Below are 57,671 nucleotides of genomic sequence, written 5' to 3'. Positions count from 1 at the left end.
ACCTCCTGGGCGACGCGGAGACGGTGTTCGTCGACGAGGGCTTCACCCCCCAGCTCATCGCCGAAGCCCTCCCGCGCGACCGGCCGCTGACCGTGGTCACCGCTTCCCTGGCCGTGGCGACCGTCCTCGCGGACGCCGAGAAGACGGCGGTGCTCCTGCTCGGCGGGCGCCTGCGGGGCAGCACCATGGCCACGGTCGACCACTGGGCGACCCGTATGCTCGCCGGCTTCGTCATCGACCTCGCGTACGTCGGCGCGAACGGAATCTCCCGGCAGTACGGGCTGACCACCCCGGACCCGGCGGTGTGCGAGGTCAAGGCACAGGCCATGCGCAGCGCCCGCCGCCGGGTCTTCGCCGGCGTCCACACGAAATTCGGTGCGGTGAGCTTCTGCCGCTTCGCAGGCGTCGACGACTTCGAGACCGTCGTCACCGACACCGGGCTGCCGTCGGCGGAGGCCCAGCGCTACTCCCTCCTCGGCCCGAACGTCATCCGCGTCTGATCCCGCACGGCGGCGGCCCCCGCCGCCGCCCCCGACCGATCCCCGCTCACCTTCCCGCCCCGCCCAGGAGGCCGGAGGGCAGCCCCGCCATGCCCGGAGACCGTCAGGAGAGCCGCGAAGGGCACAGGTACCGACCCATGAGCCGCTACGACCGATACAGGAGAACAACTTATGCCCCACCAGCAACGACGCCGTGGGATCCGCGTGCGTGCGGTCGCGGGCACAGCAGCGATGGCCCTGGTCACCGCCGGATGCGCGGGAGCGGGCGGCACCGCCTTCGGAGGGGGTGACGCACTCAACGTACTCATGGTCAACAACCCGCAGATGCTCGAACTGCAGAAGCTCACCGCCGAGCACTTCACCGAGGAGACCGGCATCAAGGTCCACTTCACGGTGCTCCCCGAGAACGACGTGCGGGACAAGATCAGTCAGGACTTCTCCAACCAGGCGGGCCAGTACGACGTCGGCACCATCAGCAACTTCGAGGTCCCCTTCTTCGCGAGGAACGACTGGCTGCATCCGCTCGACGACTACGCCGCGCAGGACACCGCCTTCGACCAGGACGACATCCTCGAACCCCTGCGGGAGTCGCTCACCGCCGAGGGCAGGCTCTACGCCCAGCCCTTCTACGGCGAGTCGTCCTTCCTGATGTACCGCAAGGACGTCTTCGAGGCGAAAGGGCTGGAGATGCCCGCCCACCCGACCTGGGAACAGGTCGCCTCACTCGCCGCCCGGGCCGACGGCGCCGAGCCCGGGATGAAGGGCATCTGCCTGCGTGGACTGCCCGGCTGGGGCGAGCTCGTCGCCCCGCTCACCACCGTCGTCAACACCATGGGCGGCACCTGGTTCACCGAGGACTGGAAACCGCAGCTCACCTCACCCGAGTTCAAGAAGGCCACGAAGTTCTACGTCGACCTCGTGCGCAAGCACGGCGAGCGCGGCGCCTCCCAGTCCGGGTACGCCGAGTGCCTCAACAACATGACCCAGGGCAAGACCGCCATGTGGTACGACGCCACGGCGGGCGCCGGCTCGCTGGAGGCCGCGGGCTCACCGGTCAAGGGGAAGGTCGGCTACGTCCCCGCGCCGGTCGAGAGGACCAAGAGCTCGGGATGGCTCTACACCTGGGCATGGGGCGTCCAGAAGGCGTCCAGGAAGGCCGACGACGCCTGGAAGTTCGTCTCCTGGGCCTCCAGCAAGGAGTACGAGTCACTCGTCGGGGAGACCAGCGGATGGTCCAACGCACCCGCCGGCAAACGGGCCTCCACGTACGACAACCCGGAATACCTGAAGGCCGCGGGCGCCTTCGCGGACGTCACCGAGCAGGCCATCGCCGGCGCCGACCCGAAGAACCCCGGCACCCAGCCGCGCCCGGTACCCGGAATCCAGTTCGTGGGCATCCCCGAGTTCACCGATCTCGGCACCAGGGTCGCGCAGGAGATCAGCGCGGCCATCGCCGGCCGCCAGTCCGTCGACAAGGCGCTGGCCACGTCCCAGGAGCTGGCCGAACAGGTCGCCAAGGAGTACCGATGACCACAGCAGTCGGCACCACCCCGCAGTCACCACCCCGGCCACCCGGAGCCCCGGCCCGCCGGAGGAGCGGGCCCCGGGCCTGGGCCACCAGGGCGCCCCTGCTGCCCGCACTGGTCTTCCTGATCGTGGTGACCCAGCTGCCCTTCGTGGCGACCCTGGTGATCTCCCTCTTCGACTGGAACTCCCTCAGCCCCGAGAAGCGCGCCTTCAACGGGCTCGACAACTACGCCTCCGTCTTCACCGACGCCGCGCTGCGCGACTCGGTGCTCACCACGATCCTGCTGACCGCGGGCGTGGTCATCGCCACCGTCGTCATCGGGCTGGCCCTCGCGCTGCTCCTGGACCGCACGTTCTTCGGCCGCGGCATGGTCCGCACCCTGCTCATCACGCCGTTCCTGATCGTGCCCGTCTCCGCCGCGCTCCTGTGGAAGCACGCGCTCTACAACCCGGAGTACGGCCTGCTCAACGGCGCGCTGAGCTGGGTCGGCGAGCTCTTCGGCGACACCACCCCGAGCCAGCCCGACTGGATCGCGGACATGCCGCTGCTCGCCGTCATCGCCGCACTCGTGTGGCAGTGGACGCCGTTCATGATGCTGATCCTGCTCGCCGGGCTCCAGAGCCGGCCCGCCGAGGTCGTCGAGGCCGCGCGGCTGGACGGCGCGAGCGCCTGGCAGACCTTCCGCTACCTGACCCTGCCGCACCTGCGCAGATACCTCGAACTCGGCGTCCTGCTCGGCGCCGTCTACATCGTGCAGAACTTCGACGCGGTGTTCACCCTCACCGCCGGAGGCCTCGGCACCGCCAACCTCCCGTACACGATCTACCAGACCTTCTACCAGGCCCACGAATACGGACTGGCGTCCGCCGCGGGAGTCGTGGTGGTGATCGGCACGATCGTCATCGCCACCTTCGCGCTCCGGACCGTCTCGTCCCTCTTCAGTGAGGAGGCGAACCGAGCATGACCACCGCCACCGCCACCGCCACCGCCACCGTCCCCGCGCCCGCCCCGTCCGCGCGACGCGTCCTGCGAACGGCCAGACGGCGCTCCGCGGCGCTCGGTCTGCTGGCCTGGGCGGCCGGACTCGCCTTCTGCCTGCCCGCGCTGTGGATGCTGCTGACCTCGCTGCACGCGGAGCCGGACGCGGCCACCAACCCGCCGTCCCTCTTCGCGCCGCTCACCCTCGACGGCTACCGGGCCTTCTTCGGCGCCGACACCGGCGTCACCCCGTGGCCGCCGCTGCTCAACTCGCTCGGCGCGTCCGTCTTCTCCACGCTGCTGACCCTCCTGCTGGCGCTTCCGGCGGCGTACGCCCTGTCCATCCGGCGCGTCCGCAAGTGGACCGACGTGATGTTCTTCTTCCTCTCCACGAAGATGCTGCCCGTCGTCGCGGGACTCCTGCCCGTCTACCTGTTCGCCAAGAACGCCGGGATGCTGGACAACATCTGGCTGCTCGTCCTGCTCTACACCTCGATGAACCTGCCGATCGCGGTCTGGATGATGCAGTCCTTCCTGTCGGACGTCCCCGTCTCCGTGATCGAGGCCGCCCAGGTCGACGGCGCGAGGCTGCCGACCGTCCTGGCCCGGGTCGTCGCACCGATGGCCGCGCCCGGCATCGCCGCCACCGCCCTGATCTGCTTCATCTTCAGCTGGAACGAGCTGCTCTTCGCACGGGTGCTCACCGGCGTCGTCGCCCAGACCGCACCCGTCTTCCTCACCGGATTCGTCACCAGCCAGGGCCTGTTCCTGGCCCAGCTGTGTGCCGCGTCCGTCGTCGTGTCCCTGCCGGTGCTCGCCGCCGGCTACGCCGCCCAGGACAAACTCGTCCAGGGCCTGTCTCTCGGAGCAGTGAAATAATGCGGGCAGCGATCGTCGAAGCCCCCGGCAGGATCTCCGTCACCACCGTCCCCGACCCGGCCCCCGGCCCCCGCGACGTCGTCGTCTCCGTCGCCTCCTGCGGGCTCTGCGGCACCGATCTCCACATCCTCCAGGGCGAGTTCGCGCCCACCCTGCCCATCGTCCCGGGCCATGAGTTCGCCGGGGAGATCGTCGGCGTCGGCCGGGACGTCACGGAGCTGGCCGTCGGCGACCGGGTGGCCGTCGACCCCTCCCTGCACTGCCACGAGTGCCGGTACTGCCGCATCGGGCGCGGCAACCTCTGCGAGCGCTGGGCCGCCATCGGCGTCACCGTGGCGGGCGGCGCCGCCGAGTACGCGGTCGCCCCCGTGGCCAACTGCGTCAAGCTGCCCGAGCACATCGACGTGAAGGACGCGGCCCTGATCGAGCCGCTCTCCTGCGCGGTGCGGGGCTACGACGTACTGAACAGCACCCTCGGCGCCGAGGTGCTCATCTACGGCTCCGGAACCATGGGGCTGATGATGCTGGAGCTCGCCAAGCGCACCGGCGCGGCGGGCGTCGACGTCCTGGACGTCAACCCCGAACGCCTCGCCACGGCCGGGCTCCTCGGCTGCTCCCGGTCGGCGGCCGGGGCCGACGAGCTCGACCGGCCCGGCGGCTGGGACGTCGTGATCGACGCGACGGGCAACGCGGCCGCCATCCAGGACGGCCTGGGGCGCGTCGCCAAGGGCGGCACCTTCCTCCAGTTCGGGGTCGCGGACTACGCGACCACGGCCGTCATCGAGCCGTACCGCATCTACAACCAGGAGATCACCATCACCGGCTCGATGGCCGTCCTGCACAGCTACGAACGCGCTGCCGCGCTCTTCGCCACCGGGGTCCTCGACCCGGCCGTGTTCATCAGCGACCGGATGCCGCTCGACCGGTACCCCCAGGCCATCGACCGCTTCAAGGCGGGCATCGGCCGCAAGATCGTGGTCGAGCCGTGACGGGCGGGCGGCCCCGCCCCGTGCTGGTGCTCGGCGAGGCCCTCATCGACCTCGTACCGGTGGACGGGGACGGCGGCGTACGGACCGCACAGTTCGGCGGGGCGCCGGCCAACGTCGCCGTCGGGCTGGCGAGGCTCGGCATCCCGACCGTGTTCGCGGGCGGCATCGGCGGCGACGGATTCGCCCGGACGATCGAGGAGCGGCTGCGGGAGGCCGGGGCCGACCTCACCCTGTGCGCACGCTCCGGCCTGCCCACGGCGCTGGCCGTCGCGGAGCCGGGCGCGGGGGGCACGGGCTACCACTTCCACCTCCAGGACACGGCCACCTTCCGGCTGCCGGACCTCTCCGCGCAGACCTCCCGGTTCGGCGCCGTGTACGTCGGCGGGCTCGCGGCCGTGGTGGACCCGGCGGCCGCGGTCGTCCGGGCGACAGCCGAGGCCGCGGCGTCCCGCTCCCTCCTCGTGGTGGACCCCAACGTCCGCAGGGACCGCACCCTGGGCGAGGACGACGGTTCGGCGGTCCTGCGCGCGCTGTGCGGCCTCGCACACGTCGTGAAGGCCAGCGACGAGGACCTGGAGCGGCTGTGGCCGGGGGACCGCCCGGAGGACACCTGCCGGAGGCTGGCGGCGTGCGGGCGGCTGGTCGTCCTGACCAGGGGCGCCCGGGGCAGCACCGCGTACACGGCGACGGCGCCGCCCGTGTCCGTCGACGCGGTGCCCGTCGAGGTCGTCAACACGATCGGCGCCGGGGACGCGTTCGCCGCCGGCCTGCTGAGCCGCATGAGCGCCCTCGGCTCCCTCACCGCGAGCCCGGACCCCGGCACCCTGCGGGACATGCTGTCCTTCGCCTCCCGGGCCGCCGCATCGGTCTGCGCGCGGGCGGGCACGGAACCCTCCGTGCCCGCCGGAACCTGAGGGGGAGCGACGGCCGTGGACATGCGCGCCCGGGGGCGGGTGCGCATCCTGGCTGTGTGACCTGGAGCCCCGATGGCAGCCGCACGCCCGACGGACTGTCGCTGGCGCTCGCCCAGGCCGTGGTGAGCGCTGTCGACGCCGTCGGGGGGTACGGCGGCGGCGTCTATCTCCGCACCCGCACCCCCGACCTCCTGATGCTGGCGGTGCTCGCGGGGCTGCCCGGCCCGCTGCTGCGGCCCTGGTCGCGCATGCATGTGAACCGGCCCTTCCCGGTGGCCGAGGCCTACCGCTCGGGCCATCCGGTGTACCTCGGCGACGCCGAGGAGACCATGCGCCGCTTCCCGCAGCTGATGGCGGGCCTGCCGTTCCCCTTCGGATCGCTCTGCGTCCCCGTCGTCGGAGGAGGCACCCCCCTGGGCGTCCTCGTCGTGCTGCGCTACGCCACCAGAGGGGTACCGGTCGGCGGCGCCGACCGGCGCCGCATGGAGGAACTCGCGGAACGGCTCGGCGAGGACCTCGCCGCCCTGGAACGGGACGGGCACCCGGTCGAATGGGAGGGCGAGCCCCGGCTTCTGCGGCTGCCGGCGGACACCGCGCGCCCGCTGCGGATCGGACGCTTCGAGTGGGACGTCGACAGCGGGGCCGTCACCGCGGACGAGGAGGCGCACGCCATCCTGGGCCACGTGAGCACCGCGCCCGCGGTGCACACCATGGAGGAGCTGACGGCCGGGCTGCTGCCGGACGACGTCTACGGGCTGTGGGCCCTCGGGCACCGGGCCGCGCGCTCGGCGGAGCCCCATGTGCGCCGCATGCGGCTCTGGGGCCCCGACAGCCGTCCGCTGGTGGTCGAACTCACCGGCCGCGGGGAGAACGGCCACCGGGTGGCCGGTCTCCTGCTCGACCCGGGAGCGGAGCCCGTCGTCCCCGAGGCGGCCGACCGGGTCCCGCGAGGCATGCTCTCCCTCGACCGGACCGGCAGGATCACCTACGTCAACCGCAGGGCCGAGAAGATCCTTGAGCGTCCCAGGGCGGAGCTGGCGGGCCGGATCCTGTGGGAGGCCCTGCCATGGCTCGCGAACCCGGCCTACGAGGACCACCACAGGGCCGCCCTGTTCTCCGACGCCCCCGTCTACTTCCTCGCCCGCCGCAACCCGAAGCAGTGGCTCTCCGTGGCGATGTTCCCCGGCCGGGACGGGGTCACCCTCACCTTCCTCCGCTCCGGGCGGCCCGGGCACACGCCCGAATCCGCCACCCCGGCGGGAGCGGCATTCGGCTCGCCCGCCGACCGCTCCGCCGTCCTGTACCGGCCGGTCGCCCTGGCCATCGCGCTGACGGAGGCCGTCACCGCGCGCCAGGTCTCCGCCGTGGTCACCGAGGAGCTCCTTCCCGCGTTCGGCGGCAGACAACTGGCCATCTACCTCCAGCACGAGCGGCGTCTCCACATGGCCTGGGAGACGGGCTTCCCGCTGGGCTTCCTGGACCGGTTCGACGGCGTCGGCCTCGACGCGCACATCCCCGGCGTGGACACGCTGACGACCGGCCGGCCGCTGTTCTTCGAGTCCATGGAGCAGCTGGCCGAGGCCTACCCCGGAATCCCTCTGGACACCGATGTGGGCGCCCGCGCCTTCCTGCCGCTGATCGCCTCCGGCAGGCCCGTCGGCTCGTGCATCCTCGGCTTCGACCAGCCCCGAGGCTTCAGCCCAGAGGAGCGCACCGCGCTCACCGCGCTGGCCGGGCTCATCGCCCAGGCGCTCCAGCGGGCCCAGCGCTACGACACGGAGGCCGCGCTCGCGCGGGGGCTCCAGGACGCGCTGCTGCCGCACCGGCTGCCCGTCGTCGACCAGGTCGACACCATCGGGCGCTATCTCTCGGGCACCCAGGACATCGAGATCGGCGGCGACTGGTACGACGTCGTCGAGACCGGAAGCGGACTCGCCCTGGTCATCGGCGACGTCCAGGGCCACGGAGTCGCCGCTGCCGCCACCATGGGACAGCTCCGCAGCGCCGTACGCGCCTTCGCGCTCACCGGGCACGAGCCGCAGGAGATCATGAGCGCCACCAACCAACTGCTCATCGGCCTCGATCCCGGTCAGTTCGCCAGTTGCTGCTACGTGCTCCTCGACCCGGTCACCGGCACCGTCAGGGCCGTACGCGCCGGACACCCCCAGCCCGTGCTCAGGCACCCCGACGGCACGACCGAGGTGCTGGACCTGGCGGGCGGCGTGGTGCTCGGCGTCGACCCCGACGCGTCGTATCCCGTGACCGAGCTGCGGCTCGAACCCGGTTCCGTGCTGGCGCTGTTCACCGACGGGCTGGTGGAGAAGGCGGGCGCGGACATCGACGAGGGCATCGAGCGGCTGCGCAGCACGCTGGCCGACACGGGCCGTCTGTCGCTGGCCGAGACGGCGGACCGGGTGATCGCCCGGGCCGGACTGGACGACGACCGCCCCGACGACATCGCCCTCCTGCTGGCCGCCCGCCGAAATCCGTCGTGCTGATCACCACGCTGATCACCGCCCCGGGCTGCGGTCCAGGCGCCCCGGTGAGGCATCCTCTGCTGGTCGGGCAGAACGGGTCCGCGTCGGTGAACGGAGATCCGCCGCGGTCTGTGACGGAGAAGGATTCGGAACCAGATGGCAGACAACACGGACCTCTTGGCCTTCGTGCGGGCGCGCCTCGCGGAGGAGGAGCTCATCGCGCGGGAAGCCGGCGGAGACGGCTGGCGCACCCCGGCCGAGGCGCCCGGCGAGGTGCACGACCGGACGAGCGGCATCGCGTTCGTCGTACGGTCGCGGGGCTACGACCGGCACATCGCCTTCCAGGACCCGGCGCGCACCCTGCGCCGTATCGAGACCACCAGGGTGCTCCTGGACGAGTACGAGGAGATCGCGGTCCTGGACACCGACCGGCCCGCCCAGGACTTCAGCTCGGGCCGCGCCGTCGGGCTCGGCTTCGTCGTCCGGCAGATGGCCGCCGAGCACGCCGGGCACCCCGACTACCGGGTGAAGTGGCTGCCCCGCTTCTCGCACTGGGGCCCGCCGTCCGAAGCGTGACGGTCCGGTCCGGGCCAGGTGCCCACCAGCCGGAGTGAGTACGGGGGAGCGGCCCGTCTGAGTACCTGGCCCGATGCCGCCGCCTGCCGTCGGCGGTCGAATGGGGTCATGGTCCGCATCGCGCCGCCGCGCCCCCGTATCCAGAAGAACCTGACCAGCGCCGGATCGGCGCTGGCCGTCACCCTGCTCCCGCTGGCCGTCGGCGTCCTGCTGGCCAGGACGATGGCGCTGGATCCGATGACGCCGGTGAACGCGCTGGTCACCAGCGGCGGGCAGCGAGCCCGGATCGCGCCGTCCCGCTGGGTCCTGAGAGCTCGAACGCGCGAGCTTCTATCCCGACGGTAATGGAACGCCTGTCCAGGCAAGCGCTCTCGCTTCTGTTACACGGAAATGGGCTTCCCGGGCTTCGGCGCCCGGGGGAGCGGAGCGGGTGTGAACGGGGCGCTCCGACCAGGCGAACGGCCAGCCGAAAGGGTCGGTGCAAGGATCAACGGTTGACAGGTCTACGACCGCCGGAATCCGTGTCGAATGCAGCCGCGTGTGACAGAAATGTCCGCACTTTGTCACACGAACCAGGGCACCTTTCGGCCACCTCGAAAGCGGGACAAAGTTTGCGTTCTCGGCACGACGCCGGGGTCGGAAAAACGCCCGGCACTCCATTCCGGGCCCGCATGATGAGGGGTTTCCATGTCCCGTTCCGCACGACGGATCACCGCCACCGTTCTCGCCACCGGCGCCCTGCTCGGCGCCGCGGCCCTGCCGGCCACGGCCGACGGCCGGGACCACGACCGTGGCCGCGACCGCCAGCGCTCGGCGATCGTCCTCGGCGAGATCCAGTACGAGAGCCCCGGCCGCGACAACGGCTCCAACCGCAGCCTGAACGCGGAGTGGGTCACCGTCACGAACACCAGCCGCCACTCCGTGAACCTCCGCGGCTGGACGCTCACCGACGAGAGCCGCCGCTCGTACACGTTCGACCTGCGGCTGGCCGGCCGCTCCTCCGTCCGTGTCCACACCGGCGTGGGCCGCGACACCCGGCACGACGTCTACCAGGACCGCCGCAACTACGTGTGGGACAGCCGTGACACCGCGACCCTCCGTGACAACCGGGGCCGCAAGATCGACTCCGAGTCCTGGGGCCGGCACCGTGACGGCGGCCACCGCGACGGCGGTCGTGACGGCGGTCGTGACGGCGGCCACCGCGGCAACCGCTGAACGGCGGGGCCGGGGGGAAGCGGCGTTCCCCCCGGGCGCCCTGCCTGAGCGACCGGCCTGAGCGTTCTCCCTGAGCGATCGGCCCGAATGACCGGCGTACCACGGCTCACCCCCGTGGTACGCCGCGTTCGTTTGCGCCGCCTTGCGGCTCCGGGGCCGCGTGGGGGCGGGGGCTGTGCAACGGGAGGCGTCCGGTGATGTCAGGATGGACCCATGACCATCAAGGCGTATTTCGACATCAGCATCGACGAGAAGCCCGCTGGGCGGATCGTGTTCAACCTTTTCGACGACGTTGCCCCCAAGACCGTGGAGAACTTCCGCGCGCTCGCCACCGGTGAGAAGGGCTTCGGCTACGCCGGCTCGCCGTTCCACCGCGTGATCCCGGGCTTCATGCTCCAGGGCGGAGACTTCACCAACGGCAACGGAACCGGCGGCAAGAGCATCTACGGCGAGAAGTTCGCCGACGAGAACTTCACCCTGAAGCACAACAAGCCGGGGCTGCTCTCGATGGCCAACGCCGGCCCGAACACCAACGGTTCGCAGTTCTTCATCACCACCGTCCTCACGCCGTGGCTCGACGGCAAGCACGTGGTGTTCGGTGAGGTCGCCGACGAGACCAGCATGGAGCTCGTCCGCAAGATCGAGTCGTACGGCTCGTCCTCCGGCCAGACCAAGGCCGGCATCGCCGTCTCCGCGTCCGGCGTTATCTGAGGTCTTCCGTCCGGGCCGGGGCACGCGGGCCCGGCATGATCTGACGCGAGGCTTCGGGTGCACACGCCGCGGGCCCCGGCCGCTCTCTGCGGTCCGGGGCCCCCGCGCGTTCACGGGCCCGTCGGGACCGGCCCCGCGGGCTGGCATGATCGTGGGCATGAACGAGCGCATCATCGCCGCGTGTGACGGGGCATCGAAGGGCAATCCGGGACCTGCCGCCTGGGCGTGGGTCGTGGCCGATGACCAGGGGAACCCCCAGCGATGGGAGGCGGGCCCGCTCGGCACGGCCACCAACAACGTCGCCGAGCTCACCGCCCTGCTGGAACTGCTGAGGTCCACCGACCCCGCCGTCCCCGTCGAGGTGCGGATGGACTCGCAGTACGCGATGAACGCGGTCACCAAATGGCTCCCGGGCTGGAAGCGCAACGGCTGGAAGACGTCGGGCGGCAAGCCGGTCGCCAACCGCGAGCTGGTGGTCGGTATCGACGAGCTGCTGGCCGGGCGCAGCGTGGAATTCCGCTACGTGCCGGCGCACCAGGTGGACGGTGATCCGCTCAACGCGCTGGCCGACCAGGCCGCGAGCGAGGTCGCCGTGTCCCAGCAGGCCGCGGGCACCGCGCACGGTACCGCCGCGCTGCCGGTTCCGGCCCCCGCCCGCTCGGCCAAGGGCAGAACGGGCGCCTCGCGCGGGGGATCCACCCGGTCCGGCGGAACGGGCTCCGCGGGCGCCGGCGGCGGGTCCGCCCGGTCCGGCGCGACGATCAGGGCGAAGTTCGCGGGCCGCTGCCAGTGCGGGAAGCCTTACGCGGCCAAGGACATGATCGCGAAGAACGCGAGCGGCTGGGGCCACCCGGAATGCCGGGCGCTCGCCTGAGGCGACCGCCCCGGGCGCTCAGATGTCGGCCCAGACCAGCCGGCCGGACATGCTGGTGCGGGTGCCCCACCGTGAGGCCAGCGCGTCCACGAGCATCAGGCCCCGCCCGTCCTCGGCGACCGAGGTGAGGCTGAACCCTTCGTGCCCGTCCATGCCCTCCGGCACGGTCGCGGCAACGGGCCCCGGGCCCTCCGTGCCGTCGTGAGCGCCGGGGCCATGAGACCCGTCGCCCGCGGCGCGGTGCCGCTCAGGGCGCGCCGCTGCGTGGCGGGTGTGCGGCACGGCCGGGTCCCTCGGCCGGGGCAGTGGCTGCCCGTGCCGCAGACGGCGGTTCCACACGCAGATGCGCACCCGGCCGGGGGTCCGCAGCAGGCGGCACCGGATCCGCCGGCCCGTGGTGTGCTCCACCGCGTTGGCCACCAGCTCGGTCACCACCAGGGCCGCGGTCTCCACGCGGTCGTCGGGCTCTCCCCAGCTCCGCATGGCTTGCTGCACGCGGTGCCTTGCTTCGGGGACACTCCGGGGGAGGCGGGGAATCCACCAGCTCTGTGCGCTACGACCGCCCGAGCCCTCCGGGGTGAGACGCGCGCACGCGACTATTTCCGACATGTACGTACTCTCCGTGCAAAGTGCATACTTTGCAAGAGACAGAATGACCAAATAGTTCCGGATAGTGTCTGAATCTGTGCTGCGTCTGCCTGAAACTCGCCCGTTTCGGCGCGCCGAGAGAGGTACGTGGATGAGGCCCCGATCCGGCCCCACGGTCGAGCACCGTGTCCTGGCGGCGCGCCTGCGCCTCCTGCGGGAACGCGCGGGCATCAGCCTGCAGGCCGCTGCCGTGGCACTGGGTGCCCACCCCGCGACCGTACGCCGGATCGAGCGTGCCGAGACGGGGCTCGACGCCCACCAGGTCCGGGTGCTTCTGGAGCGCTACGGGGTCTCCGACGCCGAGGGCGAGCCGATCATGGCGGGCCTGGCCGCCGCGAATCTGCCCGGCTGGTGGCACCGGTGGCGGGACACGATGCGCCCGTGGCAGCAGGAGGTCATCGGCATCGAATCCAGCGCCCGGCTCGTCCGGACCTGGCACCCCGCGGTGGTCCCCGAACTGCTGCGCACCCCGGCCTACGAGGCCGCCCTCTGCCACGCCCTGTTCCCGGCCGAATCCGGTGCGTGGCGCGACCGCCGCGTCGAACTGCTGGGGGAGCGGCAGCGCCGCCTGGAGGAGCGCGGGGCCGTCCTGTGGGCCCTGTTCCCCGCAGCCGCCCTTCACACCCGGGTCGGCGGCCCCGCGGTGATGGCCGGGCAGCGGGCCGTACTGGAGGAGGCCGCCGACCGCCGGCACCTCACGGTCCAGGTGGTGCCCCTCGGCCACCCGCCGCACCCCATGACCGGAGTCCCGCCGCTGCACCTGCTGCGCGTACAGGCCCCGGAGATCGGCGACCGCGCGGTCCTGGAGATCCCCGGGAGCCGCGTGGACATCATCGACGAACCCGCCGCCGTCATGGACTACCGCATCAGGCTGGACACCGCCTGCGCGTCCGCCCCGCACCCGGGCACGCCCCTCCCGGCCGGCCGGGAGAATCCCGGAAACCTTTGAAGAACGGTCCTGTTGGGGTTTCGAACGCCCGGAGACGGTCACGCGCACAGTGCGCGACTCACGCAACGCACGGAACACAGAGCGACGAAGCGGGAACCGCCGCGTCGGCGGGCCCGTCCCGTACGAGAAGGAGTGAGCGACATGGACAACTGGCGCACCCACGCGGCATGCCGCGAGGAGGACCCCGACCTGTTCTTCCCCATCGGCAGCAGCGGCCCGGCACTCGTGCAGACCGAGGACGCCAAGGCGGTCTGCCGGGCCTGCCCCGTGCGGGAACAGTGCCTGGAATGGGCTCTGGAGAACGGCCAGGACGCAGGTGTGTGGGGAGGCACGGACGAGAACGAACGCCGTGCCCTGAAGCGCCGCCGCTCCCGCCGCCAGGTCAGGAGCCACGGATGACGCCTCCCCGCTCCGGACACCCCGCCGGGAGAGGATGAGCCATGGACACCTGGGTCTGGCTCCTCATCGGCGCGATCGTCCTGCTGCTCCTGGCGGGTGTCGCCGCGGTCCTGCTGGTACGGGTGATCCGTGCCAGGAAACTGCTCATGGACGCCGGAATCCCCCTGCGCGACAAGGCGCTGGTGTGGGCGGCCGTGATCTACACCGTGTCGCCCGTCGACCTCCTGCCGGACCCCGTCTACCTCGACGACATCGGCTTCCTGCTGCTCGCCCTGCGCTCGCTGCACGCCGCGGCGCACACGGCAGGCGTGGGGCGGGGCCGGAACGCCGTGACACGGAAGGAACCTGGCGGCAACCTTTCGGCTTCCGGGAGCAACTGAGGGGGCGTAAGCCATCCCCTGCCAGAAGGTGCCTCCCGTGGAGCCTCTGCTTACCCGACCCGATTCCCGCCCCCCTCGCAGACGCCGCATCACCCGCACCCGCGCGCTGGCGGCCGGGCTGCTCGCCGCCGGCGGGCTCGTCGCCCTCGGCCCAGCCTCGCAGGCCGCCACCGCCCGGCAGGCGGAGGCCCTCGACCGCGGCGTCGTGAGCGTCCACACCGACAGCGGGAACCTCGTCAGCTGGCGCTGGCTGGGTACCGACCCCGACAACGTGTCGTTCAACGTCTACCGGGCCGGCACCAAGGTGAACGCCTCGCCGGTCACCGCGTCGACCAACTACTTCCACTCGGGCGCGCCCGCCACCGCCGACTACACGGTGCGCGCGGTCGTCAACGGCGTGGAACAGGCCGACTCCGTGCACGCGATCCAGTTCCGCGCCGGATACAAGGACGTGCCCATCAGCCCGCCCGCCGGCGGAACGACACCCGACGGGGTCTCCTACACCTACGAGGCCAACGACGCTTCCGTGGGCGACCTGGACGGCGACGGCGCCCTCGACTTCGTCCTGAAGTGGCAGCCCACCAACGCCAAGGACAACTCCCAGTCCGGCTACACGGGCAACACGATCATCGACGGCATCCGGCTGGACGGCACCAGGCTCTGGCGCATCGACCTGGGGCGCAACATCCGTTCCGGGGCGCACTACACGCAGTTCCAGGTGTACGACTACGACGGGGACGGCCAGGCCGAGGTGGCTACGAAGACCGCCGACGGCAGCGTCGACGGGGCCGGCAAGGTGATCGGCAGCTCCTCCGCGGACTACCGCAACTCCTCCGGCTACATCCTGTCCGGCCCCGAGTTCCTGACGATGTTCAACGGGAAGACCGGTGCCGCGATGGGCACCGTCGACTACGTCCCCGCGCGCGGCACGGTGTCCTCCTGGGGCGACTCGTACGGCAACCGGGTCGACCGCTTCCTCGCCGGCACGGCCTATCTGGACGGCGCGAGGCCGTCCCTGATCATGGCGCGCGGCTACTACACGCGCAGCGTCATCGCCGCCTGGGACTGGCGCAACGGAGCCTTCACCCGGCGCTGGACCTTCGACACGAACAGCTCCACCAACACCGGCAAGGGATACGACGGCCAGGGCAACCACCAGCTGTCCATCGCCGACGCCGACGGTGACGGCAAGGACGAGATCATCTACGGCGCCATGGCCGTGGACGACAACGGCAGCGGACTGTGGACCACGAAGAACGGCCACGGGGACGCCATGCACGTCGGGGACCTCGATCCCTCCCGCGCGGGCCTGGAGGAGTTCAAGGTCGACGAGGACAGCTCCAAGCCGTCCTCCTGGATGGCGGACGCCAAGTCCGGCCAGATCCTGTGGTCCACCCCGGCCAGCGGGGACAACGGGCGAGGGGTGTCCGGCGACATCTGGTCCGGCAGCGCCGGTGCGGAGTCCTGGTCCTCCGCCGTCTCCGGGGTACGCGGCCCGAAGGGTGACGTCGTCACCAGCCGCAAGCCGTCCAGCTCGAACTTCCTGTCCTGGTGGGACGGGGACACCACCCGCGAACTCCTCGACGGCGACCACATCGACAAGTACGGCACCTCCGGCGACACCCGTCTGCTGACCGGGGCCTCGGTCCACTCGAACAACGGCACCAAGGCCACGCCCGCGCTCTCCGGCGACATCTTCGGCGACTGGCGTGAGGAAGTGGTCTGGGCGACCACCAACAACACGGCACTGCGCATCTACTCCACGCCGCACGAGACCGGCACGAAGATCACCACACTGCTCCACGACACGATGTACCGCACGGCGCTGGCCTGGCAGAACACGGCCTACAACCAGCCGCCGCACCCCAGCTTCGCCATCGGGAGCGGCATGGCGACCGCGCCGCGGCCGGTCATCACGACGCCGTAGCCGGCACAGCGTCAGGCTTTCCGCTCAGGGACGGCGACTGCGGGAGATTGTCCCGCAGTCGCCGTTTCCGCGCGGGGAGCGGGTCGAACCCCTCGTACGGCGCGTGCGTGCACGTCTGCTTCGGCACGGTCACCGCCGCCGCGCTCCTGCTCCGGCTCCGATCACGAGTCCGTGGGCAGCAGCGCGGCGATGTCGCCCAGAACGCGGGCCGCCGGTGCCGGGTCGACCAGCCACTTCAGGTGGCTGCTGGTGAGCGTACGGACGTCGTAGGGATTCTCCGGCGTCAGCGCGTCGCCCTCGCGGATCATCCGGTCCTGCACGGCGAGCGGCATGCTGGTGTCCTCGGTGAGCCGGACGTACGACTTGGGGATCCGGCCCCAGGTGCCGGCCTGTGCGCGGTCGTCGGGCGTGCCGACGTCGAGGTTCTCGTCGGGCTGGAAGGTGTTGAGGAACACCATGAACTCCTCGTCCGTCCCGTCGGCGAGGAAGGCCGCCTTGAAGGCCGCGAGGGCGCCGGAGTCCGCCGTGCGGAAGTTGGAGCGCAGCAGCCCGAGCTCGGCCGGGTTGCCGATCATCCCCGAGGCCAGTCCCTTGAGGTCGACCGTGGCCATCTCGGGCTCGGCGTAGTAGGCGCCGATGTCGAGGTCGACGGGGCACCAGGCGGAGACATAGACGAGGTGATCGATCAGGTCGGGCCGCTGATTGGCCGCAACGGTGGCCGTCATGCCGCCGCGGCTGTGCGAGACGAGGATGACGGGCCCGTTCCGCCTGGCCCGCTCCAGTATCCCGATGAGGTGCGTGGCGTTGTCGGCGAGCGTGACGTTCTTGATGACCCCGGGCGCGGTGGCGAGCGCTTCGAGGTCCTGCGGCGCCTGGTAGGCGCGCGGGTACGTCGCCGCGAACCCGTGCCCCGGAAGGTCGACGGCGACGGAGCGGTGCCCGAGGAGGCCGAGTTCGGCCTGGAGCGGCGCGAAGGAGAAGGAGTTCGCGAAAGCTCCGTGAACCAGTACGAACGTCGGTTGCATCTGTCTGCTCACTTTCTGGCCTCTGCGGCGCCGGAGGCACGTGATCGCCGGTTCCGGCGACACGGACCGCCTCCCCGCCGGGGCCGGGGAACGGGTCGTCGACCGGCGGGGCACCTTCCTGCCGCGGAGACGCTCTCGTGCACGGGAAGCGCCGGCAGCCAAGCCCTTACGCCCGAGGGCGACTTGGGAGAGCTGCCGACCACCTGATGCTTCACGGTACTCAGTGAAAGATCATCCGCACCACTCGTACGCGTCATTCCGCTTGTGCACTTCGCTGCCCGCCCCGGACGGGAGTCCACTCCCGGTTGCCGGGCCGAACCGGATCAGCTCGCCCGCGTACGCGCGTCGCCCTGTGCCGGGGTGGGCGGTTCGCCCCAAGGGCGTTCCAGGATCTCGCGCAGCAGCCCGGCCTCAGGGCCGATGCGGTCGGCCAGGACGGACTCCAGCTCGGTCAGCATGAGCTGCGCCCGCGCGTGCGCCCGGGCGCCTTCGGGGGTGGTACGCACGATGCGGGACCGGGCTGAGGACGGATCGTCCGTCTGCTCCATCAGCCCCAGGCCGATCAGGCTGTGCACCGCTTGATGCGTCGTCTGACGGGTGACCCCCATCCGGCGGGCCAGCTCGGAGATCGAGGTGCCCTCCGGGTCGAGCGTCGCGAAGACCGCGGCCTGCGCGGCGGTCACGGGCTGCTCACCCGCGGCCCGCATCCCGGCGTGCAGGGCGTCGTCGAACCAGCGCTTGGCCTCGCTGAGGAGTTGGGGCATGTTCGGTGCGGCGTCGGTCATCGTTCCTCGTCGGCAGGCGGACCTCCGAGCATACGGTCCTGGCCCGGGGCGGGCGGCCGTCGGACCTGGTGCCACACGAGCGTGTAGCGCCAGAACAGGCGGCGGCGCAACCGGGCCCCGGGCAGCACCTCGCGCGCACCGCGCTCGATCTCGGCGAAGCTCATGGACGGGGGACGGGTGGGGGCGGTCATCGACGTGGGGCGGGCCACCCTGCGTCCCCTGTTCGTGATCAGGGCCATGGCGATGTTCATCGGGATCGCGGCCGTTCCCAGGACGTGGTCGCCGCGCGTCCGGGCCTCGGCGACCCCCACCACGACCAGAGTCCCGCCGGGCGCGAGGTGGTCGCGGAAACGGGTGAGCGTGCCGGAGAACGGCAGATGGTGGAGGGCCGCCACGCAGGTGATGACGTCGAACGGGCCGTCCGGCAGACCGGCCGCCGCGTCGTGGACGGTGAACACGACGGGCAGCGCGGGCGCGGTGAGATCACGCGCGCGGGCGACCACGTCCGGGTCGGCGTCGATGCCCTCGACCGACGCGGCCCGCGTGGCCAGGAGCCGGGCCAGGTCACCGCTGCCCGACCCCACGTCCAGTGCCGTGCCGAAGCGCGCGGGCAGGCGGCGCAGCAGCCAGCGGTGGTAGTGCGCGTTGTGGTCCCAGGGGCGGGCGGCATGGAAACGGTCGAGCAACCGGAGCACGCGGGACATCGATGTCGGCATGCCGGGATTCCATCACTCCGGGGCGCCCGGGGCAGGCGCTTGGGATGTTCGCCCGAAGTGCCGCTCGGCGGGCACGGCCCCGCGGATGAACGGTCAGCGGGTGCGCGCCAGGGCGAATGCGACCGAGCCCGCGGATGAACGGTCAGCGGGTGCGCGCCAGGGCGAATGCGACCGAGCCCTCGAAGCACTCGGTCACGGTCTCGTCCGGGACCCCCACCCACAGGTGCTGGGCCCCCTCGATCAGCCGCAGCTCCACCCGGGCTCCCGCCGAGCGCAGCGCGTCGGCCAGACGGACGCTCTGCCGGCTGGGTACGAGGGTGTCGTCGGTCCCGTGCAGCAGGAGGAAGGCGGGGGAGTCCGCCGAGACATGGGCGACAGGACTCGCGGACCTGGTCAGCTCCTCGTCGGCGGCGGGAGCGGCGCCCAGGAGGCGGGCCTCCCGGGTGGTCGGGTCGCCGGGGTCGAAGCCGCCGTCGTGGTCCTCCGCGAGGGCACCGAGATCACTGGGCCCGTACCAGCACACGCACCCCCGGACCGCTCCGTCCTCCGCCGAGGTCAGCGCGGTGAGCGCGGCCAGATGCGCGCCCGCGGACTCACCCCACAGGACGATCCGCGAACGGTCCACCCCGAGTTCGTCCGCGCGGACGCGCAGCCAGCGCAACGCGGCGGCGAGATCGTCCCGCTGGGCGGGGAAGTGCGCTTCGCTGCTCAGCCGGTAGTCGACGCACGCGACCGCGAACCCGGCCTGGACGAGCCGGGCGAACGGGCCGGGCCGCCAGGTGCGGAAACGGGGGCCCAGGTCGTCGCGCCGCCCCGTCCGCCAGCCGCCGCCGTGGACGAACACGATGACGGGGACGGGCCCGTCCGCCCCGGCAGGCCGCCACAGGTCCAGCTCCAGCGGACGGCTGCCGTCGGGCGCGGCGTAGACGGCACCGCGCAGGAGCTCCACCCCCGGCACGGGAGTCGCCACGGGCGGGAGGGCGAGGGTGGCGGGGTCGGGCGGTGCGAGGAGCTCGAAGGGGAAGGGCGGGAGACCGGATCGCGTCATGGAACGGACCTTTGCTGGCGGGAGGACGAGGACTTCCGTCGGCGAGCCGTCGGGGCAGGGACCCCCGACCGGCGCGCCGGCGTACGGAACGACAGGTCAGTCCTGGGTGCGCCACGTCTGCTCGGGCATGAACCGCACGTCGTACTCCCGCGGAACCGTGCCGAACTTGTGCGGTTCGGGGACGAACGGCTCGCGCGGCAGCGTCAGTTCATCGGTCGGCGTCCCGAGGTTCTCGAAGAAGCGCTCGAAGGTGCCGCCCGGGCCCGCCGCCACACCGATGATCTGGCTGTGGTGCCGCTCGATGCGGTAGGCGTGCGGGCAGTTCTTGGGTACGAACCCGAAGTCGCCGGTGGTGAGCAGCTTCTCGTACTGCTCACCCTCCTGGTCCTCGACGAAGAGCCGGGCGGCTCCGCTGCCGATGTAGAACACCTCGTAGGTGTCCGCGTGCAGGTGGGCCGGGATGATGTCGCCCTTCGTGCCTTCGACGGTGAAGAAGTTGAAGGCGTTCTCCGTCTGCTCCCCGCCGGCGTAGACGGTGACGAGGTCACCGAAGAGGTGGGCCCGGTCGCCCATGCCCTTCTCGATGAAGTACGGCTTGCCCGGCTCCGGGGGGATGTGTGAGCGGGAGCGGTACTGGGTGGCGTACTCCATGGTCATGGCGAACCTCCGGAATCGGCTCCGATTGAATTGTCAGGCTACCTGACGTTTGGGTCGGAGTGAAGGGTCGGGAAGCGGGGCGTCGAGAGGGGCGGGTGTCACGTGACGGCTCGGCCGTTCGCGTGGGCCGATGGCCGAGCCGTCGTGGTGGCGGGCGTCTACTCGCCCGTGACGGGATCGCGCCCGGTCAGGCAGTAGAGGCCCCCGGCGGGGTCCCGCATCACGGTCCACATGGCGCCGTCACGTACGAACTCCGCACCGTGCCGCTCGTGCAGAATCCTTTCGGCGGCCAGGTCGGAGCAGGCCAGATCCGGGTGGGCCGAGGCCGCGCGGGGCTCGTCCAGGCGCTGGACGAGCAGGCGGACCGGTGCGCCGAGGGGTGGGCGGAGCACATGGAACTCCGCGTAGGTGCCGGGGCGCGAGTCCCAGCCGGTCAGCTCCGTCCAGAACGCCACCTCGGCGTCGAACGCGGCCGGCGGCACATCCAGGCAGAGCTGGTCCAGCCTGCTCCTCACGCCCGTCGCATGCGTGAGCACCGGCGGACGGGTCCGCTGTCCGCGCCACGGGACGACGCAGAACGCCTGGCCCCCGGGGGAGCGCATCGCGGTCAGCTCCGGACGCGTGGGCCCGGCCGTGGCGCCGAGTCGCCCCGCTCGGTCGGTGAACGCGGCCGTGTCCTCCACCGCGAAGTCCGGATGGGCGCCGCCGGGCCCTCCGGACGCCTGCGTCACCAGGCAGGCATCCGCCCCGTCCGGGGACAGCGTGGTGAACTCGCCCCGCTCGCCCCAGGGTGCGGAGGGCCGTGTCCCGGTGACGGCGCCCCAGAACGCGGCGGTGCGTCCAGCGGCCGGGGCGGGGCGGTCGACGACGACGTACGTCCAGCGGATCATGATGCTCCTCCAACGGGGGTCCGGTCTGTCCCTGCGGGACGCATCGTGTCAGGAGCCCTTCTTCCAGGACGCGTTCACCACTCGTTCACCGCTCGGCACGGTCGGGGGCATTCCCCGGAACGCCCGGGGGATCTACGCTCGGCCGCAATCGATCAACGCTGCCCGAGCCGCGCGCTCCGAGTGGCCTTGACAACGTTGTCCCTCGCTACCGGAGGTATCCGAGACCATGCCCTCCAGACCGTCCGCGGCCCGACGGTTCGCCGCACGGGCCGCCGCCTTCGTCGTCACCGGCGCCCTCGCCGGGGCCGTCCTGCCCCCGGCCGCCCAGGCGGCCCCGCTCGTCGCGCACCCCACCGCCTACGTCGACCCGATGATCGGCACGGCGAACGGCGGCAACACCTACCCGGGCGCTGTCCGCCCGTACGGCATGATTGCCTGGTCGCCGACCAGCACCACGGGCGACCAGACGAGCACCGGGGCGGCCAACGGTTACGAGTACGGCGTGACCCGGATGCGCGGACTGAGCCTCACCCACGTCAACGGCGCCGGGTGCAACCCCGGTGCCGCGGGGGACGTGCCGATCATGCCGTTCGTCGGCGACGTCACCTCCTCGCCGTCCGCCGACACCAAGGACGCCGTCTACGCCTCGGGCTTCTCGCACGACAACGAGCGTGCCGTGCCCGGCCGTTACACCGTCGGACTCGACTCCGGCGCGACCGCGGACCTGGCGGTCAGCGAGCGCGCCGGCGTGGCCGACTTCGGCTTCCCCGCCGGCAAGCCCGCCAATCTGCTCTTCCGGGTGTCCAACTCCCTCAACGGGAGCGAGGACGCCGAGATCCGGATCGACGCCGCGCACCGCAAGGTGACCGGTTCGGTCCTCACCGGGGCGTTCTGCGGCCGACGCGCCAACGGAGGCACGAACAACCGCAAGAGCTACTACCGGCTCTACTTCAGCGCCTCCTTCGACCGGGACTTCGCCACCACCGGCACCTGGCGCGACGGCACGCTCGCACCGGGCGCGACCAGCGGAAGCGGCGGCGAGGGATACGCCACCGGCGCCGACCGCGCGGGGCGGGGTTCCGGCGGCTGGGTCGGATTCGACACGACCGAGGACGACGACGTCCGGATGCGGATCGGCATCTCCTACGTCAGCCAGGCGGGCGCCGAGGCCAACCTCCGCAAGGAGATCGCACCCAGGGCGAGCGTCGACGACGTGGCACGGGCGGGAGCCGGTGCGTGGGACCGGGAGCTCTCCTCCGTACGCGTCGGAGGCGGCAGCGACGCGCAGCGCACCTCCTTCTACACCGCGCTGTACCACTCGCTGATGCAGCCGAACCTGATCAGCGACGCCGACGGCCGCTACCCGGGCATGGACGGCGAACCGCACAAGGTGACGCGCGGCCAGAAGGCGCAGTACAGCAACTTCTCCGGCTGGGACCAGTACCGCGCCCAGATCCAGCTCCTCGCGCTCCTCAAGCCGAGGATCGCCGGCGACTTCGCCCAGTCCCTGTACAACTTCGCCCGGCAGAACGGCGGCGTCTGGGACCGCTGGGTGCACATCAACGGCGCCACGCATGTGATGACCGGTGACCCCACGGCCGCCACCCTCGCCACGTTCTACGCGATGGGCGTACGCAACTTCGACTACGAGGGTGCCTTCGAGTCCCTCGCCCGCCAGGCCACGGTGCCTCACCCGGACGGCCTTTCCGACGCGGGCTGCCCCGGCCAGTGCACCGGGCAGCGGCCCAACCTCGCGCAGTACCTGGAGTTCCACTACGCGGCCCAGGACGTCTGCCACTGCTGGGGCGGGGCCGCCGAGACGCTGGAGGACGCGGTCGCCGACGCGGCGCTCGGCCGGTGGGCCCGGCTCCTCGGGCGCGACGAGGAGGCCGCCGCCTTCGAGGAGCGCGGCACCTGGTGGCGCAACGTGTTCAACCCCGCGGCCGGTGACGGCGCGGGGACCACCGGCTACATCCAGGCGCGCAACCTCGACGGATCCTGGGTGACCCCGTTCAGCCCCGGCAGCGACCGGGGCTTCGCCCAGGGGACCAGTGCCACCTACACCTGGATGGTTCCGCAGGACGTACAGGGTCTGGCGGAGGCCATGGGCGGCCGGGACGTGGCGGCGAAGCGGCTGGACGGCTTCTTCCACAAGGCCGACGGCTCCTGGTCGGTCAAGGGCGGCGACGCCCTGCGCTACGACCCGACCAACGAGCCGGGCATCCACGCCCCGTGGCTCTACAACGCGCTGGGGCAGCCCTGGAAGACCCAGGAGACCGTACGCGAGATCGTGGACACGGTGTACGGAACGGGCCCGCGCGGCCTGCCCGGCAACGACGACCTCGGCACGATGTCGGCCTGGTACGTCTTCTCCGCCCTGGGCGTCTACCCGCAGACGCCGGGCAGCGCCACCCTGCTGCTCGGGGCGCCGCTCTTCGCGTCCGCGGTCCTGGACAGGCCGCAGGGCGGTGACATCACCATCAGCGCCCCGGAGGCCGATGCGACACATCCGTACATCGACGCGGTGACGGTCGACGGGCGGACGAGCGACCGGTCCTGGACGGACGCCCGACTGGTCACCCGGGGAGGTGCGTTGACCTACCGGCTCGCGGACCGGCCGAACACCTCCTGGGCCACGGGACCTGCGGGTCTTCCTCGGTAGCACGTCCACGAGACCTGGTCCGGCACCCGGCGGGCGGCGCGCGGCCGCTCGCCGGATCCGGCATGCCCGGCGCCGGGAGCGAGCCGGGTCTCATTTTTCTATCGTTGAAAATTCTCCGTGCACGACCGTTGTCAGGTGTTTGGAGCTGTGGCTCAATGTTCGACTATGTGCAGTGCTCCGCGGTCCGGGGCACTCCGGCTTCTTCGACGAGGACGACGCCTTGATACGACAACTAGCCCGCCCCCGCACGCTCTTGAGAACGCTCGCCTGTACGGCGGCGCTGCTGATGCCCGTCGGGGCCACCATGGTCCCCGCCGCTGCGGCAGCCCCCGCGACGGTTCCTTCCGCGGGTGCCGCCGCCGGCAGGACGTTCGCCGCGGAGGACCCCTCCACCGAGGTGCACGGACTCAAGGGTGAGTACTTCGCCATGTCCGCCCCGGGCGCCCGCGACTTCGCGACGCTCGGTGCGGTGGCGCTGGACCCGGACATCAACTTCCCCGGCCTTACCGGTGCGTTCGAGTCGGCCACCGGGAAGACCGAACACACCACCGCGCGCTGGACGGGGCAGATCGCGGCCCCGGAGGACGGCGACTACACCTTCTCCGCCATCGGTGACAACGGCTTCCGGCTCTTCATCGACGACAAGCCCGTCATCGACCACTGGGTGCCGGACTGGGACAAGGAGCAGACCAGCGCGCCCGTCTCCCTGAAGGCCGGTGAACAGCACACCTTCCGGCTGGAGATGTTCCAGGACACCGGCGGGGCGAACATGTTCCTGCGCTGGTCGAGCGCGAACCTCGCCAAGCAGATCGTCCCCGAGTCCGCGTTCACCCCGCCGGCCGACTTCGAGGTCTACCCGGTCGGGCTGACCGTCGCGGAGGACGGCCTGAAGGTGCAGGCGACCTTCGACCACGAGGTCAGCGGCATCGAGGACGTGAAGGGTCACCTCGCCATCGAGGCGGACACCACGCCGATGCCGGTGAAGTCGGTCGTCAGGGCCTCGAACAACCGCAAGGCGCTCATCGTCACCCTGGGCGGAGCCGTCCAGAAGAACCAGCAGGTCAGGTTCGCGTACGACGGTAAGGGCGGGCTGAAGAACGGCGACGAGACCGTCCCGGAGATCAGCCGCAGGGCGAAGAACCTCTCCACGCACCGCCTGCTCACCCCGTGGGGCGAGAAGCTGGACAAGAAGAACCCGCTGCCCGAGTACCCCCGCCCGCAGCAGGTGCGCGACGACTGGAAGAACCTCAACGGCCCGTGGGAGTTCGCCGGAGCCACCGCCGGTGAGCAGCCGGTCTTCGGCAAGTCCCTCGACGAGCGCATCACCGTGCCGTTCCCCGTGGAGTCCCAGCTCTCCGGGATCGAGCGTCACGAGGACCACATGTTCTACCGCAAGCTCGTCACCGTGCCCAAGAGCTGGTCGGTCGGCAAGCGGAGCGGCGACGACCGTCTGAAGCTCAACTTCGGTGCGGTCGACTACCAGGCGCGCGTCTGGGTCAACGGCAAGCAGGTCGCCGAGCACACCGGCGGCTACACGGCCTTCACCGCCGACATCACGGACGCCCTCAAGGGCAGCGGCCCCCAGGAGATCGTGGTCGCGGTCACCGACACCACCGGTGCCGACCAGCCCACGGGCAAGCAGTCCGCCAACCCCGGCGGCATCTTCTACACCGCCTCCTCCGGCATCTGGCAGACCGTCTGGCTGGAGCCGGTCGCTCCCGCCGCCGTCGACTCCCTGAAGACCACCCCGGACATCGACAAGGGCCGCCTCGCCCTGACGGTCAACTCCGAGGACGCCTCGAAGTCCGCCCGTGTCACCGCCGTCGCCCGGGACAAGAAGGGCAAGGTCGTCGGGACCGTCAGCGGTCCCGCCAACAGCGAGCTGAGCCTCCCGGTCGCCAAGCAGCACCTCTGGACGCCGGACGACCCGTACCTGTACGACCTGGAGGTCACCCTCAAGGACGGCCGCTCCAAGGACACCGTCGACAGCTACTTCGGGATGCGCTCCTTCGGCATCGCGAAGGTCGGCGGCTACCAGAAGCTGGTGCTCAACGGGAAGCCGTTCTTCTCCCTCGCCCAGCTCGACCAGGGCTTCTACCCCGACGGTCTGAACACGCAGCCCAGCGACGCGGCCCTCGTCTTCGACCTGAAGGCGCAGAAGGACCTCGGCTTCAACTCCGTACGCAAGCACATCAAGGTCGAGCCGGCGCGGTGGTACTACCACGCCGACCAGCTCGGGCTGCTGGTCTGGCAGGACTTCGTCTCCGGCAACATCACCGGCGAGAAGGGCCAGAAGGCCTTCCTCGACCAGGGCGCCGAGATGATGGAGCAGCTGCACAACTACCCCTCGATCGGCGCGTGGATCGTCTTCAACGAGGGCTGGGGCGAGTGGGACCGCACCGAGACCGGAAAGATCACCGAGAAGGTCCAGGCCGCCGACCCCTCCCGTGTCGTCAACGCCCACAGCGGTGTCAACTGCTGCAACTCCAAGGGTGACAGCGGCAAGGGCGACATCATCGACCACCACGACTACAACAACACCGACCCCGCCTTCCCGGACGCCAACCGCGCGGCGATGGACGGTGAGCACGGCGGCTTCACCCTCCGGATGCCCGGAAACATGTGGCCGGGTGCCCCCACCGCGATCTACAGCGGCGTCGCCGACAAGGACGCGCTGACCGCCAAGTACGTCGACAACACCCGTACGTACTACCTGGACGCGGCCCGCGCCGAGCTCTCCGGCTCCATCTACACCCAGGTGACCGACCTCGAGAACGAGCTCAACGGTCTCTGGACGTACGACCGCCGAGAGATCAAGGTCGACCCCGCGAAGGTGCGGAAGATCAACCAGGAGGTCATCGCCGCCGGCGCCGCCGCGGACGAGCGCGACGAGATCAAGGGCGGCGGTGCCTGGTCCCTCGACGAGAACAAGGGGACCACGGCGGCCGACAGCGGTCCGAACCACAAGGACCTCACCCTCTCCGAGGGGACGTCCTGGGCGCCCGGCGTGCAGGGCTCCGCACTGAAGTTCAACGGCGAGGGCCAGTACGCCGAGACCGACGGCCCGGTCGTCGACACGACCGGTGACTACACCGTCTCCGCCTGGGCGTCGCTGGACGCGCTCCCCGGCAACTACGCGACCGTCGTCAGCCAGGACGGCCGGCGCCAGGAGAACCCGTTCTATCTCCAGTACGGACAGGGCGCGTTCGCCTTCTCCACCCCGGGTGCCCACCGCGCCCGGCTGGAGATCGAGCCCGAGCTCGGCCACTGGTACCACCTCGTCGGCGTCCGCAGCGGTGACGAGATCAAGCTCTACGTCGACGGCGTGCCGGCCGCCACCGCGGCTGCCGGCACCGCCGACGTGAGCTCCGGCGCACTGTCCGTCGGCCGTGCCAAGTGGTCCGGCGGCAACGTCGACTTCTGGAACGGCTCGGTCGACCAGGTGAAGGTGTTCGACAAGGCGCTCACCGACCAGGAGGTGACCGCGCTCCACGACGGCGAACAGCCGTAGGGAGCATCCCCCGCAGGACCGCTCCCGGCAGTGCGCGCACGCGCCGCGCTGCCGGGAGCTTTGCGCTGTCCCCAGGCCTCGCCGCTCGGTGCGCTCCGAGTCCGGAGGGGGCGGGCGGGCGGATGAGCGCCGGGCCGGCCTCCTCGGTCTGGGTCCGCAGAGGCACGGCACCCGGTCTCAACGGCCCCGTGGACCGCCCGCCCCGGGCACCCGAGCCGACTCCCCGGAGGCCGGCCACGGGTCCCTGCGGGCCAGCGCCTCACTCAGGGGTATGCCGGACCTGGAGGAGAGCACGAGGCGCGCACGCAGCTCGGCACGCGTGCGGGGGCGGAACCCGGGCTCCCTGCCGCACCCGCACGCGGACCGGCCCTCGTAGCGCAGCCCCTGCCCCAGTACCGCGGCGACGATGGACCACGCCCGCACATCCCGGCGGGGCGGCGCGGCGAAGTCGTGCCCCGCACACAGGAGAGGCAGGGAGCAGTTGGGGCACGTGTGCCGTCGCGCCGGGTCCGGGTGCTTCTTGAAGCTGACCCGGCAGGGCACACAAGCGTAGTGGAGCTTGTACGAGGTCTCCGCGTAGACGCACGCCCGACCGGCGCAACGAGAGCGGGCCCGGGGGCGGCGCGGGGTGCGCCGCCACCGGGCCCGCCGGTGCGCTACTGCGTGTCAGGGCGCCGGATCAGGGAGCCCAGGGCGAGTCCACCGACCAGGTCGTGTCCTCGGTGAAGGTCGCCGGGTTGTCCCATGCGTGACCGCCGCCCGGGGTGGCGAGCCACACCTCGGAGCCGATGTGCCGCAGATAACTGCCGGGCAGGTTCGCGCTGGAGAACCTCACCCCGCCGCTGCCCGCGACCGCGCACCAGGTGGCGTCGGCCTTGAAGAGCGCCGAGCCGTCGTTCGCGTCGCGGCGGACCCGGAAGTCGCGGTGCCTCAGGTACTCACCGGGGTAGTTGCGGGACTCCAGCGAATAGCAGTTGCCGTTCGCCAGGCCGGCGACGACCTTCCAGGTGGCGTCGCTCTTCAGCAGCGCGCTGCTCGCGCCGTCGACGACCGCGGTGTAGGCGAGCGCCTCGGAGTGCCGCAGGTACTTGTTCGTGTGACCGGGCGTGGTGACCCGGAGCGACTTGTACTGCCCGGTGGGCAGCGTGACCGGCGGGGCGGGCGTCTTCGACGCCTGGATGAGGGCCTGGTTGGCGGCCTTCACCCGGGCGGTGTCGACCTTGACCACCTGACGGTCGTAGGTGAGCAGCCCGTTCGCCTCGTTCTCGACGTCGGTGATCTCCGTGTAGACGGAGGCGGAGAGCCCGGCCGGGAGCTGCCCGACGCGGATGGCGTCCAGAAGCCCCACGAAGCGGTTGTTCAGCGCGGCGACGCTCGCCTGGTCCTCGTAGCTGAAGCCGCCGCCCGGGTACCACTCATGGCCGGAGACCTTGTACCCGAGGCCGCCGAACTCGCCGAGCACGGCGGCCCTGGTCGCGGTCGGTGCCGTGTTGCCCGGGCCGACGTAGATGTGGTTGTCCACCACGTCCCCGTTGCCGCCGTCCACGGAGCCGCAGCAGTTGACCCCGCTCATGTTGTTGACCAGCCGGGAGGGATCGTAGGCCTTGACCTCGTTCGCGATCCTGGCCTGGTCGTACTGCCCCCAGCCCTCGTTCTGGTTCACCCACATGACGAGCGAGGGCGAGCTGCGGTGCTGGTCGATGACCGCGTGGTACTCCGCCTCCCACTGGGTCCGCGCCGCGCTGTCGGGAGTCTTGCCGGTGTCCATCGCCGGCATGTCCTGCCAGACCAGGAGGCCCAGCTTGTCCGCCCAGTAGAACCAGCGCTGAGGTTCGACCTTGATGTGCTTGCGGACCATGTTGAAGCCCAGGTCCTTGTGCGCCTGGAGGTCGTACTTGAGCGCCGCGTCGGTCGGCGCCGTGTAGATGCCGTCCGGCCAGTAGCCCTGGTCGAGCGTGCCGCTCTGGAACACGAACTTCCCGTTCAGGACGGGGCGCAGGATGTTGTCCACCTTCGCGATCGCGATGGACCGCATGCCCGCGTAGCTGCCCACCGTGTCCACCACGGTCGTGCCGTCCAGCAGGTCGGCGCGTACGTCGTAGAGGAACGGGTCGTCCGGGCTCCACAGCCGGGGGTTCGGCACGGGTACCGAGATGTCGCTGCCGGGTGCCCCGGTCGCCGTACCCACGACCGTCCCGCCGCTGGAGACGGTGATCCGGGCGGTCCTGCCGCCCCCCGAGGCCGCCTGCGCCTTCACGCGCAGGGTGCTGCTGCCGAGGTCCGGTGTCATGTCCAGCCGGGTGATGTGCGACGCGGCGACGGGCTCCAGCCAGACCGTCTGCCAGATGCCCGAGGCGGCCGTGTAGAAGATGCCGCCGCCCGCGTGCGGGTTCACGTCGTTGATCCGTTGCTTGCCGACGGCCTGCCCGCCGGTCTGCGTCGGGTCGTACACGGAGACGACGACCGTGTTCGTGCCGCCGTTGAGCTGCGGGGTGATGTCGTACGAGAACGAGTCGAAGCCGCCCTTGTGGGCGCCGACCTGGGTGCCGTTGACCCAGACGGTGCTCTGCCAGTCGGACGCGCCGAAGTTGAGCACGGTCCGGCGGCCGTTCCAGTTCGACGGCACGGTGAAGGTGCGCTTGTACCAGAGCTTGTCGTTCTCGGTGATCTTCCGCTTGATCCCGGAGAGCGAGGACTCCGCGACGAACGGGACCCGGATCTGCTCGGAGAAGGACGCCGGCTGCCCCGCGTCGCGGCCGGTCACCGCGAAGTCCCAGATGCCGTTGAGATTGGTCCAGTCGGGGCGGGTGAGCTGGGGGCGCGGATATTCGGGAAGCGGGTTGTCGACGGAGACCTGGTTCGTCCAGGGCGTCGTCATCGGCGCCGGCTTCGGGGTCCAGGCGGCGGGCGCGGCGGCGGCCGGAGCCGTGCCGGCACCCACCAGTGCGGTGGCGATCAGGGCGAGCAGGCCGGTGCCGGCGGTTAACCGTCTCCACCAGGTGCTGCGGCGTGGCGCGGGTGCGGTGGTCATCGCGGATCTCCTTGTGGGAGGGAAGAACTCCCCGCGCCGGAGCGGCGCGGGGAGTGTCCAAAGGGGCGGCGGGGCGCTGCCACCCGGGCCGAGCGCTGCCGCCCAGGTGGAGCGCTGCCGCTCAGAGGAGCTGCCAGAGGTGGTCGGCCGTTCCGTTGTCGTCGTACTGGACGACATGGGCGCTGTCGGCGGTGGACATGCCGTCCACGCCGAGCACCTTGCCGGAGTTGCGGTTGCGGACGCGGTACCAGCCGTCCTGGTCGGGAACCAGCTGCCAGAGGTGGTCGGCGGTGTCGTTGTCGTCGAACTGCACGACATGGGCGCTGTTCGCCGTGGACATCAGGTCGACGCCGAGCACCTTGCCCGAGTGCTGGTTGCGGATGCGGTACCAGCCGTCGCCGTTGGCCACCAGCCGCCACAGGTGGTCGGCCGTCCCGGTGTCGCCGAACTGGACGACATGGGCGCTGTTCGCCGTGGACATCAGGTCCACGCCCAGCACCTTGCCTGAGTTCCGGTTGGCGATCCGGTACCAGCGGTCCGCGAGCCAGGGAGCCGCGTCCGGGCTCGCCGTCGGGAAGGACGTGATCCGCAGCCGCGCCGCGCCCATCGGGACGAGCGTGACCTCCTCGACCGGCTCGGTGCTGCGCGCGGGGCTCGCCTGGAGGGGCGCCACCACGTGCTCGTCGTCGGCGCTCCACTCGGGGATGCGACGGGCGCGCGCGGTCATGACGAGCGGGGTGTTCTCCAGGGTGAAGGGGTTGTCGCCGGGAGCGCGCCCGGTCGAGCGGCGGTGCAGCGAGGCCGTGGGGCGTGCGCTGTCCAGGACGAGGCCGTAGTTCCACGGGGTGGTGGCGTGGACGGCGTACTCCGGGAACTGCTCGGTGCCGCCGATGCGTTCGTACGCCTCCCCGATGCGCAGGGAGTAGGTCAGCGGCCCGTGGTCCACGCTGACCGAGCCGTGGTTGCCGGCCCAGGTGCGCACGGTGGTCCGCTGCGGCAGGCGCAGGGTGACCTTGTCGCCGTCGGACCAGGTCCGGTCGATCCGGGTGAACGCGGGGCCCGCGGGGGCGGTGACCCGCTGCCCGTTGACGCGGACCTCCGGCTCGGCGCACCAGGCGGGCACGCGCAGCACCAGCGGGAAGCGCAGCCGCTTCGGGGCCCTGAGGGAGAGGGTGACCGTGTCCGTGAACGGGTAGCCGGTCTCCTCCGTGAAGGTGACCTCCGTGCCGTCCGCGACCTTCGCGGTGACCTCGCAGGGCGCGTACATCGCCGCCGCGAGACCGTTGTCCGGGGTGGCGAGCCAGAGCTCCTCGACGAAGTACGGCCAGCCCATGCCGTAGTTGTGCGGGCAGCAGCGGTACTGGTCGACGCCCGGCAGGAACGCCTGCATGGCGAAGCCGTTCTGGAACTGGCGGTCCCTCTTGGGGACGTTGTCCAGGTCGACACTGTTCGCACTCGTGACGTAGTGGATCGCCTTCCCCGACGGGTCCAGCGAGGCGGGCAGCGAGTTGAACGCCAGCTCCTCGCAGCGGTCCGCCCACAGGGGATCGCCCGTGATCCGGGTGAGCAGCTGGTGGCTCGCCATGAACTCGACGATCCCGCACGTCTCGAAGCCCTGCCGGGGGTCCCCATGGCCGGCTCGGGCGTTCTCGTCCCCGGCGAATCCGCCGCCGGGGAACTGCCCGTACTGGTCCATGGCCTTGGCGTACGTCCCGTAGGTGTCCCGGGTGTCCTGCTGCGCGCCGCTGCGCAGGGCGTACTGGGCGGGTTCACGGAAGCCCTGGGCGATGTTGACGTTGTGCGGGTTGACCAGGTTGTCGCCCCAGTCGGCCCCGTAGCGGTGGATCTTGTCGGCGAGGTCGAGCAGGAAGGTGTCGCCCGTGCGGTTGAACAGCCAGTACACGCTGTCCAGGCCGTCGCCCCAGCGCAGCGCGATCCAGCTCGTGTTGAAGGCGCCGGGGCCCTGGGCGTTCATGTACCGGAAGAACCTGCTGAGGAACGGGATGATCCGGCTGTCGCCGTCGTACTCCTGCCAGGAGCGCAGCGCCTGGATCAGCGGCAGGAAGGGCCAGAAGTCGGGGCCGCCGTTGAGCGAGGTCCGCAGGGACTTCGGGCCGAAGAAGCCGTCGGACTGCTGGGTGGTGAGGACCGCGTCGATCCATCGGCGGGTGGCGGCCAGGGCCTTCGCGTCACCGGTGACGATCGCGAGATCGGCGTATCCGCGCAGCCAGTAGGGGACCTCCTCCCAGCCTCCCTTGTCGGGGCGGACCCAGCCGGAGCCCTCGAAGTCCAGGAAGTGCGAGAACTCCTCGTACCGGCCGCAGAGTCCTTCGAGCTGGAGCCCGAGCTGGCCGGCGAGCCAGCCCCGGGCGGTGACGCGGCCGGGCGGGAGCTTCAGGAAGGCCGTCGGGTGCAGGGGAGCGGCGTTGGGGGAGTAGTGGCCGCCCCGCGCGGCCCGCACCGTGTGCTCGGCGGCGGTCGCGGTGGTGGCCCAGCGCCCTGCCGAGGTGGCCGCCGCGGCGGTGACCAGGGCGCCGGTCATGAGTTGTCTGCGGTTCAGGGACATCGTGGGGGCTCCGCTTCTGCTCTGCCGGACAGGGAGAGGCGACCGGCCCGGACCGGGCCGGCGCATGACGAAGATGGCCGTCGCGCCCGGACCTGATGACACGACAACGTTTCTGCAACGTTGGAAAATTGATGTCGGCGGTATGACAGCACGCGGTCAAGCTGCTGTCCAGGGGTGGCGCGGTACCTGATGCTCCGGGAGGCCCCGCGGGGCCGCATCTCCCGTACGACACATTTTGGAAATGCGTCGACAACTCTCTTGCCGCCTGCGCCACCTCGCCTATATAACGTTGTAAACCGAGCCGCCGAGAGGCCGAACAAGCCCTCACGGCCCCCCGTTTCCGCAGATGGAAGCGGGTTTCGTGAGGGACACGTCGTCATCTGCCGCCGAGCGGCCGATGCACCGTCCCGCCATGCCCGACCGCACGCCGAACGGCGTGCCGTCACCTCGCCAAGGAGCGTCCCGCGCATGATGACCCAGCGTCGATCCCGTACCCTCGCCGCGGCCTGCCTGCTCGCCGTCACCGCCACGCTGGCCGTTTCCGGCTGCTCCAAGTCGGAGACCACGGACAGCGCGGGCGGTGACAGCAGCCAGGGGGCTCAGGCGGCGAAGTCCCCCGAGGCCGCCTCCGGTCCCGGCTGTTCGCTGCAGAGCTACGGCGCACCCAAGATCGACCTCAAGAACGCGGTGGTCGGCTTCTCCCAGTCGGAGAAGGAGGCCAACCCCTTCCGCATCGCCGAGACTCAGTCCATCAAGGACGAGGCCGCCAAGATCGGCGTGAAGAAGCTGCTCACCACCAACGCGCAGTCGCAGCTGTCCAAGCAGATCAGCGACATCCAGGACATGCTGTCCCAGGGCGCCCAGTTCCTCATCATCGCCCCGCTGAACTCCGACGGCCTGGAGCCCGCCCTCAAGGCCGCGGCGGCGAAGAAGGTGCCCGTCCTCACCATCGACCGCAAGGTCAACTCCAAGGCCTGCGAGGACTACGTCGCCTTCCTCGGCTCCGACTTCGTCGAGCAGGGCAAGCGCGCGGCCGACGCGATGATCAAGGCGACCGGCGGCAAGGGCAAGGTGGCGATCCTCCTCGGCGCCTCCGGCAACAACGTGACCACCGACCGGACCAAGGGCTTCGTCGACCAGATCGCGGCCGAGGCGCCCGGCATCGAGATCGTGGCCCAGCAGACCGGCGAGTTCGCCCGTGACAAGGGCCAGCAGGTCATGGAGCAGCTCATCCAGTCCAAGCCCGACATCACCGCGGTCTACGCGGAGAACGACGAGATGGGCCTCGGCGCCGTCACCGCGCTGAAGGCCGCGGGCAAGAAGCCCGGCAAGGACGTCAAGATCGTCTCGATCGACGGCACCCGCAACGCCGTCCAGGCCCTGGCCAACGGCGAGTACAACGCCGTGATCGAGTCCAACCCGCGCTTCGGACCGCTCGCCTTCGCGACCGCCCAGAAGTTCTACGGCGGCGAGGAGATCCCCGAGAACGTCATCATCACCGACCGCGCCTACGACGAGACCAACGCCAAGGAATCCCTCGGCGGGGCGTACTGATCCGGTCCTGAACCCAACGGCCCCGGCCGCCGCGGCTCCCGTGACAGGGCCGCGGCGGCCCCCGGGCCCTCATCCTTGGACAGCGGAAGGCCGAGAACACCCATGGCACCACCCGAAGCAGTACCTCAGGCACCGGAGGCGGCCGCGTCCACGGCCTCCGCCGTGCTCGAAGCCCGCTCGGTGAGCAAACGGTTCCCCGGCGTCGTCGCCCTCGACGACGTCACCTTCTCCCTGCGCGCGGGGGAGACCCACGCGCTGGTCGGGGAGAACGGCGCCGGCAAGTCCACCCTCATCAAGGTGCTGACCGGCGTGTACCGGCCCGACGGCGGCGAACTGCGGATGTCCGGCGAGACGGTCAGGTTCGCCCGGCCCTTCGAGGCGCAGCAGGCCGGGATCTCCACGATCTACCAGGAGGTCAACCTCGTCCCCCTGATGAGCGTGGCGCGCAACATCTTCCTCGGCCGCGAACCCAGGAACCGCTTCGGCCTCATCGACTTCGGCCGGATGCACCGCGAAGCGGGCGAACTGCTCGACGGTTTCGGCGTACGCGTCGATCCCCGCCGGCCCCTGCACACCCTGGGCATCGGGACCCAGCAGATGGTCGCCCTCGCGCGGGCCGTCTCGGTCAACGCCCAGGTCGTCATCATGGACGAGCCCACCTCCTCGCTCGAACCGCGTGAGGTGGAGACCCTCTTCCGGGTCATCGGGAACCTGCGCGACCAGGGCATCGCCGTCCTCTACGTCAGCCACCGCATGGACGAGCTCTACCGCATCTGCGACCGGGTCACCGTCCTGCGCGACGGCCGCCACATCCACACCGGCGACCTCGCGGACCTCGACCGGATGCGTCTCGTGTCGATGATGCTCGGCCGTGACCTGTCCGAGGTGCGCCGCTCCGGTGTCACCAGCTTCGCCGCCGAGGGGCACGAGGCCGCCCGTACGCCCGTCCTCACCGCGACCGGGCTCACCAGCCGCCTCCAGCTCCACGACATATCCGTGTCGTTGTACGCGGGCGAGGTGCTCGGCCTCGGCGGGCTCCTGGGCTCGGGGCGCAGCGAGACGGCGAAGGCACTCTCCGGGGCGCTGCCCCTGGACTCGGGTGAACTCACCGTCGACGGAACCACGTTGAAGCGGCTCACCCCGGCCGCTGCCATCCGGGCCGGCATCAGCCTGCTGCCCGAGGACCGCAAGGCCGAGGGGATCGTCCCCGGTCTCTCCGTACGCGAGAACATCGTGCTGGCCGCGATGCCCCGGCTCTCCCGGGCCGGGGTCGTCTCCCGCGCCAAGCAGGACCGGATCGTCGACATCTTCATGAAGCGTCTGCGGATCAAGGCGTCGAGCCCCGAGCAGAAGGTGGGCGAACTCTCCGGCGGCAACCAGCAGAAGGTGCTGCTGGCACGCTGGCTCTGCCTGGAGCCCAAGGTCCTGCTGCTCGACGAGCCCACCCGCGGCATCGACGTCGGGGCCAAGGCCGAGGTCCAGAGCCTCATCGACGACCTCGCCCGCGAGGGCCTCGCCGTCCTGCTCATCTCCTCGGACATCGAGGAACTCATCGAAGGCGCCGACCGGATCGTCGTCCTGCGCGGCGGAGCCGTCGCCGGTGAGCTGTCCGGCGACGACGTGGCCGAGGACCGGCTGCTCGAAGTGCTCGCCGACCACGCACCGCAGCAGGCGGACGGGGCCCCGGCCACCCAGGAGGACCCCCGATGACCCAGACCGCCGTCGCCCCTCCCGCGAAGGACGACACACCCCGCAAGCCCGTGAACCCGCTGGCCCGGCTGCGTGATCCCGCCTGGTACCAGAGGTACGGCGTCTATGTGGCCGTGGCCGTGGTGCTGCTCTTCAACGCCCTGTTCACCGATCACTTCATGACCACGGACAACTTCCGCACCCAGCTCGTCCAGGTCGCCCCCATCGTCATCGTCGCCCTGGGCATGGCCCTGGTCATCGGCACCGAGGGCGTCGACCTGTCCGTCGGCTCGACCATGGCGCTCGCCGCCGCGTTCCTGCCGCTCTACCTCGGCTACGGCCTCGTACCCGCGCTCGTCGTCGCCCTCCTCGCGGGCGCGGTCGTCGGAGCGGTCAACGGCGCCCTCGTCTCCCTCGTCGGACTCCAGCCCATCGTGGCCACGCTCGCCCTCTTCGTCGGAGGCCGCGGGCTCGCCCTCGTCATGGCCGACGGGCAGCTCAAGCAGATCGTCAACCCCGACCTGCTCTCCCTGGGCACCGGCTCCTTCCTCGGCGTACCGCTGGTCGTCTGGATCGCGGGCGTGCTCGCCGTCGCCGTCGCCTTCCTGGTGCAGCGCACCACCTTCGGCCGGCAGATCGTCGCCATCGGAGGCAACCGCTCGGCTGCCGCGCTCGCCGGACTGCCCGTCAAGCGGGTCCTCATCGGCGTGTACGTGCTCTGCGGTGTGCTCGCCGCGCTCGCCGGGATCCTCGCCACGGCCCGGCTCACCGCGAGCGACCCCTCCTCGCTCGGCACCCTCATGGAACTCTCCGCCATCACGGCGGTCGTCGTCGGCGGCACCCCGCTCAACGGGGGCTCCGTGCGGGTGCTCGGCACCGTCGCCGGCGCCCTGCTGATGCAGCTCCTGCGCGCCACGCTCGTCAAGCACGACCTGCCCGACTCCACCGCACAGATCGCCCAGGCGGCCATCATCATCGCCGCCGTCTACGTCGCCCGGGAGCGTCGGTCCCGATGAACGAAACCAAGCCCCTCACCGCCGCCCCGGCCACGGTGCAGCCGAAGACGCCCGCGGCCCGTCCCGCCGCCGGCCCCGAGCAGACCGGCCGGCAGCGCGCCGCCGAACTCCTGCAACGCCAAGGCGTCCTCGCGGTCCTTCTGACCGTGGTGATCGCCGCCTCGTTCATCTACCCGACGTTCGCGTCGCTGGACAACGCGCGCGGCATCACCATCCAGGCGTCCTTCCTCGCCGTGGTCGCCCTCGGCATGACGATGGTCATCATCACCGGCGGCATCGACCTCTCCGTCGGATCGGTGTTCGCCCTCGGGGGAGTCCTCGCCGCCTGGGCCTCCCAGTACGGCTTCCTCGCCGCGCTGCTCCTGCCCCTCGCGGTCTGCGGCGCGATCGGCCTGCTCAACGGGCTGCTGATCGCCCGGGGCAACATGGCGCCCTTCATCGTCACCCTCGCCACCCTGCTGGGCGCCCGCGGACTGCTGCTCACCCTCACCGACGAGGGCGCCACCACCTACCTGGTGCCCAAGGGATCCGCCTTCGGCGAACTCGGCCAGGGCAGCGTCTGGGGATTCGGCTACCCCATCCTGATCGCGGTGGTGCTCTTCGGCGCCGGAGGCATCGTCCTCCAGCGCACCTCGTTCGGGCAGACGCTCTTCGCCGTCGGCGGCAGCAGCGACGCGGCGACCCTGATGGGCCTCCCCGTCGCCCGTACGAAGATCCTCGTCTACACCCTCAGCGGCCTGCTCGCCGGACTCGCCGGCGCGCTGAACGCGGCCAGGCTGTCCTCCGGCGTCACCATCGTGGGCGTGGGCATGGAGCTCGACGCGATCTCCGCCGTCGTGATCGGCGGCACCCTGCTCATCGGCGGCGCGGGATCGATCAGCGGCACCCTCTGGGGCGTGCTGCTGCTGGCCGTCATCCAGAATCTGATCAACCAGATCGGCTCGCTCAACTCCTCCTACCAGTCCGTGGTCAGCGGCGGCTTCCTTATCGTTGTGGTGGTGGCCCAGCGCTATCTGGCGCGCAGTCGCAGAAGCACCTGACGACGAGCCGCCGGTCGAGGGCCGGAGCACAGACCAAGCCGAGCCGAGCCGAACCAAGGAGTGCCGTGGGCGTCAGCCTCAAGGACGTTGCACAACGGGCGGGCGTGTCCATCAAGACCGTGTCGAACGTGGTGAACAACTATCAGCACGTCACACCCGCGATGCGCGCCAAGGTGCAACAGGCGATCGACGAGCTCGGCTACCGGCCGAACCTCACGGCCCGCCACCTGCGCAAGGGCCGCACGGGCATCATCGCCCTCGCCGTACCGGAGTTCGGCAACCCGTACTTCGCGGAACTCGCCGGGGCCGTCATCGACGCGGCGGCCCGGCACGACTACACCGTCCTGGTCGACCACACCGCCGGCCTCCGGGAGAAGGAACTCCTGGTCAGCCAGGGCTTCCGCTCCCATGTGATCGACGGCCTCATCCTCAGCCCCATCCACCTGGAGACCGAGGACCTCATGGCGCGCACCGAGACGGCGCCGCTGGTCCTGCTGGGTGAGCGCGAGTACGAGGCCCCGTACGACCACATCGCCATCGACAACGTCGCGGCGGCCCGCGCCGCCGTACGCCACCTCATCGGCCAGGGCAATCGCCGCATCGCCTTCCTCGGCTCACGCACCGGGCGTGAACGCCAGCCCGCCCATCTGCGACTGCGCGGCTGGCGCGAGGAACTCACCGCCGCCGGGCTCACACCGGACGAGTCCCTCGTCGTCGTCACCGACGGCTACGGCCGCGAGGACGGCGCCGCGGGAATGGCGGAACTCCTCGACCGGGGCGAGCGCCCCGACGCCGTCTTCGCCTACAACGACCTCATCGCCATCGGCGCGATGCGGATCATCGGCGAACGAGGGCTGCGCGTCCCGGACGACATCGCCGTCGTCGGCTTCGACGACATCGAGGAGAGCCGCTACACGACCACCACACTGACCACCATCGCCCCCGACAAGGAGGCCATCGCGCGGCTGGCCGTCGACAGCCTCGTCGAACAGCTCTCCGGCGCACCCGTCGCCGAACCACGCAGGCCACGCCCCGGATACCGCCTCGTCGTCCGCGAATCCACCACGCCAGGGCCCCACTCCGGCCCCACAGAGGAACTCTGATGCCGCGCCCCACCGTGCACAGCACCCCCTTCGGTACCGTCCACGGGACCGAGACCCACCTGTGGACCCTCGACAGCGGTACGGGAGTCCGGGCAGGCGTACTCACCTACGGGGCCTCCCTGCACAGCCTCACCGTGCCCGACACGACGGGCGCCACCGCGTCCGTCGTCCGCTCGCTCGCGACCCTCGACGACTACACCGCCAAGCACCCGTACTTCGGCGCGGTCGTCGGCCGTTACGCCAACCGCATCGCGCACGGCCGCTTCACCCTGGACGGGACCGAGCACCACATCCCCGCCAACGACCGCGGCCACGCCCTGCACGGCGGGCCCGAGGGCTTCCACACCAAGGTGTGGGAGGCGGAAGCGGACCGCACCGAGGACAGCGTGTCCGTCCGGCTCACCCTGCACAGTCCCGACGGCGACATGGGCTTCCCCGGGGCGCTGGACTCCACGGTCACCTACACCCTCGACACCGACGGCACCCTCGCCGTCGACTACGCCTGTGCCACCGACCGGCCCACCGTCGTCAACCTCACCAACCACGCCTACTTCCACCTGGCCGGCCACGGCGACGTACTCGGCCACCGTCTGGAGGTCGACGCCGAGACCTATCTTCCGGTGGACGGCGGGGGAATCCCCCTGGGACCGCCCGCCGAGGTCAGGGACACCCCCTTCGACCTCACCGAACCCCGCGTCCTGGCGGAACGGCTCGGCCACGACGACCCGCAGCTCCGCGCGGCGGGCGGGTTCGACCACTGCTGGGTGCTCCGGGACACCGGCGGCGGCCTGCGCCTCGGCGCACGCCTCACCGCCCCGGAAGCCACCCGCGTCCTGGAGGTGTGGACGACCGAACCCGGCATCCAGGTCTACACCGCGAACCAGCTCGACGGCTCCTTCACCGACGCGACGGGCCGCCGTCACGAACGCCACGGCTCGGTCTGCCTGGAGACCCAGCACCTGCCCGACTCGCCCAACCGGCCCGACCTGCCCAGCACCGTGCTGCGCCCCGGAGAAACGGCACGGAGCCGCACCGAACTGCGCTTCACGCACCTGCGGAATTAATCGATTGCCGCCCGGCGCGGCAGGCTGCTGTAATTCCGGCACCAGCCCACCGAACCGGGAGATGTCCGTGCGCCGAGCTTCTGAGTCCACCCAGACAGGAATCAACCCCTATCTCGAGGACCTGAAGCTCAGTGCACACATTGAACCTGGGAATTCTGGCGCACGTCGACGCCGGTAAGACGAGCCTGACCGAGCGGCTGCTCCACGCCGCCGGAGTCATCGACACCGTCGGCAGCGTCGACGACGGCAGCACACAGACCGACACCCTGGCCCTGGAACGGCAGCGCGGCATCACGATCAAGTCCGCCGTCGTCTCCTTCCCGGTCGACGGCGTCACGGTCAACCTCATCGACACCCCGGGCCACCCCGACTTCATCGCCGAGGTGGAACGGGTGCTCGGCGTGCTCGACGGCGCCGTGCTCGTCGTCTCCGCGGTCGAGGGGGTCCAGGCGCAGACCCGCATCCTGATGCGGGCCCTGCGCCGGCTGCGCATCCCCACCCTCGTGTTCGTGAACAAGACCGACCGGGCGGGCGCCCGCCACGAAGGCGTCCTGGCGGAGATCGCCGAGCGGCTGTCACCCGCCGTCGTCGCCATGGGAGCGCCCGAGTACCTCGGCACCCGGCGCGCCGGCACCAGGCAGTTCACCGAGGCCGACCCCGCCTTCGTCACCGCGCTGACCGATCTGCTCACCACGCACGACGACGACCTCCTGGCGGCCTGGGCCGAGGACGGGGAGCACATTCCGTACGGCCTGCTCCGCACCGCGCTCGCCGCACAGACACGTCAGGCGCTGGTGCACCCCGTGTACGTCGGCTCCGCGGCCACCGGAGCGGGCATCGCCGAACTGACCGCCGGAATCACAAGGCTCCTCCCCGTCACCGGCCAGGACCCCGGGGGCCCGGCCTCCGGCACGGTGTTCAAGGTCGAGCGCGGACCTGCGGGGGAGAAGATCGCGTACGCCCGCATGTTCTCCGGGACGGTGCGCACCCGTGAACGCGTCCGGCTGCGGGGCGACGGCGACGAGGAGCCCCGCGAGGGCAAGATCTCGGCCATCACCGTCTTCGACGGCGGCACGGACGTACGGGGACCCTCGCTCCCCGCGGGCAGGATCGGCAGGCTGCGCGGGCTCCACGCCGTCCGTACCGGGGACAGGATCGGTGAACCGGCGGGGGCGCCGGCGGGTGCCCACTTCGCGCCGCCCACCCTGGAGACCGTCGTCACCCCCCTGCGCCGCGAGGACAGCGGCGCCCTGCATCTCGCGCTCGGACAACTGGCGGAGCAGGACCCGTTGATCGGCGTACGCACCGACGCCGTCCGCCAGGAGGTGTCCCTCTCGCTCTACGGCGAGGTGCAGAAGGAGGTCATCCAGGCGACCCTGGCGGACGAGTACGGCATCGACGTCGGCTTCCGGGAGACGACGACCATCTGCCTGGAGCGGCCGGCCGGAACGGGCGCGGCCGTCGAATTCATCGACAAGGAGCCCAATCCCTTTCTCGCGACCGTGGGACTCCGGGTGGATCCCGCCGAATTCGGCAGCGGAGTGGAATTCCGCCGGGAGGTGGAACTCGGCTCCATGCCCTTCTCCTTGATGAGGGCCGTGGAGGACACCGTCCTCGAGACGCTCGCGCAGGGAATTCACGGATGGCGGGTCACCGACTGCACGGTGACCATGACGCATTCCGGCTACTGGCCCCGGCAGAGCCATGCGCACGCCGTGTTCGACAAGAGCATGTCGAGCACGGCCGGCGACTTCCGGAATCTGACGCCCCTGGTGCTGATGGACGCGCTCAGGCGGGCCGGAACCACGGTGTACGAGCCCATGCACCGCTTCCGCGCCGAGATTCCGGCCGACGCCTTCGGCCCGCTCGTCCCGGCGCTCGCACGGCTGCGCGCCGTCCCCGGCGCACCGGTGACACACGGCCGCGTCTGCGTCCTGGAGGGCGAGGTCCCAGCCGCCCGCGTCCATGAACTCCAGCAGCTGCTGCCGGGCCTGACACGGGGGGAGGGGGTGCTGGAGACCGCGTTCGAGCACTACCGTCCGGTCGAGGGCGCCGTGCCGCACAGGTCCAGGACCGACAACGACCCGCTGAACCGCAAGGAGTACCTGCTGCGCACCCTGCGCAGGGTCGGTGCGGGAGGTGGGAACCAGGCGTGACGGACGCGCGGGGAACGGCGCGCCCGTCACGCCGCCGGTCACTTCAGATACGTGCCCGCGGTCCCGATCTTCCCCGGCGCGGCGTTCTTTCCGCCGAGGTCGAGGACGTACACCCGCAGATTGCCCTTGCCCGGTGCCGGGACGGCGAGCGTGCCGCCCGTCACCACCTTCGTGTCCCCGGTGACGGCGTCCTTGTAGGTGCCGTTGGGGATGCCCGTGTACGTCGCGCTGCCCGTGACCGTCACCAGGGCGAAGCTGTCCGTGCCGCTCGCCGCGTCGGTGTAGCGGCGCTTGTAGGCCATCGAGCCGGTGATGCCCTCGGTGGAGTACTGCCCCATCTGGAGGGCGGGCACCGCGCGGCGGATCTGGTTGAGCCGCTGCACGTGCTTGACCAGCGGCTTCGCCAGGGTGTCGGCGACCGCACCGGACGCGGAGGAGACCGTGCCGAAGTCCGACGCCGTCACGCTGCCGGCGACGTGGTCGCCGAAGTAGGCCCGTCCGGTCGTCTCCAGCGGGCAGGTGGGCCCGCAGTCGATCTTCTTGCCGGCCTGGAACTCGATCTCGGAGCCGTAGTACAGGGTGGGGATGCCCCGGAAGGTCCACATCAGCGACATGTTCTCGGCCCAGGCGTCGGTTCCGCCCGCGTACCGCTCGCTGCTCTTGTTGGGGCCGTAGTCATGGCTGTCGACGTACACGACGTTGTACGTGGCGTCGTTGTAGCTGTCGTCGGAGTCCTTGCCGTTGTTGTACGCGTTGTTGGCGTCACCGAAGTTCATGTGCATGCGCATGTCGATGACGTTCATCCCGGAGAACTTGCTGTGGTCCGGAGCGTGGTAGCTGTTGCCGTTCAGGAAGGCGTTGGTGGACGTCGGCTGGGAGCCGGTGCCCTGCTGCTGCTCGTAGTCGTACATCTCCAGGGCGGCCTTCTCGTCGTCCGCGCTGTACTCCTTGCGCTCCTTCCAGGTGTAGAACTGCGCGGAGTGGTTGACCGAGCCCCGGTTCCACTTGTCGTTGACGAAGGCGGCGACCTCGCCGAAGACGAAGAAGTTCTTCGCGGCCTCCGCCCCGAACTGCTGGGTCACCCGCTCCTGGATGGCCGGCAGGAAACGGCGGTTCCAGGTGGTGCGGGGGATGTGCACGGCGGTGTCGACGCGGAAGCCGTCCACGCCCATGTCGATGTACTTGTTGTACGCGCCGATCAGATAGTTCTGCACGGGCGCGCTCTCGGTGTTGAAGTCGGCGAGGTCATCGTGCAGCCAGCAGCTGCGGGAGTCCTCACCCTCCCAGTTGCCGATCCAGCAGTTGTGGTAGTACGCCTTCGGGAACATGCCCGAAGTGGGGCTGGGCCACTGGCAGTTGTATATCCGGTAGCCCTCCGGCGAGGTGTACTGGGTGGGGGTGCCCCAGTTGACGCAGGTGTTGCCCGAGGGTTCGGCGGTGGACCACAGGTCGCCGTTGTAGTACGACTTCCCGGACTTGGTCTCGACGGTCAGGCCGTCGTATTCGAAGCCCTCGTTCTTCTCGTCGTAGTACCAGCTCCACTGCGTGTCGCGGACCCCGTAGGTCGTGGGGGTGAACAGGCCCTTGGCGCCCCAGCGCGACGAGTGGTTGTAGACGACGTCCTGGTAGATCTTCATGCCCTTGGCGTGGGCCGCGTCGATGAGGTCCTGGTAGGAGGCGCCGGCGGACTCCAGCCGGGAGTCGACCTCGTAGAAGTCGTAGCCGTGGTAGCCGTGGTAGTCGTAGTCCGACCGGTTGAGCACCACCGGGGTGATCCAGACGGCCGACATGCCGAGGCCCTTGATGTAGTCGAGCTTCTCGACCAGGCCCTTGAAGTCGCCCCGGAACATGGGGTCGTCGTTGGCCGCGTTGCCCGACTTCTGGTGCTGGCTGCCGCCCCGGTTGTTGGAGGTGTCACCGTCGTTGAAGCGGGCGGTGAGCACGAAGTAGATCGGGTCCTTGCGGGGATCGGTGCCCAGCGGCTTCCCCGAGGCGGGGGCCGTGGGCTTCTCGCCGGTGGTCGCGGTCGCGGCGGCCGAGGCGGCCGACACGTTCCCCGCCGCGTCGACGGCCTTGACGGTGTAGCTGTACGCCGTCTTCGCCTCCAGACCCGTGTCGGAGAGGACCGTGGAGCCGACGTCGGTCACCACCGTGCCTTTGGTCCCGCCGGTGCGGGTGACCTGGTACTTCGTCACACCGCGGTTGTCGGTGGAGGGGTCCCAGGTCACCACGACGGACACGCCGTCGGCGCTCGCCGACACCTTCGTGGGCGCGGTGGGTGCCTCGGTGTCCGGGGCGGCGGTCGCGCACGGGTCGGTGGCGTCGGCGGTGACCTTCCCGGCCTTCACCGTGGAGAGCCCGTCGGGGACCGTGTAGTTGCTGCCGTTGTTGTTGTCCCAGACCCCGTTGCCGTTGTTGAAGGTGGCCTGCATGGAGGTGGCGGTGCCGAGGTCCACGGACTTCCTGACCCAGCCGGTGCAGGCTGCCTCCATGCCGACGCCGGGCACGGTGGTCCAGGTGCCGCCCGCCGGCTGGTAGTGGAGGTTGGTGGTCGTCCAGCCGACGGTGGCCGTCGAGTAGTAGACCGAGGCGGTGTGCGCCTCACCGGGCTCCGCGCCCGTGTCCGCGCACGGGTCGCTGTGGGCCACGACCCCGTCCTTGACCGTGATGTTCCCGGTGCCCAGGGCGTAGTTCTTGCCGCCGTTGTTGTCCCAGACGCCGGAGCCGTTGTTGAACGTCGCGGCCAGGCCGGTCGCGCTGCCCAGGCTGACGGTCTGCTTCACCCAGTCCGTACACGCGGCCTCCATGGCCACGCCGGGCACGGTGGTCCATGAGCCGCCGTCGGGTGCGTAGTGCAGTCTGTACGCCGCCCAGTTCCTGGTCTTCGTGTAGTAGAAGACCGTGGCGGTGGATTCCGAGGCGGCCACTGGCGCGGCCGAAACGGATCCTGGCGGTTCGGGCGACGCGGTCAGGAGCCCCGCCGTCACCAGGGCCGCGACGGCCGCCGCTGACAGGCGTCCGAGCAGCCGCAAGGGGGTGCGTCTCATCTTGTGTGTCTCCAGGGGAGGGCCGCGGGCGGGTGGACCGCGGCTGCCGACAGCACAGCCGTTCCGCGAGCGGCTGAGAGGATCCCGCCGGAGAACCCGGACGCGCCTCGGGGTTCGGGCGAGCAGTGCGCCCTGACAGCAATTCCTGTCAGAACCTTGCTGCAATCTCTTGCACGGTGGAAGTTACCTGGGCATGACAGCTCCGTAAAGAGGCTGCACACCACGGGTGAGAGGAATGCGGAACGGGGCGGCGGCGTTCCGGCGTTCATGACCTATTTCGTCGATGTCACGGTGCGGGGCTACGAACTCGACACCCAGGGCCATCTCAACCAGGCCGTCTACCTCCAGTACGCGGAGCACGCCCGATGGGAGCTCCTGCGCGAGGCGGGGGTGGCCCAGGAGAAGCTGCTCGCCCACGGAATCGGCCCGGTGCAGCTGGAGGTGACGGTGAAGTACCTGCGGGAGCTGCGGGGCGGCGACAGGGTGCGCGTCAGCTGCGAGCTCAGCTACGGCACGGGGAAGACCTTCGGCGTCCGTCAGCAGATCGTCAAGGAGGACGGCACCGTGGCCGCCGAGATCCAAGGGGTGGGCGGCATCCTGGACCTGACGGCCCGTCGCCTGGTCGCGGACCCGGCGGGCCGGTTCGCCTCACTGGCGGAGAAGCCGGAGCTCCTCGGCATCGCGCCGTGACCGTACGGGCTCCGTCGGGGCCGCGGCCTCAGCCCTGCCGGCCCGTGTCCGCCCTGCCGCCCGGGGGGCGTTCGCCCGGCCTCCAGCCGGGCTGCCCCGCCAGGGAGGCCCGGCCCGGCCGCCGCCCGCGAACGACCGGGCTGCCACTCCTGCGGCCCCGGGATGGGCGCGCGGGGACCGTGCCCTCCTCGCCCTCGGACTCGTCGGCTTCCACCGTCGTGACCTCGCCTGCTGACCCCGCGCTGCCCGGGGTGCAGCCGCCGACGGCGTGGGCTCGGGAACCGGCCCTCCGGTGCGCGTGCTCAGGTGCCGTCGGTGCCGAGGCCCGCGACGGCGAGTCGGAAGGCGCTGTCCGCCTGCGTCGCCGGGTCGGTGTAATGCTCGGTGGCCAGGGCGATTCCGACGATCAGGGTGAGCAGGTCGTCGATGGTGATGTCCGCCCGTACGGTCCGGTCGTCGACGGCCTTGCGCAGCAGCAGGGCGCCGGCCGCACCGATGGCCAGCGCGCAGGAGTCCTGGGGGGCCTCGTCCTGGAGGGGCTGGTAGGAGAGGACGTCCGCCAGACCGCGTGCGGCGAGTGAGTAGGCGAGCAGCTCGCGCAGCCATTCCACCAGCGCGGAGCGGCTGTCGTGCTCGCCGCAGAGCGAACGGGCGCGATCGCACAGGCCATGGACGCGCTGTTTGAAGACGGCTTCGAGCAGGGCTTTGCGGGTGGGGAAGTGGCGCCTCACGGTTGCCGATCCGACGCCCGCGGTCCGGGCGATCTGCTCCAGGGACGCCTGGGCTCCCTGGGCCGCCACCTCGGCCTCGGCCACGGCGAGGATGTGTGCGTAGTTGCGGCGGGCGTCCGAGCGCTGGCCGGTCATGATCTCCCCAACATTGATTAGTGGCGGGCCCCGCCGTATCGTACCGACCACGAAACGGCGTGCCCCGCCGTTTATGGCGTGCGTGACCGCTGAGGAGATGTACTCATGCCCACTGCCGCATCACCCGTTCTCGTCACCGGCGCCACCGGCCGCCAAGGCGGTGCCACCGCCCGAGCCCTGCTCGCGCAGGGAACACCGGTGCGCGCCCTGGTGCGCGACCCGAGCACGCCGCGTGCGCGGGCCGTCGAAGAACTCGGCGCCGGCCTGGTCGTGGGCGATCTCACCGAACCCGCGACCCTCGAGGCGGCCGTGGACGGTGTGCGGGCCGTCTTCTCCGTGCAGATGCCCGCATACACCGGGCAGGGGTTCGACTTCGCCGGCGAGGTCGGCCAGGCGGACAACCTCATGACGATCGCGCGGGCCGCTGGTGTGGAGCAGTTCGTCCAGTCCTCCACCAGTGGCGTGGGGCAGCACGTCGAGGCCCCGGGCTGGGCCGAGGGGCGGTGGGCGGTGATGCAAGCGCCGCTCGGCACGAAGGCCGCGATCCAGGACCGGCTGCGCGAACTCGACTTTCCCCACTGGACTTTGCTCAAGCCGTCGTTCTTCATGGAGAACTTCGAGCCGTCCATGCGGTTCTACTTCCCCCGCGGCGTCGAAGGGGGTCTGGTCACCGTCGTCAAACCGGGCACGCACCTGGCACTCGTAGCGGCCAAGGACGTGGGCCGGGCCGCGGCGGCCGCCGTGTCCGCCCCCGCCGAGTTCCACCGGGTGGAACTCGAGCTCGCCAGCGATTACCTGACCATGACCGAGATCGCCAAGATTCTCTCCGACGCCCTGGGCGTCCCGCTGACGGCCCCGGACATGACCGAGGAGCAGGCCCGCGCCGCCGGAATGGGAGACATGGGTGCCACGCACGAGTTCATGGAGGTCGTCGGCCAGCCGGCCCGGCCGCGGTTCGCTCGTGCGCTGGGTATCGACCTGACCAGCTTCGAGGACTGGGCGTACGAACGTCTGCGGGCCGTCGCCTGAGCAGGGGGCACGGCGTCGGTGTGTCACCGTGCGCCTGCTCGGCGGCTTCCGGTGAGCGGCGTGCCCGGCCGGCACCCTGGGGACGCCCCACCGTGGGTTCCCCTGGTGCGCAAGCGTGCCTCGGAGCCCGATTCCCGAGGTGCATGGCGCCGGGGCAAGGATCTGCTGTACGGGCTCAGCCCCAGGTCTGGCCGGCCGGTTCCTTGACGGTGCGGTTGAGCCGGTTGAAGAAGTTGGTGGCCGGCTGACCACCGTCGTCGGTCGCATCAGCCTCGACGTCCTGCGGTCGGCCCGGACCCGCCCGGAAATCGCCCTTGACGGCCAACTGCCCGAATTCACGGTGGCGCTCGACGAAGCACCTGCTCCGGAAGACCTCGTGGCCCTCGGTGACTCCGTCGGCCTCGCGCTGCTCACAGTCCTGGGCTCACTGCGTCCTGACGAAAGACTGGCGTTCGTACTGCACGACGTGTTCGCCGTACCCCACGGGGAGATGGGCACGATTCTCGGCAGGTCCGCCGACGCGACCAAGATGCTCACCAGCCGCGCCCGAAGGAAAGTGCAGGCAGCCAAGCTGCACGGCCGCCGCCGGCCGCCTCACTCCCACAGCGTCGCCGCCACCCGCGCACGCGTCTCACAACAAGCAGACGGCTCACCGCTTGCTCTTCGAACCGACGCCGTCTACGGTCGGACGGTCACTCGTCCTTCCCACCGGAAGTGTCCATGCCTCGCCGCTCACCGGGCGAGATCAGAACCGCACGACCCCGTCGCAGGAGCGCCAGAAGCCGACAGGTCATCCCTGGTCTGTCCGCTGCGACGAACCGGCAGATCGTACAGTTCGAAGTTCAGTACCGGTTGCCTCCCGGTCACGTCGCCCACGCCTTCCAGGCATGGGCTCTGGCGCTTCATCCCTGGCCCGGCCACGGCCCCAACCACGGGCGAGGGACCACACTCTGGCGGGACATGCACGCGCGAACCCTGCTACAGGGTTCGGCCTCGACCATGACGCGCAAGGCACGCCGTGAACTTCTCGGAGCGGTCGCGCCCCTGGACGACCGCTTCATGAGACGGACCCTGCCGGATCCCTTCTCGCCGCCCACTGATCCCTGGTGGAAGCGCCGCCTGGCAGAGTGACCCTCCCGACGATTCAGACGGACAGGCTGTCGAAGTCTGGCTACTTCTCAGCAAGATTCCTGTGATGCGGTTCCACCCGGGCTCGCGCAGGTGCCTGGCCGGAGGGTCGGGCGGCGCGCACCCACGGCCCGCAACGCTCCGTCCACAAGGATCCCGTTACCGGTATTCACGCACCAGCGGATGGCCTCGGTGTGCGCGAGCTCCATGCAGCTCAGCCGGACAATGGCATCGCCCCCGGCCGTGTGCACCACATGACGAGACCTCGCGGGTAGGGAAGGTCGGACGGGGAGCCGCACGTGCCGAGCGCCATCGTCATCGGGTACCGGGTTTCCCAGGTCCGAGCGGTTGCCCTTCGCCTGTACGGGCCGATGATCCGCGACGGCGGCGGTGGATCACCCGGTCCGGACGGCGTGGCCGGTGAAGAAGCCGACGAGGCTGTGCGGGGCGTCGGCGTCGAAGCACAGCTCCTGGACCCGTGAGGCCAGGGCGGCGGATGCGGCGCTGCGGGTGAACATGGCTTCCTCGTACGCCGCGAGCGCGGTCTCCGTGTCGTCCGGGTGCGCGGCGAGAGCGGTGGCGAGTTCGGCGCCGTCGTACATGGCGAGATTGGCTCCCTCGCCGGCCGGATACATCAGGTGGGCGGCGTCGCCGAGCAGTGTCACACCGGGCACCCGGTTCCAGCGGTGTTCGAGCGGCAGGGTGTTGACGGTGCGTGGGACCGGGGCGGTCTCACCGTCCGTGATGAGGGCGGTGAGCTCCGGAGCCCAGTCGTGGAACTCGGCGGCGACACGCGCCCTGGCCGCGTCCGCGTCGGTGAAGTCGATGGCGTCCATCCACTCCCGGGGCTTGTTGACCGTCACATAGGTGTGCAGGACGCCGCCTTGTTCGCGGTGTGCGGAGATCCCCTTCCCGGGGGCGAGCGCGAACAGCGAACCGTCGCCGACGGCCCGGGCGCCCGCCGGGTGGCGGGTGTCGCAGTCGTACAGCCAGGTCTCGATCAAGGAGGTTCCGGTGTACTCCGGTTCGGCGTCGGAGAGCAGCGGGCGTATCCGCGACCACGCCCCGTCCGCGCCGACCAGCAGGCCCGTCGTCACAGTGGCCCCGTCGGCGAACGTCACTTCGTGCCGGCCGTCCCCGAGCGCCCTGGCCGAGGTGGCCTTGCGCCCCCACCTGACCGTGTCGGTGGGCAGTGAGTCGAGCAGAATCCGGCGGAGGGCGCCGCGGTCGACCTCGGGGCGGCCGCCCGTACCGTCGTCGGGCTCGTCCAGCAGGACGGTGCCGTCCTTGTCGAGCACCCGTGACGCCTGGGCGCCCTGCTGGACGATGCCGAGGAACTCCTCGAACAGGCCGGCCGCCCTCAGCGCGAGCTGCCCGTTGTCCTCGTGGATGTCGAGCAGGCCGCCCTGGGTGCGCGCCGAGGCCGACGGTTCCCCTTCGTAGACCGTCGCGGGGATGCCGTGGACGTGCAGGACGCGGGCGAGCGTCAGCCCGCCGAGCCCTCCGCCGATGATCGTGACCGGAGTGGTCATGGTGCTTCCTTCCTCGGGGCGGACCGCCGGGTGGGCGCCTGGCGGAGCAGTGCTGGAACGGCGTTCCATCGATGCCAGGGTGGAACGTCGTTCCACTCGCTGTCAAGCTGGAACGATGTTCCAGGGTGTCTAGGATGGAGGCATGGCAACCAGGACGCGCCGTTCGGAGCGACGGCAGGAACCGCTCTCGCGGGAGCGCATCGTCGCCGCCGCCGTGGAGCTCCTCGACACGGTGGACGAGGGCGGGCTCACGTTCCGCGCGCTGGCCGAGCGTCTCTCGACCGGCCCGGGCGCGATCTACTGGCACGTCACGGGCAAGGCCGAGCTCCTCGCGGCCGCCACCGACGCCGTCGTCACCACCGCCATCTCCGCGGACGACGCCGACGCGACGCCGCAGGACGCGATCCGCGCACTCGCGCTCGGCGTGTTCGACGCGTTCGACGCTCATCCGTGGGTCGGCGCCAACCTCGCCCGTACGCCGTCGCCGTCACCGTCACCGAAACTGCGGATCTTCGAAGGCATCGGCCGCCAGGTCCAGGCGCTCGGAGTGCCCGAAGCCACGCTGTTCACCGCGGCGTCCACGCTGCTGAACTACATCCTCGGAGTCGCCGGCCAGAACGCCGCCAACACCCGGAAGGCCAGGCCGGGGGCGAACCGGACCGAGTTCCTCGACGCCACGGCCGCCGCCTGGGAGGAGCTCGACCCCGGTCAGTACGCGTTCACCCGGGACGTGGCCGGACAACTGCGCGAGCACGACGACCGTGAGGAGTTCCTCGCCGGGATCGACCTCATCCTCGGCGGAATCACGGCCTGACCTCCGAACCTCCCCGGCGGACTCCTGCCGCCCGCCGTGCGACCGGACGTCGGGCCGCCCGCCGTGTGACCGGACGTCGGGCCGCCCGCCGTGCAATCAGGCGTCGAGCCAACCGCCGCACAACCGTCCCGCTCCCCGCGAGCCGAGCCCGCCCGGTGCCGCCCCGGAAATCGATCCGCGCCCGAGCGTCCCCACCGCTACTGTGTCGAGCTCGACATGCACGGCGCGGGCCGCCTGCGACCGGGACGGAAGTGGTGGGCGCCATGGGTGACATGTGGACCGGTGAGAGGGTGCGCCTGCGCGGCGTCGAGCCCGATGACTGGAAGGGCTTCCAGGACCTGGCCCGGAACACCCACGACGTGCGCAACGCCGACATGGTCGAACCTCCGCGCTCCGCCGAGGGTTTCCGTTCCTGGACCGCCGAGCGGGCCGGGCGCCCGCCGGGGGGTGAGGTGTTCCGCCTGGTGATCGAGGTGCTGGCCGACGGCGCGTTCGCCGGGTCCGTCACGGTCGGGGAGACGGACAGCCGCGCCGGACGCTTCAGGACGGGCATCGAGGTCGCACGCGCCCACCGCCGCAGGGGATACGCCGCCGAGGCGACCGAACTCGTCCTCACCTACATGTTCGCCGAGCAGCGCCACCACAAGTGCGAGGTGGAGGTCTACGCCTTCAACGACGCCTCCCTGGCCTTCTACCGCCGACTGGGCTTCGTCGAGGAGGGGCGGCTCCGCCAGCACGAGTTCTTCGCCGGCGCCCACCACGACGTCGTGCTGCTCGGCATCACCGCCGCCGAGTACTGGGCCACCCACCCGCGCCCGTCGTTGCGGTGAACCCCTCTCACCACGGCGGGACGGCCGACCGGGTCAGCCGATCGGCTCTCCCGCCTCCAGCTTCCGCGTCATCCGGGCGAGCCGGGCGGCCCTGACCTTCTCGGTCCTCGCCGTCATCAGCTGGAGCAGGACGAGGTAGCGCTCCCTCCTGCCGAGCTGCTCGAAGCGCTCGGCGGCCACGCGATTCCCGGCCAGGGCGGCCGCCAGGTCCTCGGGCACGGTGGCCTCCCGCTGGGACTGGTACGCCGACGCCCACCGGCCGTCCGCCTGTGCCGCGTGGACCTGTGCCAGACCCGACTCCCGCATCCGGCCTGCAGCGGTCAGCGCCTCGACCTTGCCGACGTTGACGAGGGACCAACTGCTTCCGCGGCGGCGCGGCGAGATCCTCTGCAGGTAGTACACCTCGTCCAGGGACTTGCGCTGCCCGTCGATCCAGCCGTGGCAGAGCGCGACGTCGATCACCTCGGCGGCGGTGACGGAGGCGATGCCCGAGCCCTTCTTCGCGATCTTCAGCCAGAGTCCCGTCCGCTCCGCGTGGTGCCTGTCCAGCCAGGCGTCGAGCAGCTCGGCCCTCTCGAAGAGCACCGGTTCCCCTCCGCCGTCGTCCGTCGTCCGCTGCTGTGTCATCCGGATGGCCGTCCCGTTCGGCGATGAGGTCATGCGTCCACGCTAGAGGGGCAACAGGACAGTGCCCGTCCTGTATCCCGGGTCAACGGCCGCCCGGCGCACCGGGGTACAGGAGGCCCTTCGTGGCGTGGGCGAGGGCCCCGGTCAGGCGGAGGGCGGAGGAGCCGTGCTGCCCCGGACGACCAGCCGCGTCGGGACCAGGGTGGTGCCCCGTTCCGTCGTCTCGTTGCGGATCTGGCGCAGTACGCCGTCCACGCACAGCCGCCCGATCTCGGCGAAGTCCTGGTGGACGGTGGTCAGGGGCGGCAGGAACGAGGCGGAGTCGGCTATGTCGTCGAACCCGACGACACTGACGTCGTCGGGCACACGTCTGCCCTGCTCCTGCAAGGCACGCAGGACGCCCAGCGCCATCTGGTCGTTGGCGGCGAAGACCGCCGTGCACGAGGGGTCGGCCGCCAGGGTGAGCCCCGCCTCGTACCCCGAGGCCGCCGACCAGTCGCCCTCCACCGGCGGCGGGACCGGGCGCCCGGCCTCCCGCAGTGTCTGGCGCCAGGCGTGGGCGCGGCGCTGGGCGGCGAACGACTCGGGGGGACCGGCCACGTGCACCACGGTGTGGTGCCCCAGGTCGAGCAGATGCCGCACCGCCGCCCTCGCGCCGCCGGACTGGTCGGTGTCCACCACGCTGTAGCGGTCGCCGGCGTCGGAGTCCGCCACGACGACATGGGTGTGCGGCGGCAGGGAGATGGCGGCGTCCAGGAGGCGTACCTCCATGATCACGATGATACCGTCCACGACCTGCTCGCCGAGCACGGTCACGGCGCCCCTGACCCCCGTGCTGGTGGGTGTCGCGACCGGAAGCAGGGTGATGGCATAGCCCTCGTCCGCCGCGGAGGCGGAAATGGCCTCCAGCGTGCGCACGTTGCCCGTCGTGGCCAGGGTGAACAGGATGACGCCCAGCGTCCGGAACTTCCCGCTCTTGAGTGCCCGCGCGGCACTGTTGGGCCGGTAGTTCAGCTCCTTCATCGCGGTCAGGACACGTTCCCTGGTCTCCTCGGAGACCATGGCGTGCCCGTTGGAGACACGGGAGACCGTCTGCGAGGACACTCCGGCCAGCCGGGCGACGTCGGCCATCGAAGCCTCCTTGCGTGGAGGCCGGTCCATGGCCTGTTCCTGTCCGTGCACTTCGTCTGCCTCCGTCGTGGTTGCGTGAGCCTTTCGCCGTGTGGGGGCGCCGGGTTCCGGCCGCGGGGCCGTCATGCGCCGCGTGCCCGCCCGGGAGCGTTCCGATCGGGGCCGGCCTCGTCTCCGCTCCGCGTATGGCTCGAATCGCATGTCGGCCGAGGGCTCGGACCACCGGCATTTCTACCACTCCGCGCGCCCGGCGCCGACACATGGGCGCGTGTGTGGCGCCGCCGCGCGGGGCCGAGGCGGGGGAATCATCTCCCAACTCCTCGGTGTGAGGGGGAAACAGAGTCTTGACCATGACGTGAGAGACGTGTAGACATCACTCCACCGAGAAATGTTTACGTAAACATCGGCGCCGGAACATCGGCGTCCGTGTTCACGTGCACATCGGCCTCCTCAAGTACAGCGCCTCCACGATGTCCGGTGTCTCCATCCGGCCCGGGGCCCTGCTCAACGCCGGAACAACAGGAGTACCCATGACGGCCGTTACGCCGCTCACGACCGGACGCCGCCCACCAGCGAGAAGGTCCCGTGCCCGGCGGGGGCAGGTCGGGTGGATCTTCGTGGGGCCCTTCATGGCCGTGTTCGCCCTGGTGTTCCTCGCCCCGATCGCCTACTCGCTGTATCTGAGCTTCTTCCGTGACCAGCTGGTCGGCGGGACGTCCTTCGTCGGCCTGGACAACTTCCAGCGGGCCTTCCAGGACGACCAGTTCTGGGACGCCGTGGGCCGGGTCGCGCTCTTCCTCGCCGTGCAGGTGCCCGTCATGCTCGGTCTCGCGCTGCTCGTGGCCCTGGCGCTCGACAGCGGCAGGCTCTACGGGAAGAGCTTCTTCCGGATATCCGTCTTCCTGCCCTACGCCGTGCCCGCCGTCGTCGCCACGCTCATGTGGGGATTCATCTACGGCACCAGGTTCGGGCTCGTGGCGAACGTGAACGACGCCCTCGACGTGTCCCTGCCCGACCCGCTGTCGCCCTCCCTGGTGCTGGCCAGCATCGGCAACATCGTCACCTGGGAGTTCATCGGCTACAACATGCTGATCTTCTACTCGGCCCTGCGTGTCGTCCCCAAGTCCCTCTACGAGGCAGCGGAGATCGACGGAGCCGGACAGTGGCGGGTGATCACCGCGGTCAAGATCCCCGCGATCCGCGGCGCCCTGGTCATCGCGACGATCTTCTCGGTGATCGGCAGCTTCCAGCTGTTCAACGAGCCCAGCATCCTCCAGGACCTGGCGCCCAACGCGATCACCACCTACTTCACGCCCAACCTCTACACCTTCACGCTGGCCTTCTCCGGCAGGCAGCAGAACTACGCGGCCACGGTCTCCATCGTCATGGGCGTCGTCACGATGATCATCGCGTACGCGGTCCAGCTGCGCGGCATACGAAAGGAGGCGTGAGCGATGAGCGCACCTTCCTGCACCGCCCAGCAGACGCCCCGGCGAACCACCCACCGCGCCCCGACGCCCCTGCGTTCCACACGCCGGCGCCACTCGGCCGGCAGGCCCCGCCGCAGCGTCCTGCTCACCGCCCTCATGGGGCTGACCGCCCTCTACTCGCTCCTGCCGCTCGCGTGGCTCCTCATCAACGCGACCAAGACGCAGCAGAGCCTGCAGACCTCCTTCGGCCTGTGGTTCAGCGGTGACTTCGCCCTCTGGGACAACATCACCCAGACGCTCACCTACGACGACGGCATCTTCGTCCGCTGGTTCCTCAACACCCTGCTGTACGTGGTCGTGGGCGCCGGCGGTGCCACCTTCCTCGCGGTCGTCGGCGGCTACGGCCTGGCCAAGTTCGACTTCACGGGCAAGCGCGCCGTCTTCGCCACCGTCATCGGCGCGGTGGCCGTCCCCGCGACCGCGCTGGCCGTCCCCACCTTCCTCATGTTCAGCAAGATGGGCCTCACCGATACGCCGTGGGCCGTCATCATCCCGTCGCTGATCTCCCCGTTCGGGCTCTACCTGATGTGGGTGTTCGCCGCCGAGGCCATCCCGACGGAACTCCTCGAAGCGGCCCGGATGGACGGCTCCGGAGAGGTGCGGACCTTCTTCCAGGTCGCGCTCCCGCTGCTCGGCCCGGGCATCGTGACCGTCCTGCTGTTCACCATGGTGCAGACCTGGAACAACTACTTCCTGCCGCTGATCATGATCAAGAACCCGGACTGGTACCCGCTGACCCTGGGACTGGACGCCTGGAACGAGCAGGCGTCCACCGCGGGCGGCCAGCCGGTCTTCAACCTCGTCATCACCGGCTCCCTGCTGACCATCGTGCCGCTGGTCATCGCCTTCCTGCTGCTCCAGCGCTACTGGCAGTCGGGACTGGCCGCGGGCAGCGTCAAGGGCTGACCACCCTCCGGCCGCGCAGGCCACGGATCCCCGCGCGTTCCGGGGCCGGCTCACCCCGGCCCCGGTCACGCGGCGCCCCACCCCCCATCTCCCGCACGTGCCGTGCGGGCGCTCGACAGTTCGTGAACCACCCTCACCACAACGGAGTGAAGCGATATGAGAACCATGACCAGACGCGCGATGCGTGGCGTCGGCCTGCTGTGCGCGGCCGCGCTGAGCCTGACCGCGTGCGGGTCCTCCGACGAGCCCGCCTCGGACGAGGCGGTGTCCGGAAGTGCTCTCCGGGCAGCCCTGAAGGAGGGCGGCTCGATCACGGTGTGGGCTTGGGAACCGACGCTGGAGAAGGTGGTCAGCGACTTCCAGAAGGAATATCCGAAGGTCAAGGTGAAGCTGGTCAACGCCGGAACCGGCAACGACCAGTACACCGCCCTGCAGAACGCCGTCCAGGCCGGATCCGGGGTCCCGGACGTCGCGCAGATCGAGTACTACGCCCTCGGGCAGTTCGCGCTCGGCAAGTCCCTGGAGGACCTGAGCCGTTACGGCGCGGGGGAGTTCAAGGACGACTACTCCCCGGGCCCGTGGAACTCGGTCGCCGTCGATGACGCCGTGTACGCCCTGCCGATGGACTCCGGCCCGATGGCGCTGTTCTACAACAAGAAGGTGCTGGACAAGCACCAGATCGCCACGCCCACCACCTGGGACGAGTACCTCGAGGCCGCGCGCGCCCTGCACGCCGCGGACCCGAAGGCCTACATCACCAACGACACCGGTGACGCCGGGTTCACCACCAGCATGATCTGGCAGGCCGGCGGAACCCCGTTCAAGAGCCGCGAGACCGATGTGACGGTCGACCTCACCGGCGACAAGGGTGTCGTCGCGTTCACCGAGGTCTGGCAGAAGCTGCTCGACGAGAAGCTCCTGGCGCCCATCGCCAACTGGAGCGACGAGTGGTACAAGGGCCTGGCGGACGGCACCATCGCCACCCTCGCCACCGGAGCGTGGATGCCCGCAAACTTCGCCTCCGGCGTGGAAGCCGCCGCCGGTGACTGGCGCGCCGCGGCCCTCCCGCAGTGGGAGAAGGGCGGCGAGGTCAGCTCCGAGAACGGCGGAAGCTCCCTCGCGGT

At 70.7% G+C, this 57,671-nt stretch carries 46 protein-coding genes and 1 pseudogene (2 of these 47 running past the window's edge); 33 read left to right on the top strand and 14 right to left on the bottom strand.

Translation table 11 applies throughout. The annotated features are described in order from the left end of the window. The 12 genes from AMK10_RS22355 to AMK10_RS22300 form a co-directional block, all read left to right on the top strand. Positions 1 to 500, top strand: the 3' portion of a protein-coding gene (locus AMK10_RS22355; protein WP_073749680.1) for a DeoR/GlpR family DNA-binding transcription regulator. 262 nt of this gene lie to the left of the window's left edge; the window shows 500 of its 762 coding nt (coding positions 263-762); its start codon lies beyond the left edge, outside the window; it ends in the stop codon at positions 498 to 500. Between the two features lie 171 nt (positions 501 to 671). Then, positions 672 to 2,030: an ABC transporter substrate-binding protein gene (locus AMK10_RS22350; RefSeq protein ID WP_073749679.1), complete on the top strand. Its 1,359-nt coding sequence runs from the start codon at positions 672 to 674 to the stop codon at positions 2,028 to 2,030. Beyond that, complete coding sequence (locus AMK10_RS22345) at positions 2,027 to 2,992, top strand: carbohydrate ABC transporter permease (protein WP_073749678.1); 966 nt, start codon at positions 2,027 to 2,029, stop codon at positions 2,990 to 2,992. The genes AMK10_RS22350 and AMK10_RS22345 overlap by 4 nt, the downstream gene beginning before the upstream one ends. Then, positions 2,989 to 3,885, top strand: a complete 897-nt coding sequence (locus AMK10_RS22340; RefSeq protein ID WP_073749677.1) for a carbohydrate ABC transporter permease — start codon at positions 2,989 to 2,991, stop codon at positions 3,883 to 3,885. Before AMK10_RS22345 ends, AMK10_RS22340 begins: the two co-directional genes overlap by 4 nt. Then, positions 3,885 to 4,874 carry a zinc-dependent alcohol dehydrogenase family protein gene (locus AMK10_RS22335; protein WP_073749676.1) on the top strand — a complete coding sequence of 330 codons (990 nt, stop codon included), beginning with the start codon at positions 3,885 to 3,887 and terminating at the stop codon, positions 4,872 to 4,874. The genes AMK10_RS22340 and AMK10_RS22335 overlap by 1 nt, the downstream gene beginning before the upstream one ends. Further along, positions 4,871 to 5,788: a PfkB family carbohydrate kinase gene (locus tag AMK10_RS22330; protein WP_073749675.1), complete on the top strand. Its 918-nt coding sequence runs from the start codon at positions 4,871 to 4,873 to the stop codon at positions 5,786 to 5,788. Before AMK10_RS22335 ends, AMK10_RS22330 begins: the two co-directional genes overlap by 4 nt. Before the next feature lie 56 nt (positions 5,789 to 5,844). Beyond that, complete coding sequence (locus AMK10_RS22325; RefSeq protein ID WP_241839629.1) at positions 5,845 to 8,286, top strand: SpoIIE family protein phosphatase; 2,442 nt, start codon at positions 5,845 to 5,847, stop codon at positions 8,284 to 8,286. Between the two features lie 135 nt (positions 8,287 to 8,421). Continuing rightward, positions 8,422 to 8,841 carry a DUF6221 family protein gene (locus AMK10_RS22320; RefSeq protein WP_073749674.1) on the top strand — a complete coding sequence of 140 codons (420 nt, stop codon included), beginning with the start codon at positions 8,422 to 8,424 and terminating at the stop codon, positions 8,839 to 8,841. A 108-nt stretch (positions 8,842 to 8,949) separates the two neighbouring features. Next, positions 8,950 to 9,186 carry a hypothetical protein gene (locus tag AMK10_RS22315; RefSeq protein WP_107428477.1) on the top strand — a complete coding sequence of 79 codons (237 nt, stop codon included), beginning with the start codon at positions 8,950 to 8,952 and terminating at the stop codon, positions 9,184 to 9,186. Positions 9,187 to 9,528: 342 nt separating this feature from the next. Beyond that, a complete protein-coding gene (locus AMK10_RS22310; RefSeq protein WP_073749673.1) occupies positions 9,529 to 10,056 on the top strand; it encodes a lamin tail domain-containing protein in 528 nt (175 codons plus the stop codon). Between the two features lie 213 nt (positions 10,057 to 10,269). Next, positions 10,270 to 10,767, top strand: coding sequence for a peptidylprolyl isomerase (locus AMK10_RS22305; RefSeq protein WP_073749672.1), 498 nt, complete (start codon positions 10,270 to 10,272; stop codon positions 10,765 to 10,767). Positions 10,768 to 10,924: 157 nt separating this feature from the next. Continuing rightward, a complete protein-coding gene (locus AMK10_RS22300) occupies positions 10,925 to 11,641 on the top strand; it encodes a ribonuclease H family protein (RefSeq protein WP_073750148.1) in 717 nt (238 codons plus the stop codon). Positions 11,642 to 11,659: 18 nt separating this feature from the next. Here the strand turns inward: AMK10_RS22300 and AMK10_RS22295 are convergent, their stop codons facing one another. Then, entirely contained in the window at positions 11,660 to 12,178 is a 519-nt protein-coding gene (locus AMK10_RS22295) for an ATP-binding protein (protein WP_073750147.1), read from the bottom strand. Between the two features lie 202 nt (positions 12,179 to 12,380). Here AMK10_RS22295 and AMK10_RS22290 point away from each other — a divergent pair, with 202 nt between their 5' ends. The 4 genes from AMK10_RS22290 to AMK10_RS22275 all read left to right on the top strand — a co-directional run bounded on the left by AMK10_RS22290 (position 12,381) and on the right by AMK10_RS22275 (position 15,944). Then, positions 12,381 to 13,238, top strand: a complete 858-nt coding sequence (locus AMK10_RS22290) for a helix-turn-helix domain-containing protein (protein ID WP_073749671.1) — start codon at positions 12,381 to 12,383, stop codon at positions 13,236 to 13,238. A 141-nt stretch (positions 13,239 to 13,379) separates the two neighbouring features. Next, positions 13,380 to 13,637, top strand: coding sequence for a WhiB family transcriptional regulator (locus AMK10_RS22285; protein ID WP_073749670.1), 258 nt, complete (start codon positions 13,380 to 13,382; stop codon positions 13,635 to 13,637). A gap of 41 nt (positions 13,638 to 13,678) precedes the next feature. Then, complete coding sequence (locus AMK10_RS22280; RefSeq protein WP_073749669.1) at positions 13,679 to 14,017, top strand: YkvA family protein; 339 nt, start codon at positions 13,679 to 13,681, stop codon at positions 14,015 to 14,017. A 37-nt stretch (positions 14,018 to 14,054) separates the two neighbouring features. Further along, entirely contained in the window at positions 14,055 to 15,944 is a 1,890-nt protein-coding gene (locus AMK10_RS22275; RefSeq protein WP_073749668.1) for a rhamnogalacturonan lyase, read from the top strand. 161 nt (positions 15,945 to 16,105) lie between these two features. Here AMK10_RS22275 and AMK10_RS22270 read toward each other — a convergent pair whose 3' ends face one another. From AMK10_RS22270 to AMK10_RS22245, 6 genes are all read right to left on the bottom strand, one after another. Beyond that, positions 16,106 to 16,969, bottom strand: a complete 864-nt coding sequence (locus AMK10_RS22270) for an alpha/beta fold hydrolase (protein WP_198959763.1) — start codon at positions 16,967 to 16,969, stop codon at positions 16,106 to 16,108. Between the two features lie 323 nt (positions 16,970 to 17,292). Continuing rightward, positions 17,293 to 17,754 (bottom strand): MarR family winged helix-turn-helix transcriptional regulator, encoded by a 462-nt coding sequence (locus AMK10_RS22265; protein WP_073749667.1) that lies wholly within the window; start codon positions 17,752 to 17,754, stop codon positions 17,293 to 17,295. After that, positions 17,751 to 18,470 carry a class I SAM-dependent methyltransferase gene (locus AMK10_RS22260; protein WP_073749666.1) on the bottom strand — a complete coding sequence of 240 codons (720 nt, stop codon included), beginning with the start codon at positions 18,468 to 18,470 and terminating at the stop codon, positions 17,751 to 17,753. Before AMK10_RS22260 ends, AMK10_RS22265 begins: the two co-directional genes overlap by 4 nt. A gap of 142 nt (positions 18,471 to 18,612) precedes the next feature. Further along, the gene (locus AMK10_RS22255; protein WP_073749665.1) at positions 18,613 to 19,518 is read right to left on the bottom strand and encodes an alpha/beta hydrolase; all 906 of its coding nucleotides are present in this window, start codon (positions 19,516 to 19,518) and stop codon (positions 18,613 to 18,615) included. Positions 19,519 to 19,614: 96 nt separating this feature from the next. Next, positions 19,615 to 20,175, bottom strand: a complete 561-nt coding sequence (locus tag AMK10_RS22250) for a quercetin 2,3-dioxygenase (protein ID WP_073749664.1) — start codon at positions 20,173 to 20,175, stop codon at positions 19,615 to 19,617. A gap of 158 nt (positions 20,176 to 20,333) precedes the next feature. After that, positions 20,334 to 21,065 (bottom strand): VOC family protein, encoded by a 732-nt coding sequence (locus tag AMK10_RS22245; protein WP_073749663.1) that lies wholly within the window; start codon positions 21,063 to 21,065, stop codon positions 20,334 to 20,336. A 226-nt stretch (positions 21,066 to 21,291) separates the two neighbouring features. On the opposite strand from AMK10_RS22245, the gene AMK10_RS22240 reads away from it, so the two are divergent. After that, positions 21,292 to 23,727 (top strand): GH92 family glycosyl hydrolase, encoded by a 2,436-nt coding sequence (locus AMK10_RS22240; RefSeq protein WP_073749662.1) that lies wholly within the window; start codon positions 21,292 to 21,294, stop codon positions 23,725 to 23,727. Between the two features lie 172 nt (positions 23,728 to 23,899). Then, positions 23,900 to 27,238: a LamG-like jellyroll fold domain-containing protein gene (locus AMK10_RS22235; protein WP_073749661.1), complete on the top strand. Its 3,339-nt coding sequence runs from the start codon at positions 23,900 to 23,902 to the stop codon at positions 27,236 to 27,238. A gap of 679 nt (positions 27,239 to 27,917) precedes the next feature. Here AMK10_RS22235 and AMK10_RS22225 read toward each other — a convergent pair. Both AMK10_RS22225 and AMK10_RS22220 read right to left on the bottom strand, forming a co-directional pair. Further along, entirely contained in the window at positions 27,918 to 30,269 is a 2,352-nt protein-coding gene (locus AMK10_RS22225) for a glycoside hydrolase family 2 (RefSeq protein WP_073749659.1), read from the bottom strand. A gap of 121 nt (positions 30,270 to 30,390) precedes the next feature. After that, positions 30,391 to 32,835 carry a beta-L-arabinofuranosidase domain-containing protein gene (locus tag AMK10_RS22220; protein ID WP_073749658.1) on the bottom strand — a complete coding sequence of 815 codons (2,445 nt, stop codon included), beginning with the start codon at positions 32,833 to 32,835 and terminating at the stop codon, positions 30,391 to 30,393. A 468-nt stretch (positions 32,836 to 33,303) separates the two neighbouring features. Between AMK10_RS22220 and AMK10_RS22215 the strand changes: the two genes are divergently transcribed. The 7 genes from AMK10_RS22215 to AMK10_RS22185 all read left to right on the top strand — a co-directional run bounded on the left by AMK10_RS22215 (position 33,304) and on the right by AMK10_RS22185 (position 42,457). Next, positions 33,304 to 34,389 carry an ABC transporter substrate-binding protein gene (locus AMK10_RS22215; RefSeq protein ID WP_073749657.1) on the top strand — a complete coding sequence of 362 codons (1,086 nt, stop codon included), beginning with the start codon at positions 33,304 to 33,306 and terminating at the stop codon, positions 34,387 to 34,389. Between the two features lie 102 nt (positions 34,390 to 34,491). Continuing rightward, entirely contained in the window at positions 34,492 to 36,099 is a 1,608-nt protein-coding gene (locus tag AMK10_RS22210) for a sugar ABC transporter ATP-binding protein (RefSeq protein ID WP_073749656.1), read from the top strand. Continuing rightward, entirely contained in the window at positions 36,096 to 37,094 is a 999-nt protein-coding gene (locus AMK10_RS22205; RefSeq protein ID WP_073749655.1) for an ABC transporter permease, read from the top strand. The genes AMK10_RS22210 and AMK10_RS22205 overlap by 4 nt, the downstream gene beginning before the upstream one ends. After that, complete coding sequence (locus AMK10_RS22200) at positions 37,091 to 38,134, top strand: ABC transporter permease (RefSeq protein WP_073749654.1); 1,044 nt, start codon at positions 37,091 to 37,093, stop codon at positions 38,132 to 38,134. Before AMK10_RS22205 ends, AMK10_RS22200 begins: the two co-directional genes overlap by 4 nt. Positions 38,135 to 38,199: 65 nt before the next feature. Further along, positions 38,200 to 39,237, top strand: coding sequence for a LacI family DNA-binding transcriptional regulator (locus tag AMK10_RS22195; protein WP_073749653.1), 1,038 nt, complete (start codon positions 38,200 to 38,202; stop codon positions 39,235 to 39,237). After that, a complete protein-coding gene (locus tag AMK10_RS22190; protein WP_073749652.1) occupies positions 39,237 to 40,301 on the top strand; it encodes an aldose epimerase family protein in 1,065 nt (354 codons plus the stop codon). Before AMK10_RS22195 ends, AMK10_RS22190 begins: the two co-directional genes overlap by 1 nt. Before the next feature lie 131 nt (positions 40,302 to 40,432). Then, positions 40,433 to 42,457 (top strand): elongation factor G, encoded by a 2,025-nt coding sequence (locus AMK10_RS22185; protein ID WP_073749651.1) that lies wholly within the window; start codon positions 40,433 to 40,435, stop codon positions 42,455 to 42,457. Between the two features lie 38 nt (positions 42,458 to 42,495). Here AMK10_RS22185 and AMK10_RS22180 read toward each other — a convergent pair whose 3' ends face one another. Beyond that, positions 42,496 to 45,504, bottom strand: coding sequence for a carbohydrate binding domain-containing protein (locus AMK10_RS22180; RefSeq protein WP_073749650.1), 3,009 nt, complete (start codon positions 45,502 to 45,504; stop codon positions 42,496 to 42,498). A gap of 267 nt (positions 45,505 to 45,771) precedes the next feature. Between AMK10_RS22180 and AMK10_RS22175 the strand changes: the two genes are divergently transcribed. Continuing rightward, on the top strand, positions 45,772 to 46,194 hold the full coding sequence (locus AMK10_RS22175) for an acyl-CoA thioesterase (RefSeq protein WP_073749649.1): 423 nt from the start codon (positions 45,772 to 45,774) through the stop codon (positions 46,192 to 46,194). A 302-nt stretch (positions 46,195 to 46,496) separates the two neighbouring features. On the opposite strand, the gene AMK10_RS22170 is transcribed toward AMK10_RS22175, so the two are convergent. Further along, complete coding sequence (locus AMK10_RS22170) at positions 46,497 to 47,060, bottom strand: TetR/AcrR family transcriptional regulator (RefSeq protein WP_073749648.1); 564 nt, start codon at positions 47,058 to 47,060, stop codon at positions 46,497 to 46,499. A gap of 105 nt (positions 47,061 to 47,165) precedes the next feature. Here AMK10_RS22170 and AMK10_RS22165 point away from each other — a divergent pair, with 105 nt between their 5' ends. After that, positions 47,166 to 48,089 carry an NmrA family NAD(P)-binding protein gene (locus AMK10_RS22165; protein WP_073749647.1) on the top strand — a complete coding sequence of 308 codons (924 nt, stop codon included), beginning with the start codon at positions 47,166 to 47,168 and terminating at the stop codon, positions 48,087 to 48,089. A 235-nt stretch (positions 48,090 to 48,324) separates the two neighbouring features. Then, positions 48,325 to 48,660, top strand: a pseudogene (locus AMK10_RS22160) (sigma factor-like helix-turn-helix DNA-binding protein); the annotation flags it as partial. A 952-nt stretch (positions 48,661 to 49,612) separates the two neighbouring features. Here AMK10_RS22160 and AMK10_RS22155 read toward each other — a convergent pair. Then, the gene (locus AMK10_RS22155) at positions 49,613 to 50,749 is read right to left on the bottom strand and encodes an FAD-dependent oxidoreductase (protein ID WP_073749646.1); all 1,137 of its coding nucleotides are present in this window, start codon (positions 50,747 to 50,749) and stop codon (positions 49,613 to 49,615) included. A 142-nt stretch (positions 50,750 to 50,891) separates the two neighbouring features. Here AMK10_RS22155 and AMK10_RS22150 point away from each other — a divergent pair, with 142 nt between their 5' ends. Together AMK10_RS22150 and AMK10_RS22145 are read left to right on the top strand one after the other, a co-directional pair. Then, entirely contained in the window at positions 50,892 to 51,563 is a 672-nt protein-coding gene (locus AMK10_RS22150) for a TetR/AcrR family transcriptional regulator (protein ID WP_073749645.1), read from the top strand. A 263-nt stretch (positions 51,564 to 51,826) separates the two neighbouring features. Beyond that, a complete protein-coding gene (locus tag AMK10_RS22145) occupies positions 51,827 to 52,393 on the top strand; it encodes a GNAT family N-acetyltransferase (RefSeq protein ID WP_073749644.1) in 567 nt (188 codons plus the stop codon). 33 nt (positions 52,394 to 52,426) lie between these two features. Here the strand turns inward: AMK10_RS22145 and AMK10_RS22140 are convergent, their stop codons facing one another. Beyond that, a complete protein-coding gene (locus AMK10_RS22140) occupies positions 52,427 to 53,053 on the bottom strand; it encodes a YdeI/OmpD-associated family protein (protein ID WP_241839628.1) in 627 nt (208 codons plus the stop codon). Positions 53,054 to 53,164: 111 nt separating this feature from the next. After that, a complete protein-coding gene (locus tag AMK10_RS22135) occupies positions 53,165 to 54,151 on the bottom strand; it encodes a LacI family DNA-binding transcriptional regulator (protein WP_107428476.1) in 987 nt (328 codons plus the stop codon). A gap of 530 nt (positions 54,152 to 54,681) precedes the next feature. On the opposite strand from AMK10_RS22135, the gene AMK10_RS22130 reads away from it, so the two are divergent. The 3 genes from AMK10_RS22130 to AMK10_RS22120 form a co-directional block, all read left to right on the top strand. Beyond that, a complete protein-coding gene (locus AMK10_RS22130) occupies positions 54,682 to 55,602 on the top strand; it encodes a carbohydrate ABC transporter permease (RefSeq protein ID WP_073750144.1) in 921 nt (306 codons plus the stop codon). Positions 55,603 to 55,605: 3 nt separating this feature from the next. Continuing rightward, positions 55,606 to 56,547, top strand: a complete 942-nt coding sequence (locus AMK10_RS22125; protein ID WP_073749642.1) for a carbohydrate ABC transporter permease — start codon at positions 55,606 to 55,608, stop codon at positions 56,545 to 56,547. A 156-nt stretch (positions 56,548 to 56,703) separates the two neighbouring features. Then, positions 56,704 to 57,671, top strand: the 5' portion of a protein-coding gene (locus tag AMK10_RS22120) for an ABC transporter substrate-binding protein (RefSeq protein ID WP_073749641.1). It continues 373 nt past the right edge of the window; the window shows 968 of its 1,341 coding nt (coding positions 1-968); the start codon lies at positions 56,704 to 56,706; the stop codon falls past the right edge of the window.

The sequence above is a fragment of the Streptomyces sp. CB02058 genome (genome assembly GCF_001905505.1).
GTDB lineage: Bacteria > Actinomycetota > Actinomycetes > Streptomycetales > Streptomycetaceae > Streptomyces.
This window is presented reverse-complemented; position numbering and strand designations above follow the sequence as displayed.

What these genes read in the sequence shown, in the direction of transcription:
- AMK10_RS22340 (WP_073749677.1), top strand. Translation starts at nt 2,989, where the DNA reads ATGACCACCGCCACCGCCACCGCCACCGCCACCGTCCCCGCGCCCGCC.
- AMK10_RS22255 (WP_073749665.1), bottom strand. Translation starts at nt 19,518, where the DNA reads ATGACGCGATCCGGTCTCCCGCCCTTCCCCTTCGAGCTCCTCGCACCG.
- AMK10_RS22250 (WP_073749664.1), bottom strand. Translation starts at nt 20,175, where the DNA reads ATGACCATGGAGTACGCCACCCAGTACCGCTCCCGCTCACACATCCCC.
- AMK10_RS22265 (WP_073749667.1), bottom strand. Translation starts at nt 17,754, where the DNA reads ATGACCGACGCCGCACCGAACATGCCCCAACTCCTCAGCGAGGCCAAG.
- AMK10_RS22280 (WP_073749669.1), top strand. Translation starts at nt 13,679, where the DNA reads ATGGACACCTGGGTCTGGCTCCTCATCGGCGCGATCGTCCTGCTGCTC.
- AMK10_RS22320 (WP_073749674.1), top strand. Translation starts at nt 8,422, where the DNA reads ATGGCAGACAACACGGACCTCTTGGCCTTCGTGCGGGCGCGCCTCGCG.
- AMK10_RS22175 (WP_073749649.1), top strand. Translation starts at nt 45,772, where the DNA reads ATGACCTATTTCGTCGATGTCACGGTGCGGGGCTACGAACTCGACACC.
- AMK10_RS22130 (WP_073750144.1), top strand. Translation starts at nt 54,682, where the DNA reads ATGACGGCCGTTACGCCGCTCACGACCGGACGCCGCCCACCAGCGAGA.
- AMK10_RS22135 (WP_107428476.1), bottom strand. Translation starts at nt 54,151, where the DNA reads ATGGCCGACGTCGCCCGGCTGGCCGGAGTGTCCTCGCAGACGGTCTCC.
- AMK10_RS22210 (WP_073749656.1), top strand. Translation starts at nt 34,492, where the DNA reads ATGGCACCACCCGAAGCAGTACCTCAGGCACCGGAGGCGGCCGCGTCC.
- AMK10_RS22270 (WP_198959763.1), bottom strand. Translation starts at nt 16,969, where the DNA reads ATGCAACCGACGTTCGTACTGGTTCACGGAGCTTTCGCGAACTCCTTC.
- AMK10_RS22335 (WP_073749676.1), top strand. Translation starts at nt 3,885, where the DNA reads ATGCGGGCAGCGATCGTCGAAGCCCCCGGCAGGATCTCCGTCACCACC.
- AMK10_RS22290 (WP_073749671.1), top strand. Translation starts at nt 12,381, where the DNA reads ATGAGGCCCCGATCCGGCCCCACGGTCGAGCACCGTGTCCTGGCGGCG.
- AMK10_RS22225 (WP_073749659.1), bottom strand. Translation starts at nt 30,269, where the DNA reads ATGACCACCGCACCCGCGCCACGCCGCAGCACCTGGTGGAGACGGTTA.
- AMK10_RS22170 (WP_073749648.1), bottom strand. Translation starts at nt 47,060, where the DNA reads ATGACCGGCCAGCGCTCGGACGCCCGCCGCAACTACGCACACATCCTC.
- AMK10_RS22205 (WP_073749655.1), top strand. Translation starts at nt 36,096, where the DNA reads ATGACCCAGACCGCCGTCGCCCCTCCCGCGAAGGACGACACACCCCGC.
- AMK10_RS22350 (WP_073749679.1), top strand. Translation starts at nt 672, where the DNA reads ATGCCCCACCAGCAACGACGCCGTGGGATCCGCGTGCGTGCGGTCGCG.
- AMK10_RS22155 (WP_073749646.1), bottom strand. Translation starts at nt 50,749, where the DNA reads ATGACCACTCCGGTCACGATCATCGGCGGAGGGCTCGGCGGGCTGACG.
- AMK10_RS22200 (WP_073749654.1), top strand. Translation starts at nt 37,091, where the DNA reads ATGAACGAAACCAAGCCCCTCACCGCCGCCCCGGCCACGGTGCAGCCG.
- AMK10_RS22180 (WP_073749650.1), bottom strand. Translation starts at nt 45,504, where the DNA reads ATGAGACGCACCCCCTTGCGGCTGCTCGGACGCCTGTCAGCGGCGGCC.
- AMK10_RS22240 (WP_073749662.1), top strand. Translation starts at nt 21,292, where the DNA reads ATGCCCTCCAGACCGTCCGCGGCCCGACGGTTCGCCGCACGGGCCGCC.
- AMK10_RS22125 (WP_073749642.1), top strand. Translation starts at nt 55,606, where the DNA reads ATGAGCGCACCTTCCTGCACCGCCCAGCAGACGCCCCGGCGAACCACC.
- AMK10_RS22305 (WP_073749672.1), top strand. Translation starts at nt 10,270, where the DNA reads ATGACCATCAAGGCGTATTTCGACATCAGCATCGACGAGAAGCCCGCT.
- AMK10_RS22245 (WP_073749663.1), bottom strand. Translation starts at nt 21,065, where the DNA reads ATGATCCGCTGGACGTACGTCGTCGTCGACCGCCCCGCCCCGGCCGCT.
- AMK10_RS22145 (WP_073749644.1), top strand. Translation starts at nt 51,827, where the DNA reads ATGGGTGACATGTGGACCGGTGAGAGGGTGCGCCTGCGCGGCGTCGAG.
- AMK10_RS22300 (WP_073750148.1), top strand. Translation starts at nt 10,925, where the DNA reads ATGAACGAGCGCATCATCGCCGCGTGTGACGGGGCATCGAAGGGCAAT.
- AMK10_RS22260 (WP_073749666.1), bottom strand. Translation starts at nt 18,470, where the DNA reads ATGCCGACATCGATGTCCCGCGTGCTCCGGTTGCTCGACCGTTTCCAT.
- AMK10_RS22215 (WP_073749657.1), top strand. Translation starts at nt 33,304, where the DNA reads ATGATGACCCAGCGTCGATCCCGTACCCTCGCCGCGGCCTGCCTGCTC.
- AMK10_RS22310 (WP_073749673.1), top strand. Translation starts at nt 9,529, where the DNA reads ATGTCCCGTTCCGCACGACGGATCACCGCCACCGTTCTCGCCACCGGC.
- AMK10_RS22220 (WP_073749658.1), bottom strand. Translation starts at nt 32,835, where the DNA reads ATGTCCCTGAACCGCAGACAACTCATGACCGGCGCCCTGGTCACCGCC.
- AMK10_RS22345 (WP_073749678.1), top strand. Translation starts at nt 2,027, where the DNA reads ATGACCACAGCAGTCGGCACCACCCCGCAGTCACCACCCCGGCCACCC.
- AMK10_RS22190 (WP_073749652.1), top strand. Translation starts at nt 39,237, where the DNA reads ATGCCGCGCCCCACCGTGCACAGCACCCCCTTCGGTACCGTCCACGGG.
- AMK10_RS22315 (WP_107428477.1), top strand. Translation starts at nt 8,950, where the DNA reads ATGGTCCGCATCGCGCCGCCGCGCCCCCGTATCCAGAAGAACCTGACC.
- AMK10_RS22165 (WP_073749647.1), top strand. Translation starts at nt 47,166, where the DNA reads ATGCCCACTGCCGCATCACCCGTTCTCGTCACCGGCGCCACCGGCCGC.
- AMK10_RS22140 (WP_241839628.1), bottom strand. Translation starts at nt 53,053, where the DNA reads ATGACCTCATCGCCGAACGGGACGGCCATCCGGATGACACAGCAGCGG.
- AMK10_RS22150 (WP_073749645.1), top strand. Translation starts at nt 50,892, where the DNA reads ATGGCAACCAGGACGCGCCGTTCGGAGCGACGGCAGGAACCGCTCTCG.
- AMK10_RS22285 (WP_073749670.1), top strand. Translation starts at nt 13,380, where the DNA reads ATGGACAACTGGCGCACCCACGCGGCATGCCGCGAGGAGGACCCCGAC.